35 protein-coding genes (1 of these 35 running past the window's edge) are annotated in these 47,408 nt (G+C 72.9%); 7 read left to right on the forward strand and 28 right to left on the reverse strand.

Annotation, left to right across the window (positions count from 1 at the left end; all coding sequences use genetic code 11):
- Positions 1 to 1,044, reverse strand: partial view of a BTAD domain-containing putative transcriptional regulator gene (locus tag ACIRYZ_RS32120; protein ID WP_402951098.1) — the 5' portion only. 849 nt of this gene lie to the left of the window's left edge; only the first 1,044 of its 1,893 coding nucleotides appear in the window; its start codon is at positions 1,042 to 1,044; the stop codon falls past the left edge of the window.
- 33 nt (positions 1,045 to 1,077) lie between these two features.
- Here ACIRYZ_RS32120 and ACIRYZ_RS32125 point away from each other — a divergent pair, with 33 nt between their 5' ends.
- Positions 1,078 to 1,365, forward strand: a complete 288-nt coding sequence (locus tag ACIRYZ_RS32125) for a hypothetical protein (protein ID WP_402951101.1) — start codon at positions 1,078 to 1,080, stop codon at positions 1,363 to 1,365.
- A 20-nt stretch (positions 1,366 to 1,385) separates the two neighbouring features.
- Here ACIRYZ_RS32125 and ACIRYZ_RS32130 read toward each other — a convergent pair whose 3' ends face one another.
- A complete protein-coding gene (locus ACIRYZ_RS32130) occupies positions 1,386 to 4,418 on the reverse strand; it encodes a BTAD domain-containing putative transcriptional regulator (RefSeq protein WP_402951103.1) in 3,033 nt (1,010 codons plus the stop codon).
- A 144-nt stretch (positions 4,419 to 4,562) separates the two neighbouring features.
- On the reverse strand, positions 4,563 to 4,838 hold the full coding sequence (locus ACIRYZ_RS32135) for a hypothetical protein (protein WP_402951105.1): 276 nt from the start codon (positions 4,836 to 4,838) through the stop codon (positions 4,563 to 4,565).
- 305 nt (positions 4,839 to 5,143) lie between these two features.
- Here ACIRYZ_RS32135 and ACIRYZ_RS32140 point away from each other — a divergent pair, with 305 nt between their 5' ends.
- Positions 5,144 to 7,297 (forward strand): MMPL family transporter, encoded by a 2,154-nt coding sequence (locus tag ACIRYZ_RS32140; protein ID WP_402951108.1) that lies wholly within the window; start codon positions 5,144 to 5,146, stop codon positions 7,295 to 7,297.
- A gap of 75 nt (positions 7,298 to 7,372) precedes the next feature.
- Here the strand turns inward: ACIRYZ_RS32140 and ACIRYZ_RS32145 are convergent, their stop codons facing one another.
- The 21 genes from ACIRYZ_RS32145 to ACIRYZ_RS32245 all read right to left on the reverse strand — a co-directional run bounded on the left by ACIRYZ_RS32145 (position 7,373) and on the right by ACIRYZ_RS32245 (position 29,118).
- Positions 7,373 to 8,416 (reverse strand): polyprenyl synthetase family protein, encoded by a 1,044-nt coding sequence (locus ACIRYZ_RS32145; protein ID WP_402951111.1) that lies wholly within the window; start codon positions 8,414 to 8,416, stop codon positions 7,373 to 7,375.
- 268 nt (positions 8,417 to 8,684) lie between these two features.
- Complete coding sequence (locus tag ACIRYZ_RS32150) at positions 8,685 to 9,479, reverse strand: IclR family transcriptional regulator (RefSeq protein WP_402951114.1); 795 nt, start codon at positions 9,477 to 9,479, stop codon at positions 8,685 to 8,687.
- Positions 9,480 to 9,483: 4 nt separating this feature from the next.
- On the reverse strand, positions 9,484 to 10,233 hold the full coding sequence (locus ACIRYZ_RS32155; protein ID WP_402951117.1) for a thioesterase II family protein: 750 nt from the start codon (positions 10,231 to 10,233) through the stop codon (positions 9,484 to 9,486).
- Positions 10,234 to 10,353: 120 nt separating this feature from the next.
- A complete protein-coding gene (locus tag ACIRYZ_RS32160; protein ID WP_402951119.1) occupies positions 10,354 to 11,307 on the reverse strand; it encodes an ACP S-malonyltransferase in 954 nt (317 codons plus the stop codon).
- A 578-nt stretch (positions 11,308 to 11,885) separates the two neighbouring features.
- The gene (locus tag ACIRYZ_RS32165) at positions 11,886 to 12,752 is read right to left on the reverse strand and encodes a LuxR family transcriptional regulator (protein ID WP_402951122.1); all 867 of its coding nucleotides are present in this window, start codon (positions 12,750 to 12,752) and stop codon (positions 11,886 to 11,888) included.
- A gap of 427 nt (positions 12,753 to 13,179) precedes the next feature.
- Positions 13,180 to 14,193: a 2,3-diaminopropionate biosynthesis protein SbnA gene (gene sbnA / locus ACIRYZ_RS32170; RefSeq protein ID WP_402951125.1), complete on the reverse strand. Its 1,014-nt coding sequence runs from the start codon at positions 14,191 to 14,193 to the stop codon at positions 13,180 to 13,182.
- Positions 14,190 to 15,248: a 2,3-diaminopropionate biosynthesis protein SbnB gene (gene sbnB, locus ACIRYZ_RS32175; RefSeq protein WP_402951128.1), complete on the reverse strand. Its 1,059-nt coding sequence runs from the start codon at positions 15,246 to 15,248 to the stop codon at positions 14,190 to 14,192. Before sbnB ends, sbnA begins: the two co-directional genes overlap by 4 nt.
- A 104-nt stretch (positions 15,249 to 15,352) precedes the next feature.
- A complete protein-coding gene (locus ACIRYZ_RS32180; protein WP_402951131.1) occupies positions 15,353 to 18,805 on the reverse strand; it encodes an amino acid adenylation domain-containing protein in 3,453 nt (1,150 codons plus the stop codon).
- Entirely contained in the window at positions 18,802 to 19,500 is a 699-nt protein-coding gene (locus ACIRYZ_RS32185) for a 2-hydroxychromene-2-carboxylate isomerase (RefSeq protein ID WP_402951133.1), read from the reverse strand. Before ACIRYZ_RS32185 ends, ACIRYZ_RS32180 begins: the two co-directional genes overlap by 4 nt.
- On the reverse strand, positions 19,497 to 20,222 hold the full coding sequence (gene fabG, locus ACIRYZ_RS32190; protein WP_402951136.1) for a 3-oxoacyl-ACP reductase FabG: 726 nt from the start codon (positions 20,220 to 20,222) through the stop codon (positions 19,497 to 19,499). The genes ACIRYZ_RS32185 and fabG overlap by 4 nt, the downstream gene beginning before the upstream one ends.
- Entirely contained in the window at positions 20,213 to 20,761 is a 549-nt protein-coding gene (locus ACIRYZ_RS32195; RefSeq protein ID WP_402951138.1) for a 3-hydroxyacyl-ACP dehydratase FabZ family protein, read from the reverse strand. Before ACIRYZ_RS32195 ends, fabG begins: the two co-directional genes overlap by 10 nt.
- A complete protein-coding gene (locus tag ACIRYZ_RS32200) occupies positions 20,758 to 21,159 on the reverse strand; it encodes a 3-hydroxyacyl-ACP dehydratase FabZ family protein (RefSeq protein WP_402951140.1) in 402 nt (133 codons plus the stop codon). The genes ACIRYZ_RS32195 and ACIRYZ_RS32200 overlap by 4 nt, the downstream gene beginning before the upstream one ends.
- Before the next feature lie 43 nt (positions 21,160 to 21,202).
- Positions 21,203 to 22,297: a beta-ketoacyl synthase N-terminal-like domain-containing protein gene (locus ACIRYZ_RS32205; protein ID WP_402951143.1), complete on the reverse strand. Its 1,095-nt coding sequence runs from the start codon at positions 22,295 to 22,297 to the stop codon at positions 21,203 to 21,205.
- The gene (locus ACIRYZ_RS32210) at positions 22,294 to 23,301 is read right to left on the reverse strand and encodes a hypothetical protein (protein WP_402951146.1); all 1,008 of its coding nucleotides are present in this window, start codon (positions 23,299 to 23,301) and stop codon (positions 22,294 to 22,296) included. Before ACIRYZ_RS32210 ends, ACIRYZ_RS32205 begins: the two co-directional genes overlap by 4 nt.
- Before the next feature lie 32 nt (positions 23,302 to 23,333).
- Positions 23,334 to 24,089 carry an alpha/beta fold hydrolase gene (locus tag ACIRYZ_RS32215; protein ID WP_402951148.1) on the reverse strand — a complete coding sequence of 252 codons (756 nt, stop codon included), beginning with the start codon at positions 24,087 to 24,089 and terminating at the stop codon, positions 23,334 to 23,336.
- Positions 24,086 to 24,985 (reverse strand): beta-ketoacyl synthase N-terminal-like domain-containing protein, encoded by a 900-nt coding sequence (locus tag ACIRYZ_RS32220; protein WP_402951151.1) that lies wholly within the window; start codon positions 24,983 to 24,985, stop codon positions 24,086 to 24,088. Before ACIRYZ_RS32220 ends, ACIRYZ_RS32215 begins: the two co-directional genes overlap by 4 nt.
- Positions 24,982 to 26,112 (reverse strand): beta-ketoacyl-[acyl-carrier-protein] synthase family protein, encoded by a 1,131-nt coding sequence (locus ACIRYZ_RS32225; RefSeq protein WP_402951154.1) that lies wholly within the window; start codon positions 26,110 to 26,112, stop codon positions 24,982 to 24,984. Before ACIRYZ_RS32225 ends, ACIRYZ_RS32220 begins: the two co-directional genes overlap by 4 nt.
- Positions 26,109 to 27,359, reverse strand: a complete 1,251-nt coding sequence (locus ACIRYZ_RS32230; RefSeq protein WP_402951157.1) for a beta-ketoacyl-[acyl-carrier-protein] synthase family protein — start codon at positions 27,357 to 27,359, stop codon at positions 26,109 to 26,111. The genes ACIRYZ_RS32225 and ACIRYZ_RS32230 overlap by 4 nt, the downstream gene beginning before the upstream one ends.
- A gap of 46 nt (positions 27,360 to 27,405) precedes the next feature.
- A complete protein-coding gene (locus tag ACIRYZ_RS32235) occupies positions 27,406 to 27,657 on the reverse strand; it encodes an acyl carrier protein (protein WP_402951160.1) in 252 nt (83 codons plus the stop codon).
- 33 nt (positions 27,658 to 27,690) lie between these two features.
- Positions 27,691 to 27,909 carry an MbtH family protein gene (locus ACIRYZ_RS32240; protein ID WP_402951163.1) on the reverse strand — a complete coding sequence of 73 codons (219 nt, stop codon included), beginning with the start codon at positions 27,907 to 27,909 and terminating at the stop codon, positions 27,691 to 27,693.
- A 666-nt stretch (positions 27,910 to 28,575) separates the two neighbouring features.
- Entirely contained in the window at positions 28,576 to 29,118 is a 543-nt protein-coding gene (locus ACIRYZ_RS32245) for a hypothetical protein (RefSeq protein WP_402951165.1), read from the reverse strand.
- Positions 29,119 to 29,211: 93 nt separating this feature from the next.
- Between ACIRYZ_RS32245 and ACIRYZ_RS32250 the strand changes: the two genes are divergently transcribed.
- Positions 29,212 to 30,441 carry a sensor histidine kinase gene (locus tag ACIRYZ_RS32250; RefSeq protein WP_402951168.1) on the forward strand — a complete coding sequence of 410 codons (1,230 nt, stop codon included), beginning with the start codon at positions 29,212 to 29,214 and terminating at the stop codon, positions 30,439 to 30,441.
- 138 nt (positions 30,442 to 30,579) lie between these two features.
- Here ACIRYZ_RS32250 and ACIRYZ_RS32255 read toward each other — a convergent pair whose 3' ends face one another.
- Together ACIRYZ_RS32255 and ACIRYZ_RS32260 are read right to left on the reverse strand one after the other, a co-directional pair.
- A complete protein-coding gene (locus ACIRYZ_RS32255) occupies positions 30,580 to 31,746 on the reverse strand; it encodes a hypothetical protein (RefSeq protein WP_402951171.1) in 1,167 nt (388 codons plus the stop codon).
- Positions 31,743 to 32,714 (reverse strand): methyltransferase, encoded by a 972-nt coding sequence (locus ACIRYZ_RS32260; protein ID WP_402951173.1) that lies wholly within the window; start codon positions 32,712 to 32,714, stop codon positions 31,743 to 31,745. The genes ACIRYZ_RS32255 and ACIRYZ_RS32260 overlap by 4 nt, the downstream gene beginning before the upstream one ends.
- A 182-nt stretch (positions 32,715 to 32,896) precedes the next feature.
- Between ACIRYZ_RS32260 and ACIRYZ_RS32265 the strand changes: the two genes are divergently transcribed.
- The 4 genes from ACIRYZ_RS32265 to ACIRYZ_RS32280 all read left to right on the forward strand — a co-directional run bounded on the left by ACIRYZ_RS32265 (position 32,897) and on the right by ACIRYZ_RS32280 (position 37,212).
- Positions 32,897 to 34,093 carry a cytochrome P450 gene (locus tag ACIRYZ_RS32265; RefSeq protein WP_402951176.1) on the forward strand — a complete coding sequence of 399 codons (1,197 nt, stop codon included), beginning with the start codon at positions 32,897 to 32,899 and terminating at the stop codon, positions 34,091 to 34,093.
- 126 nt (positions 34,094 to 34,219) lie between these two features.
- On the forward strand, positions 34,220 to 35,341 hold the full coding sequence (locus ACIRYZ_RS32270) for an acyltransferase family protein (RefSeq protein ID WP_402951179.1): 1,122 nt from the start codon (positions 34,220 to 34,222) through the stop codon (positions 35,339 to 35,341).
- A gap of 75 nt (positions 35,342 to 35,416) precedes the next feature.
- Entirely contained in the window at positions 35,417 to 36,358 is a 942-nt protein-coding gene (locus ACIRYZ_RS32275; RefSeq protein WP_402951181.1) for an ATP-binding cassette domain-containing protein, read from the forward strand.
- An 11-nt stretch (positions 36,359 to 36,369) separates the two neighbouring features.
- Positions 36,370 to 37,212, forward strand: a complete 843-nt coding sequence (locus ACIRYZ_RS32280; protein WP_402951185.1) for an ABC transporter permease — start codon at positions 36,370 to 36,372, stop codon at positions 37,210 to 37,212.
- A 75-nt stretch (positions 37,213 to 37,287) separates the two neighbouring features.
- On the opposite strand, the gene ACIRYZ_RS32285 is transcribed toward ACIRYZ_RS32280, so the two are convergent.
- Both ACIRYZ_RS32285 and ACIRYZ_RS32290 read right to left on the reverse strand, forming a co-directional pair.
- On the reverse strand, positions 37,288 to 38,394 hold the full coding sequence (locus tag ACIRYZ_RS32285; RefSeq protein WP_402951188.1) for an NYN domain-containing protein: 1,107 nt from the start codon (positions 38,392 to 38,394) through the stop codon (positions 37,288 to 37,290).
- A 218-nt stretch (positions 38,395 to 38,612) separates the two neighbouring features.
- Positions 38,613 to 47,306: an amino acid adenylation domain-containing protein gene (locus tag ACIRYZ_RS32290; protein ID WP_402951191.1), complete on the reverse strand. Its 8,694-nt coding sequence runs from the start codon at positions 47,304 to 47,306 to the stop codon at positions 38,613 to 38,615.
- Positions 47,307 to 47,408 lie beyond the last annotated feature (102 nt).

Raw genomic sequence — 47,408 nt, forward strand, 5'->3', positions numbered from 1 at the left:
CGCGGACTTGCCCACCCCGGCGGCGCCGGTGAGCACCACCGAGCCGATGCCGTGCGCTCCCCCGGAGGGGCCGCGCAGGGCGGCGAGGACGGCGGAGAGGTCGCGCTCGCGGCCGGTGAAGCCGACGGTGTCCGGGGGCAGCATCGCCGGGGTGAGGCCGGCCCAGACCCCGGCGCCCTCGGGCCCGGCCGGTTCCTCCGGGGTCGGCGCCGCATCGGTGACGGTGGTGCGGGGCCGGGCGGCCGGGGCGGGGAGTTCGCCGGCCAGGATCTGCCCGTGCAGCCGGCGCAGGGTCGGTCCCGGGTCGATGCCCAGTTCCACGGCGAGCAGCCGCCGGCCCGCGTCGTACACCTGGAGGGCGTCGCCCTGCCGGTCGCAGCGGTAGAGGGCGGTCATCAGCTGGCCGCGCAGCCGCTCGCTGGTCGGGTACTCGGCGACCAGGCCGCGCAGTTCGGCGACGGCGGTGGGGTGCGCGCCGAGTTCGAGCTCCGCCTCGATCCGGTTCTCCAGCGCGGCGAGCCGGCTCTCCGCCAGCTGCGGCAGCTCGGTCGCGGCCAGGTGCTCGGTGACTCCGGTGAGCGGGGCGCCGCGCCAGTGCGCCAGCGCGGCGCGCAGCAGCCCGGCGGCGCGGGCGTGGTCGCCGGCGGCCAGGGCCTGGCGGCCCAGTTCGGCGTCGCGCCGGAACTCGGCGAGGTCGAAGCGGCCGGCGCCGATGTCCAGCCGGTAGCCGGCGGACTCGCGGACCAGGTCGACCCCGGGGCCGAGCCGCCCGCGCAGCCGCGAGGTGTGGGTGTAGAGCTGCGCGGTCCAGGTGGTCGGCGGCTCCCAGCCCCAGAGCAGGGTGCACAGCCGCTCGTCCGGCAGCAGCCGTCCGTCGGCGAGCAGCAGGGCGGCCAGCACCGTACGGTGCTTGGGGCCGTCCAGTCGGACGTCCCGGCCGTCGAGCGTCGCCTTGACGGGCCCGAGGATCCCGAGATCCAGGGACGCCGGGGCCTGCGCGGCCGTGGTCTCCCACGCGTGGTCCGGTGCTGCGACGTATGCCATGAGTCACCCTCGTTTCGCGGATGCGATGCGAGCGTGACCGTACTGACCTGGCTTTTCGCCGCTCTGTCGGTTGGATTTCGCTGCCCGGGCGCGGCGGCGGGTTCATCGAAAGGGAATCGAAAGAGCCGTAAAACCCGGCCCGTCTACCTTCGTTCTCAGGCCGGGGGAAGCGGCCGGGCAACCCTCCCGGCGCCCCGACCCGGCATCGAGACCACAGCACCGAGGGAGACCGTCATGAACGCCACCGCCACCACCCGCGCCGCCCTCAACAAGCTGGCCGTCCTCCAGGACGACCCGTGGACGATCATCTCCCCGTTCTGAGCCGGCGGACGCGTGACGGATCAGCCGTCCAGCAGCCCCCGCAGCAGTGCCGAGTCGAGGGCCCCGGCGCCGCGCACCGCGCGATCGAGCCGGGCCAGCTTCTCCTGCCAGACCGGTGACCCCACCTTCGCGAACAGCTCGGCCGCCTCGGTGAGGTGACCGGCCGCCGCGATCCGGTCGCCGAGCAGGACGGTGACGCAGCCGAGGATCGCGCCGGCCCTGGCTTGCAGGAACCGGTCCGGCACCCGTCCGGAGACCACCATGGCCTCGCGCAGGATCCCGGCGGCCTCCGCCAACCTGTCCTGGCGCCACAGCGCCTCGCCGAGGCAGCGCAGCGAGTGCGCCTCCCCGCGCGGGTCGCCCAGCCCGCGGACCAGGTCCAGCGCGCGCCGACAGGCCGCCTCGGCCCGCTCGCCCTCGCCCTGGCGCACCAGCACCTCGGCCAGCCGGACGGTGCTCTGCGCCTCGCCGCGCACCGAACCGACCGCGAGGTTCTTGGCGATCGCCTGCTCGCTGAGCTCCAGCGAGAGCTGGGGTTCGCCGAGTTCCAGCTCCACCCGGGCCAGCACCCCCAGTACGTGCGCCTCGGCGTAGTGGTCGCCGACCGCGCGGAAGCCCTCCAGCGAGCGGTAGCCGTGTTCGCGGGCCGCGGCGGCGTCGCCGCGGTTGCACTCGTAGAGGGCGAGGTTGCGCCGTACCAGGGCCTCGCCGTGCCGCTCGCCGCACTCCTCGAACAACCGCAGGGCGTCGCCGAGTTGGCCGTGGGCGTCGCGGTAGCGGGACTGGACGATGGCCAGCGAGCTGAGCGAGTGCAGCATCGCCGCCTCGCCGAGGGCGTCGCCGGCCCGCCGGGCCGCGGCGAGGGCGCGCTCGGCGCACTGCTGCCACTCGGCGGGGTAGTTCCGGTTCTGGAAGAGCGTCGCGCTGGTCATCGTGAGGTCCCAGGCGAGCGCGGACTCGTCCAGTTCGGCGACCTGGTCGACGATGCCGACGATGGCGGCCCGCTCGCGTTCGAACCACTCCATCGGGTCCACCACCAGCTGGTCGACCAGTTCGGCGGGCAGCCGGTGCCGGTGGCCGGGGCCGTGCACCACCGTGTAGTCACCGCCGTAGATCCGTCGGTGCGCCTCCTCGGCGAGGAACAGCCAGCCGCCGGCGGTGCGGCGCAGCGCGGACACCCGCTCGCGCGGGTCCTCCTCCTCGACGGCGCACTCGGAGGCGAACAGCCGCAGCAGGTCCTGGAAGCGGTAGCGGACCTGACCGGTGGCGGCGTCGGCGAGCACCTCCAGCAGCTGGGCGTCGACCAGTTGCTCGATCAGGTCCTCGGCGTCCAGCGGGTCGATGTCCAGCAGGGCGGCGCCGGTCCAGGCGGAGAAGTCCGGGACGTTGAGCAGCCCGAGCAGCCGGTACATCCGGGCCACCGCCTTGGGCAGGCCGCGGTAGCTGAGCCGGAAGCCGGCCCGCACCCCTCGGTTGCCCTCGCTCAGTTCGTCCAGGCGCCGGTGCTGCAACCGCAGCCGGCCGACCATCGAGCGGACCGTCCAGTGCGGTTTGGCCGCGAGCCGCGCGGCGGCGATGCGCAGGGCGAGCGGCAGCCGGTCGCAGAGCTCGCCGAGTTCGGTGACACTGTCCGGGTCGCCGGCCAGGCGCTCGCGCACGACCACCCGGGCGATGAGTTCGGCCGCCTCGGCCCGGTCCAGGGCACCGAGCGGGACGGGGACGAAGTGGTAGTCGCCGGCCAGGCCCTCGATCGGGTCACGGCTGGTGACCAGCACGCAGCAGCGGCCGTTGCCCGGCAGCATCCAGCGGATCTGCTCGAAGGAGCGGGCGTTGTCGAGGACCACCAGGACGCGGCGGCCGCCGAGTTCGGTGCGGAAGCGGTCGGCGCGACCGGTGAGGTCGGCCGGGACCTCGGGGGCGGGCACGCCGAGGGCGCGCAGGAAGCGGTCGAGGACGGCCCCGGGGGCGAGCGGCTCGTCGGACTCGTCGTAGCCGCGCAGGTCGGCGAAGAGCTGGCCGTCGGGGAAGTGTGCGGCGACCCGGTGGGCCCAGTGCACGGCGGCGGCGGTCTTGCCGACCCCGCCGATCCCGGTGATCAGGCCGACCGGCAGCGCGGAGCCGTCCCCCGGCTGCTCCAGCAGCCGGTCCAGGGCGTCGAGCGCCTCGGCGCGGCCGGTGAACGCCGCGACGTCGGAGGGTAGTTGGGCGGGCACCGCGGGCGCGGCCGGGGCGCCGGAGCGGGCCGCGGCGGGCGCACCGGCGGGCGCGGTGAGCCAGGCCTCGTCGGCCAGCACCGCCTCGTGCAGGGCCTGCAGGGCCGGTCCGGGTTCGATGCCGAGCTCGTCGACGAACAGCCGGCGTGCCTCGCGGAAGGTCTCCAGGGTCTCGGCCCGGCGGCCGGACCGGTACTGGGCGAGCATCAGCTGCGCCCAGGCCTGTTCGCGCAGCCCGTTCTCCCGGATGAAGGCGGAGAGTTCGCCGATCAGGTCGCGGTGCCGGCCGAGTTCCAGGCGCAGGCCGGTGTACTCCTCGTAGACGGCGAGCCGCAGTTCGGTGAGTCGGGCCGCCTCGGCGGACAGCCGGCCCCAGACCCCGGAGGCGGCGTCGTCCGGGCCGGCCACCCCCTCCAGGGCGCGGCCGCGCCACATGCCGAGCGCCTCCTCCAGCAGGGCGACCGCCTCGGCGGTGCGCCCCTCCCGGGCGTCCTCCCGGGCCTCGGCCACCCGCTCCTCGAACTCGACGGCGTCGATGCGGTGTTCACCGGGGGCGAGCAGGTAGCCGGGATGCACGGTGACGATCAGGTCGTCGAGGCCGACGGAGGTCTTGAAGGCCTTGCGCAGCCCGGAGACGCAGATCGCGATCTGGTTGACGAAGGTGTTGGGCGGATTTCCCTGCCAGACGGCCTCGGCCAGGGTGTCGACGGAGACCACCCGGCCGGCCGAGAGCAGCAGCATCGCGAGGACGATGCGCTGCCGGGCGCCGGAGAGCTGCACCGGGTTCCCGTCCGCCCGGACGTCGAGCGGGCCGAGGACCCTGAACACCACCTGCAGCACCAGTCGCTCCCCTCAACCGGCGGTCGCGCGCCCGCGGTTCGGGCACCCTTGTCGATCTTCTGGTTTGACTTCGTTCGTACCAGAGCGCGACACAGACGGACAATCGGGCTCGCAAGAAGCTGCCATCCGCCCACTGCGGCGCGTCTAGGGGGCCTCGCGGCGGACCGGGGTCCGGGTGCGGCCCCGGGCCCTGAGCTGGGCGCGGTCCCGGGCGGGCAGGCCGGAGGCCCGCGCCCAGATCTCCGCCGGGTGCGCCGGGTTGCCCGAGAAGATGGCCAACACGGCGGTGAGCGCGTCGAGTTCGATCGACGACGGATCGCCGCTGAGGGCGGTGGCGAGCGGGTCCTCGCTGCCGCCCGTGAGTCCGAGGCGCCTCCTCGGCGGTACGCGGTCGTCGCTCGCAGGCGTGGTCTTCGACACCGGACTACCTCCTCCGCTCCACAGACGATTCCACAGACGATGCCCTCGACCGTAGGCAGCCTCGGGCGACGCGGGCCACGGTTCGCCGGGCAGCGGTCCGCAAGCTGAAGCGCGGCGGGCCGCAGGCCCCGCCCGATGGCCACTAGCTGTCAGGTGACAGGTGCAAAGCAGGGCGACGGTGCGATGCTGCAGGCTCACTGACTGCGATCGCCCGTTTCGATCGCACGCCACCCACCAGTTCGCAGCATGCCCCGCGCCCCGCCATTCACCGGGATCGTCGGGTGTCGTCGAACGCAAGGAGTGTCATGTTCACACGGATCGGACGGTTCGTCGTCCGCCGGCCGTGGCTTGTCGTCGTGGCCTGGCTGATCGCCGCGGTCGCGCTGACGGCCCTCTCCCCCAAGCTCGAATCGACCACCGACCAGACCGAGTTCCTGCCCTCGCACTACGAGTCGGTGCAGGTCGCCGACCTGGAGAAGCGCGCCTTCCCCGGGCAGGAGGACCACCCGGCCGCGATCGCCGTCTTCCAGCGCACCGACGGCGGTGCGTTCACCGACGCCGACAAGGCCGACATCCAGAAGGTCGCCACCGGCCTGCAGGCCAAGCACTACGCCCACCTCACCAAGATCCAGGCCGACCCGGCCGCGGTCTCCCCGGACGGCAAGATCGGCCTCGCGCAGATCTACGCCGACAACAAGGACCTCTCCGACGCCACCGTCACCGACAACGTCAAGCAGCTGCGCGTGGACGTCAAGGAGCTGCTGAACGGCACCAGCCTCAAGATCGGGACGACCGGCCCCGCCGCCAGCGCGCTGGACGCCCAGGAGTCCGGCGACAACACCGACGGCATGATCATGATGGCGACGCTGCTGCTCATCGTCGTCCTGCTCGGCATCATCTTCCGCAGCCCGCTGATCGCACTGATGCCGGTGGTTCTGATCACCCTGGTCTACCTCACCGCCAACGGGCTGATCGCCACCGCCGCCAAGGTCTTCGGACTGAACGCCGACTCCTCGTCCTCGACGATGCTGATCGTCGTCCTGTTCGGTGTCGGCACCGACTACCTGCTCTTCCTGCTCTTCCGCTACCGCGAGTTCCTGCGGGCCGGGATGGAGCCGCGGCCCGCGATGGCCGAGGCCGTCGCCCGCGTCGGCGAGACCATCGCCTCCGCGGCCGGCGCCGTCGTGGTGGCCTTCCTCGCGCTGACCCTGTCCACCATGGGCATGCTGCGCGCCATGGGGCCCTCGCTGGCGATCTCCGTCGCGGTCAGCGCGATCGCCGGTGTCACCCTGGTACCGGCCGTGTTCGCCCTGCTCGGCCGGGGCGCGTTCTGGCCTTCCAAGGCCTGGAAGCGCGAGCCGAAGAACGTCCTGGCGCAGCGGATCGGCGCCCTGACGGCCCGCCGCCCGGGCCTCGTGGCAACCGTCTCCGGCGGCCTGCTGGTGGTCCTCGCCATCGGCGCCCTCGGCTTCAAGGCCGACTTCGACATGGGCAGCTCGCAGCCGAAGAACCTCGAATCGGTGCAGGCGATGAACGACCTGCAGAAGGGGTTCTCGGCCGGCAAGGCCGAGCCCACCCAGGTACTGCTGGAGAACACCGGCGGCGGCAAGCTGGCCACCGACCAGCTCGACGCCTTCCGGGACAAGATCGCCGGCGTCGCCGGGGTCGCCCAGGTCTCCCCCGCCCAGCCCTCGGCCGACGGCAGCGTCGCGCAGTACAGCGTCTCGCTCGCCTACAACCCGATGGAGGACAAGGCGCTCGACCTGGTCGACGGCCAGCTGCGGGACCAGGCCCACGCGGCCGCGCCCAGCGGCACCCGCGCCCTGGTCGGCGGCAACACCGCCGTCCTGGCCGACATCCGCACCGCCGTCGAACGCGACTACACCGTGGTCTTCCCGGTGGCCGGCCTCGCGATCATGATCATCCTCGGCCTGCTGCTGCGCAGCGTCGTCGCGCCGTGGTTCCTGATGATCTCGGTCGGCCTCGGGTTCGCCGGCACGCTCGGCGCCACCGTCTGGCTGTTCCAGGGCGTCAAGGGCACCAACGGCGTGCTGTTCAGCCTGCCGGTGCTGGTCTACCTGTTCGTGGTGGCCATCGGCACCGACTACAACATCCTGATGGTCGCCCGATTGCGGGAGGAGATCCGCGACGGCAACGACCCGCGTGAGGCGATCAAGCACGCGGTCGCCCGCTCCGCGCCGACCATGGGCGCGGCGGCGGTCATCCTGGCCGGCACCTTCGGCGTCCTGATGCTCGCGGACAACTCGATGCTCCAGCAGATGGGCTTCGCGGTGGCGTTCGGCATCCTGCTCACCGCCTTCGTGATGGCGCTGTTCCTCGTACCCGCCACCACCACTCTGCTCGGCCGTCGGGCCTGGTGGCCGGGCCTCAAGGAGCAGGCGCCGAACCCGGCCGGTGCGGAGCCCGTGCTGGTCGGCAGCGGCCGCACCTCGGGCTGACCTGCGTCGGCGACGGCGAAGGGGCCGCCGGGTCGGTGACGACCCGGTGGCCCCTTCGCATGTGCCCGGACGGGCCTACGCCGAGCGGTGCTCGACCAGGCCGACCAGGTCGGCCAGCGCGGCGCGGGCCGGGATGTCCGGCAGGGCGGCCAACGCGTCCCGGGCTTCGGTGGCGTGACCGTGCAGCAGCTCCCGGGCGCGGGCCTCGGCACTGGAACGGCGCAGCAGTTCGGCCGCCCGGCGGCGGTCCCGTTCGTCGGCCAGCGGGCCGCGCTCCAGCAGGGACCGCAGCTCGGCGGCGCGCGGGCCGTCCTCGCCGAGCGCCAAGAGCATCGGCAGGGTCCGGACGCCGACGGCGAGGTCGATCCCGGCGTCCTTGCCGGACTCGCCGGGCTCGGAGGCGAAGTCCAGCAGGTCGTCGGAGAGTTGGAAGACCAGGCCGAGCTGCTCGCCGTACTGGGCCAACGCCCGGGCGACGGGCCGGGGAGCGCCCACCAGCTCGGCGCCGATCCGCAGCGCGAGCGCGATCAGCGAGCCGGTCTTGTCGGCGATCACCGCGAGGTGGTGGCCGAGCGCAGACTCACCGTCCAACGGGCCTGTCAGCTCCCGCAGTTGTCCGCGGACCAGCCGCTCGGCGGCCTCGCCCTGCAGCCGCACCACCTCGGGGCCGAGGTCGGCGGCGAGCCGGCCCGCCCGGACCAGCAGCCGGTCGCCCAGGTGCACCGCCGTACGGTTGCCCCAGCGGGCGGGGGCGCTCGGCACCCCGTGGCGGCTGCGGGCACCGTCCATCACGTCATCGTGGTGCAGCGAGGCGACGTGGACCAACTCGACCAGGACGGCGGCGTCCAGCACCCGGTCCGCGGTCGCGCGGTCGGGGCCGGCGGTGGCGAACTCGGCCGCCAGCAGCACCAGCAGCGGCCGCAGCCGCTTGCCGCCGGCCTCGATCAGGTAGCGGGACCATTCGGCGACCAGGGGGTGCGGGGCGTCGCCCGCCGTCGCACGCAACCTCAGCTCGGCGGCGGAGAGCCGCAGGCACAGCCGGGCGGCGAAGTCCGGATCGGCGAGGTCCAGCCGGGCCGCCAGGGAGTCCGGCCTCATCGCGGCGGTGGGAGTGGGCATCGGTCCTCCGGGCGAAGCATCGGGACGATTGTTCGAATCCGACCTTAGGAGCCCTCACGCCGCGACCGGCATTCGCCCCGACAAGCTGGCAGCAAGCTGTCAGCGCACGCATGCGGGCCCCGGTCCGCGTGGGGTCGGACCGGGGCCCGGTTGGACCCGCCGGAGGGCCTGCCACCTGGGTCCTGTCGGGGTGAACAGGGCCCAGGAGGCCGGCCCCGGGGGCAGTGGGGGTGCCCCGGCGGGTGGCTCACGGGAGGGCGGCGCGCCGTCAGGGCCGCCTGGGGCCCAGGGCGGTGGCCGCGTCGATCAGCAGGCCGCCGTGGCGACGGCCGGGGGTACGGGTGAGCAGGGTGACCGGGCCGTCCAGGACGAGCGCGGCGATCACCAGCCCACCGGGCCCGCGCACCGGCACCGCGGCCGCGGCGAAGCCCAGTTCGCCCCGGCCCAGGCTCTGTGCCCAGCCCTGCTGGCGCACCTTGGTCAGGCTGGCCGCGCCGAAGGCGGCGCGCTGGATCAGCCGGGCGAGTTCGGCCGGCTTCTCCCAGGCGAGCAGCGCCTGCGCGCCCGCGCCCGCCGTCATCGGCAGCGCCGAGTCCAGCGCCGAACCGTCCTTGCGCGCGCTGCCGTCGGCCTCGGCGGAGGCCACGCAGATCCGCACGTCGCCCTTGCGACGGTAGAGCCGCGCGCTGGCGCCGGTGCGCTCGCGCAGCTCCCCCAGCACCTCCTGGGACCTCTTCAGCAGCCGCTCCTGCCCCACGCCCCGCACCAGCAGGTCGCGCCGGGCGCCGTCGGCGAGCTCGCCGATCCGCGGGCCGATCGCGAAGCGGCCCTGGACGTCGCGGGTGAGCAGCCGGATGGACTCCAGGGCGAGCGCGAGCCGGTGCACGGTGGCCCGGTGCAGGCCGGTGGTCTCACTGAGGGTCCGCAGCGAGGCCGGGCCGTCGGCGAGGGCGCAGAGCAGGACGGAGGTCTTGTCGAGGACGCCGACCCCGCAGGGCCGGTCCAGGACGCCGACGCCGCCGGCCGGGTCCTCGTCGGTCGAGGTCATGGTGTCGGTGCCCATCGCGTCACGCGATCCGGGCAGCCAGGTCGTGCAGCAGGGCGTCCCGCTGCAGGGCCAGGTAGAAGTGGTCGCCCGGGTACACCGTCAGGTCGAAGCCGCCGGAGGCCACGTCGGCCCAGGCCGCCATGTCGACCGGGCTGACCCCCGGGTCGCGGTCGCCGACGTACGCGGCCACCGGGCAGGCCACCGGGTAGCCGGGCCGGGCGAGGTAGGTACCGACGATCTCGAAGTCGGCGCGCAGCGCGGGCATCACCAGCTCGTACAGGTCGGGATCGCCGAGCAGGCCCGCCTCGGTGCCGCCGAGTCCGGCCACGGTCTCGATGATGGCCGCGTCCCCGCCGAGGTGGACCGGCGGGGAGTCGACCCGGTGCGGGGCCTTGCGGCTGGACACGTGCAGCCCCGCCAGGCGGACGCCGTGCTCGTTCTCCATCCGGAGCGCGACCTCGTAGCCGAGCGAGGCACCCATGCTGTGGCCGAACAGGTGCAGCGGCACGTCCGACAGTGGCAGCAGCGCCCGGACGACCTCGTCGGTCAGCTCCTTCATGCTGGTGACGCACTCCTCGCCGAAGCGCTCCTGCCGCCCGGGGTAGCGGGTGGCCAGCACCTCGACGCCGGGGCCGAGTTCACCGGCCCAGCCGTGGAACATGCCGGCGGTCCCGCCCGCGTGCGGCAGGCAGACCAACCGCTTGGCCACCACGCCGCCCCGCGGCGGGTAACGCCGGAACCAGCGGCTCTCGACCGCGCTCTCGATCATCTCTACGGCTCCTCTCGTTCCCTCGGCGCCGGGCGCCCGGCGCCGCCGGGCCAAGGGGCTGTCTCTCGGGTCCTGCCGAATCGAGGCGAGGACTGTCGGATCAGGGCTGGGGTTGTCGGATCAGGCGAGAACCCGGGAGGCGGGCCCCACGGCCCCGAGAGCGACCGGGCTGTCGATGGAGACCACCTCGGTCTCCGGGGCGATCCGGCGGGCCACGCCGGCCAGGGTGCGACCGGGGCCCAGCTCGATCAGCCGGCGGCACCCCATCCGGTCGACCAGCGTGCGGACGCCGGCCTCCCACAGCACGGGGAAGGTGAGTTGACGGATCATCAGTTCCGGCCAGTCGGCGCCGGAGGCGTGCGGCCGGGCATCCGTGTTGGCGACCACCGGGGTGTGCAGGGCGGCGAACTCGACGCCCGCCAGGGCCGCGCGCAGCCGCTCCGCGGCCGGGGCCATGTACGGACTGTGGAACGCGCCCCCGACCGGGATGGAGATCGGCTTGGCGCCGATCCCCGGCGCACCGGCGCAGGCCGCCGCGACGCCCTCGACCGAGCCGGAGACCACGACCTGGCCGGGCGCGTTCACATTGGCCACCCAGACCTGGTGCCCGGCGGCGCGGGCGTCGGCGGTCAGCTCCTCGACGGCCTGCACCGGGGCGCCGACCAGCACGCCCATGGTGCCCTCGCGCAGCTCCGCGGCCTCCCGCATGGCGCTGCCGCGGACGGCGACCAGCCGGGCCGCGTCGGCCAGGCCGAGGGCTCCGGCGGCGACCAGGGCCGCGTACTCGCCGAGGCTGTGGCCGGCGCAGGCGATCGGTGCCTCGGCCAGCAGCCCGCTGCGACGGGCCTCGTCGTGGGCCATCACCGCGACGGTGAACACCACCAGTTGGGCCAGGTCGGTGCGGCGCAGCAGCGCGCCGTCGGTGTGCAGGAGCAGTTCGGCGATGTCCTGCCCGGACTGCTCGGAGACCGTCTCGACCAGGGCCCAGGCGCCGGTGTCCCGCCAGGGCTCGCCCATGCCCTGCTTCTGAGTGCCTTGCCCGGGGAACAGCAGCGCGATCGGTTCGGGGGTCATCTGATACCTCCGTGGATACCCCTGGCTTTGGCCGGGGGAGGGAACGGACTTCCCGTGCAGCGGGGCAGGAGTCAGCGCCGGGCCGGCGGGAAGTCAGGTCTGTGGAGCTGATGTAAGACCGATGGGCGGTACACCGTCCCTTCGCTGGTAATCCCAGGTCGGCAGCCGGCTGTGAAGCAGAAAGCCCGGCCCGTGAGGGTTGGATCCTCCGGCTTCAGCCGGAGGAGGATGTCAAGGGATGAACCTTCCAGCCGGGGGCTCACCGTCTCGTCCGGGCTTCGAGGCGGAGCCGGTTCCGCCGGGGGAACGGTTCCGGCTCCGCCGCGTCGCCACCGTCCGGGGCGCGGTTCCCCGAGGGGTTCCGCGCCGCCCGGGCGGCTGATCCGGCAGCCCGCCCGGGGAGGTGGCTGCCGGAGGCTCTTCGGCGCTTGCCGTTCCGGTCCGCGTGGTGGGGCGGCGGACGGACGGCGGGAGGGTGTTCGGCCGCGAACCACGGCCCGGAATGCGCGACGGGCGGTTTCCGTCGGATTTCCTTCGTCTTTTCTAACCCCCGCCCGGGGCGGGCGACAACGGCCGTTTCAGGAAGCTGCCACGGCGCCGAGGCGCAGGCGGCGGCCGTCGGCCAGGCGGGGCGCGGCGCCGGGGCGGGGGGCCCGCCCGGCGGACAGCAGGCCGAGTTCGGCGGCCCGCGCGCCGGCCTGGAAGCGGGAGTTGGCGCCCAGTTGGCCCATGATGTCGGCCACGTAGCGGCGGTAGGTGCGTACCGAGACGGACAGGTCGCGGGCGGCCACCTCGTCCGTCACCCCGGCGTTGAGCCGGTCCAGGATCCGCCGGGCGAACTCGGCGCGCGCCCAGTCCCCGAAGTCGACCTGGCTGTCCAGCGGGACGGCCCGGCGCCAGACGCCGGCGAACAGGTTGTGCAGCGCCCGCAGCACCGAGGTGTCCCGGGTGACCGAGGCCCGCAGGCTGCCGGCCACCGGGTCGGAGCACGAGAAGGCGATCTGACGGTCGACCAAGATGACTTCGACCCACGGGATCTGAGCGGTCCTGACGTCCAGCGAGCGGCCCGCTTCGAGCTGCCGACGGACGAACTCCCGGTCCAGCGCCTCGGGGGCGCACAGCAGCCGCACGGCGACGCCGGCGTCCAAGCCGGTGAGCTGCCCGTCCAGGGCCTGGTACATCTCTGCGGCCCGCGGCCGGTCGGAGGCCAGCACCACCTCCAGGCTGTGCCGGGCGCCGCCGATCAGCCGGGCCACCTCGGCGGACAGCACCGCCTCGCCGGGCTTCACCGGTGTGACCACCGCACCCCGGGCGACCAGGTCCCGGTGCCTGACCACGGCATCCTCGATCAGGGCCTTCACCTCCAGCAGCCCCTGCTCGACGACATCGCCGGGCTGGTCCGACGGGTGTGGTGTCTGTTCCGGAACCGTCGACAGTTTCCTCATCGCTCCCCCATGACATGGGACTGGCGTCCAGCGTCATCGAACAACGCGGCGGCGCGGCCCTCCTACGGTGCTGTCAACAAGTTGCGCGCCGGGGTGCCCAAACGGCGGGCACCCACCCGCGGGGGTGACGGTGCGCGTGCGTCCGCCCACCGTTGGTGGCGATCGCGCGCCCTGCGCCGGGAGTGGTTGACCGATTCCGGTCACGCCGCGCGGCGGCGGAGCGGCTGCGAAAAGGGCTGCGGACGGACCCTCGGAAAGCGGCCGCGGAAGGGGCGGAAAACGCCGCGGTGGCGCCCCGGGTCCGACCGGGGCGCCACCGTACGGGCACCGCGTTTCCTCAGGTGATCGCGACCGCGCGATCCGGGCCGGCCGCGTTGACGTACAGCGAACCGCGCCTTGCCGGCCCCGGGACCCGGCGGATGCCGGGTCAGCTCGTGCTGGCGACCAGCTGCGGCCGTACGTCGGCCGGCCGCGGCGCGGCGGCGGGCCAGCCGCCCTCCGTGCCGAAGTGCTCCTCGATCCACGCCGGGTCGTACAGCGAGTCGAGGTAGCGGTCGCCCTGGTCCGGGGAGAGCGCGACGGCGGTGAGGTGCTCCGAGCCGGGGTGGTCGGCGAGCCAGCGCAGCGCGCCGCTGACCACCGTCCCGGTGGAGCCGCCGAACAGGAAGCCCGCCCGGGCCATGGTGTGGCAGCGCTCCAGGGTCTCCCGCTCGGGCACCATGACCACGTCGTCGACCAGCGAGTCGTCCAGCAGCTGCGGCCGCACGCCGGCGCCGAGGCCCGGGATGTACCGGGTGAGCGCCGGTCCGCCGAAGCTCACCGAGCCGATGCTGTCGACGGCCACGATCCTCACCGGGCGCTCGCGCTCGCGGAAGTAGCGGGCGCAGCCCATCAGGGTGCCGGTGGTCCCGGCGCCGACGAACAGCACGTCGAGCTCGGGGAACTGGGCGGCGATGGCCGGTCCGGTGTTGCGGTAGTGGGCCAGCCAGTTGCGCGGGTTGGTGTACTGGTTGAGCCACACGTAGCGGGAGTCGAAGTCGCACAGGCGCTGCACGTAGTCGAGCCGGGCGCCGAGCAGGCCGCGCTCCTTGTCCGGCCGGGAGATGACCAGCACCCGGGCGCCGAAGGCCTCCATCAACCGGCGGCTGGCCGGGTTGCACCGGGAGTCGGTGACGCACAGGAAGCCGTAGCCGCGGTTGGCCGCGATCATGCTGAGCGCCACCCCGAGGTTGCCGGAGGAGGACTCCACCAGCACGTCGCCCGGGGAGAGCAGCCCGTCGCGCTCGGCGGCGAGCACCATCTCCAGCGCCGCCTTGAGCTTGACCGAGCCCGCGAGGTTCAGTCCCTCGGCCTTGAGGTAGAGCGGCACCGAGAAGACCGGGCGGAGGTCGACGAACACGTCGTCCACGTTGATCTCGTACGGGGCCGAGACGATGGTCACCGGGCCACCTGCTTCCCGGCCTCGCGGCCGTAGCGGTCCAGCTCGTGGAAGAAGCCGTCGACCGTGGCGAGCCGGCCGTCGGCGGCCAGGGTGTCGTGGACGAAGCGGCCGAGGCCGAGGTCGAGCACGCCGAGGCCGAAGGGCGAGAAGACGACGGGCTTGTCGGCGGGCAGCTCCACCCGGCCCTCCAGCACGTCGAAGAGCGTGCCGTCGATGAAGTCCCGGTTGCCGGTGCGCTGTTCGACCAGGTGCGGGGAGGTGTCCGCCTTCAGGCAGTGCTCCACGTCGTCCACGATGTTGGCGGAGGCGAGCAGCACCTCGGGGGCCAGGTCGCGCAGCGAGACGTTCAGCACCAGCGGGTTGTGCGAGAACCAGGCCGGCTCGTGGATGTGCGGGGTGCCGGCCACGGTGGCGAGGACGACCAGGTCGCTGTCGCGGATCAGGCTCTCGGCGCTGTCGTGGACGGTGGCCTTGGCCTCGCCGGAGCGGCCGGACAGGTAATCGGCGAAGCTGCCGGCGTGCTCGGCCGACAGGTCGTGCACGCCGAGCTGGTCGAAGGTCCAGCCCGTGGACTCCAGGAAGTGGTGGATGTAGCGGGCGATCAGGCCGGTGCCGATGAAGCCGACCCGGCGCGCCCGCTCGCCCCGGCTGAGCCGGTCCGCCGCCAGCGTCGCCGAGGCGGCGGTACGGGAGGCGCTGATGATCGACGATTCCAGGCAGGCGAACGGGTAGCCGGTGTCGTGGTCGTTGAGGATCAGGACGGCCGAGGCACGCGGGATGCCGGCGGCGACGTTCTCCGGGAAGCTGGAGATCCACTTCAGGCCGTCGGTCGGCCGGGCGCCGCCGACCGAGGCGGGCAGCGCGATGATCCGCGAGCTCGGCCGGTCGGGGAAGCGCAGGAAGTACGAGGGCGGGTTGACCGAATCGCCCTGGCCGTGCAGTCGGTAGACCTCCTCGACCAGGTCGACGACCTGGCCTTCACGGCCCGCGAGAACCTCGGCCACCTGCGCGCCCGTGATCACGGCGAAGGCAGGGACAAGCGGCGAGGGGGACATGGGTTGGCTCCATCCGTCGGGGAGTTGGGGCCGGGCGGTACGGGTGCCCGGCCCCGGGTTTCGTCGGGGTTGGCCGGGCCCGGGGCGACCCGGGCCCGGAGGGGTCAGGACAGCGTCGGCACGGTGACCGGGTCCCCGAGGACGACGGCGATCTCCCGGTCGCCCTCGAAGGGCTCCCGGCTGTGCGCCATCCGGAGGTTGTCCACGATCATCAGGTCGCCGGCCCGCCAGGGCTCGCGCAGCGTGTGCTTCTCGTAGACGCCGTTGATGCCGAGCACGGTGTCCTCGTCCAGCCCGAAGCCCTCACCGTCACGGGTGTTGAACGGCAGTCCGTCGTCGCCGAACTCGAACTTCAGGTACTCGCGGATCATCGGGTCGAGGGTCCACTCGTTGAGGAAGGCGATCTGGTTGAACCAGCCGCGCCGGCCGGTACCGGGGTGGGTCAGGACGGCCGCGGCGCGCTGCCGGGTGCGCAGGTCGCCGTTCGGCTGCCAGCGGCACTCGATGTCCCGCTCGGCGCAGTACGCCCGGACGGCCTCCCGGTCGCCGCTGCCGAAGGCCTCGGCCAGCGTGACGCCGACGGTCTCGGTGTAGTTGCGCTCCAGCTGCCAGCCGCGCCGCTCGAAACGCTCGACCAGCTCGGCGGGCAGGGCCTCCAGCACGTCGGCCGAGTCGGCGACGCCGGTGACGCCGCCGGAGGCGGGCGCGGTGAGGCAGGCGAACAGCAGGGTGCCGGGGACCTCCCGGGCGTAGCTCAGCTCGTGGTGCATGCACATCGGCTGGTCGGTGGGCCACTCCGGGGAGGAGTAGACGCCGTCGGCGAGGACCTGCCGGGTCGCGAAGCCCTCCCGTTCGGTCATCACCTCGTTCAGCAGCACCCGGCCGACCCGCCCGACCGTCCCGGCGTCGCGCAGCCCGAGGCCGCGCACCAGCAGCGCCCCGTGTTCGGCGACGGTGGCGTGCAGCCGGGCGCGGTGCTCGGCGGCCCAGGCGGCCGGGTCCTCGGGGGCCGGGCCGTCCAGGATGAGCACGGCGGGGCTGCCCTCGGTCCTGGTCACCTCGAACGGGGCGGCGCCCGGGACCGTTGCCACCGCCGTGGCGGGAGCCGGGCCGGTGGCGGGGACCGCGGCCGGTGCGGCGGCGGCGGCGGGCGTCTCGACTCCCCCGGGTTCGCCGTCCACGAGGGCGGCCAGCGCCGCCAGGGTGGTGTGGGCGCGCACGTCCTTCAGGGTGAAGGCCCGCTGCATCCGGACCACCAGCTGCACCGCCGAGAGCGAGGTGCCGCCCCGGGCGAAGAAGTCGTCGTGCCGGCCGATGCCCTCGACGGGCACCTTCAGCACGGCGGCCCAGGCCTGCGCCAGCCTGCGCTCGGTGTCGGTGGCCGGCTCCTCGTGGTCGGCCGCCGGTTCGCGGTCGGCGAGTTCCCCGGCCAGGGCGAGCAGTGCCTTCTTGTCGGTCTTGCCGTTGGGCGTCAGCGGCAGGGTGTCGAGGCACTCCAGCCGGGTCGGGACCATGTAGCCGGGCAGCGTCTCGGCGAGCCGCTCGCGCAGCACCGCCTCCGGTTCGTCCGAGCCGGTCTGGAAGCCGATCAGGTGCCGGCCCTCGTCGGGGCTCTCCACCACGACCACGGCGCTGTCGCGCACGCCGGGCAGCCGCAGCAGCTGGTTCTCGATCTCGCCGATCTCGATCCGGAAGCCGCGGATCTTCACCTGGGCGTCCCGCCGGCCGAGGAACTCCAGCGCGCCGCCGGGCAGCCAGCGGCCGAAGTCGCCGGCCCGGTACAGGCGCCGGCCGGGCCGGTGAGGGTCCTCGCCGAAGGCGGCGGCGGTGCGCTCCGGGTCGTTGATGTAGCCGCGGCCGACGCAGACGCCGGAGAAGACCAGCTCCCCGGGCGCGCCGAGCGGCACCGGGCGCAGCCGCTCGTCGACGACGTAGGCGGTGACGTTGCCGACCGGACGGCCCAGCGGGACGGAGTCCCACACCGGGGCCGAGGTCATCACCTCGTGGTTGGTGTCGTCCGAGGTCTCGGTCAGCCCGTAGGCGTTCATCAGCGCGATCTGCGGGAAGCGCTCGAACCAACGGACCGCCAGCTCCTTCTTCAGCGCCTCGCCGGTGACCGAGACGACGCGCAGCGCGGGCAGCGGCCGGGGGCTCTCCTCCAGCCGGGCGAGCACCACCTCCAGGTACGAGGGGACAGCCTGCAGCACCGCGACCCGGCCCTGCTCGACGGTGTCGAGGTAGCGGTCGACGTCGAGGATCGCCTCCTGCTCGATGATCAGCGTGCTGCCGCCGGTCACCAGCGCGGAGACCAGCTGCCACAGCGAGATGTCGAAGGACTGCGGCGCGGTCTGGGCCACCACGGTGCCCTCGCCGATGCCCTGGTCGTCGATCTTCGCGTAGAGGTGGTTGACGAAGCCCGCGTGCTCGCACATCGCGCCCTTGGGCTCGCCGGTGGAGCCGGAGGTGAAGTAGATGTAGGCGAGCTGGTCGGCGCCGACCGGAACCCCGGGGTTGCGCTCGGAGCGGTCCTCGGCCACCGCGGCGGCCACGGTGAGCAGCTCGGCCCCGGCGGGCAGGGCCTGTTCGGCGTGGCCGGGGCCGCCGTCCTCGGTGAGCACCAGGCGGCAGCCGCTGCGGTCGAGGGTGCGGGACATCCGGTCGACCGGGGCGTACGGCTCGACCGGGAGGTAGACGGCCCCGGCCTTGAGGATGCCGAGGACGGCGGTCAGCCAGTCCAGGTTGCGTTCGGTGACGACGGCGACCACGGCCTCGGCGCCGAGGTCGCGGGCCAGCAACGCGTGGGCGATCCGGTTGGCCCGGGCGTTCAGCTGAGCGTAGGTGAGCGTGCGGCCGGCGTGCACGGCGGCGGTCCGCTCGGGGCCGGCGGCGACCTGCGCCTCGAACAGCTCATGGAACCGGCGGTCCGGCAACTCCCGCGCCGAGCCGGAGAGTTCGTTGATCTGGTGGTGCAACTCGGCCTCGGACAGCAGGCTGTGCGCGCGGCTGGGCGCGTCCGGCTCGTCGACCAGGCGCCGCACGGCGCTCAGGTAGTACCCGGCGATCCGCTCGGCCGCCGCCGCGTCCACCACGTCGGTGCGGTAGCGCAGCCGCAGGGCGGGCCCCTCGGGGCCGGTGCGCAGCGCGGCGACCAGCACGGTGTGCGGGTGCGGCGCGGCCGGCTCGCGGCCGCCGAGGTCCAGCACGGTCTCGAAGGCTCCGACGACGGGCCTGGCCGCCGCCCCCGCGGAGGCGGCCAGCAGCTCGCGCCAGGTCTCCTCCTCCTGGGCCAGCGCGACGGGTTGGACGGTGCCGGCCGGCGGGACGTAGCCGGTGATCAGGGCCCGCTCGCCGCTGAGCGCGCTGAGCACCGCGGTGTGCGCGGCCAGCGGCGCGGCCTCCCAGTCGGTGCCCGAGCGCCGGGCCAGCAGCCGGACCCGGGCGGCGAGCCGGGCCGGGACGGGGCTGGTCAGCTCGGCCCAGGCGGCGTCGCCGGCCCGGCCCGGGGTCGGCGCCACCCAGCGCGGGACGACGCGCGGGGGCGTTCCACTGATGGTCATCGGATCCTCCTGTCCGCCGGTACCCGGGCGTCCGGGAGGGCGGTGAACGGGGCGTCGCTGACGCCGTCCCAGGTCTCGCCGCGGAAGGCCGCGACGAAGGCCGAGACCCGCTCGGCGCCCCAGAAGGCCTCGCGGCCGTTCATGAAGAACGGCACCCCGAAGGCGTCGTCGTGGTAGGCGGCGATCAGGCACTGGATGCCCCGGGCGCGCACCGCCGGGTCGTCCAGGGCTTCGCCGAGCCCCGGGTCGAGGCCGAGCTCGGCCGCGATCTCGGCGACGGTCTGCCGCTCGGAGAGGTCCCGGCCCTCGTTCCACCGGGCACGGTAGGCCCGGTCGACGAACTCCCGCCCCATGCCGACCTCCTCGGCCGCGAGGTAGGCCAGGTGCGAGACCTCCCAGTGCGGGGCGCGGTCGATCGGCCAGGTGACCTGCCAGCCGCGGGCCTGGGCCCAGCGCCGGGCGTCGCGCAGGATGTAGAAGTTCTTGGCCCGCTGCATCTGCTGCACCGGCAGGACGACCCCGGCCTCCTCCAGCAGCCGGGTGGACTCCTGGTCGGGCTCCCAGTACGGGATCCACTCGATCTGTTCCAGCACGTCGGGGTACTTGTCGCGCAGGTCGCGGTAGGCGAACCAGGAGTACGGGCTGCGCAGCGAGAAGTACCAGCGCGGGTTGCGCCGCCGTCCGGTGGCGCTCACAGCGCGATCCCGCCGTCGATCTGGACGACCGAGCCGGTCATGTAGGCGGACTTGTCTCCGGCCAGGAAGGCGATCAGCTCGGCCACCTCCTCGGCGGTGCCCATCCGGCCGAGGGCGACGCCCGCGAGGGCCTCGTCGCGCAGCTTCTCGGAGACCACGGCGACCATGTCGGTGTCGACGAAGCCGGGGGCGACGGTGTTGACCCGGATGCCGTAGCGGCCGGCCTCCTTGGCCAGCGAGCGGGAGAAGCCGATGATCCCGGCCTTGGAGGCGGCGTAGTTGGTCTGGGTGGCGTTGCCGTAGATGCCGGCCACCGAGGAGACGTTGACGATGCTGCCGCGGCGGCGCTTCATCATGGCGAAGGCCACCGCGCGGCAGACGTGGAAGACACCGTCGAGGTTGGTGCGGATCACCGCGCCCCAGTCCTCGTCGCTCATCATCACGAGGCCCTTGTCGCGGGTGATCCCGGCCGAGGTGACGGCGGCCTCGATCGGGCCGAGCTCGCGCTCGGTGTCGGAGACCCACGCCCGGACGGCGGCGGCGTCGGCGACGTCGACCCGGCGGTGGAGCACGCGGGCGCCGAGCTCCTCGGCCTCCTTGGCGACGGCGATCGCCGCCTCCTCGCGCGAGTGGTAGCAGAAGCCGATGTCGTAGCCCTCGGCGGCGAGCCGGAGCACGGCGGCCCGGCCGATCCCGCGGGATCCTCCGCTGATCAGCGCCACGGGCCTGGTGTCGGTCCTCGGGTGGCCTCTCTGGGGGTGGGGACGGGTTCGGCGGGGGTCGCCGCGGCGGGCCCGTCCGGGCGGAGCAGGGTGGCGGGGCGGAATGCCATCACCATGCGGTCGACGGTCATCACGGTCTCGTCGCCGCGGTGGGCGGTGCCCTCGAAGATCACCGAGTCGGGCAGGGTGCGGGCGATCCGCACCCGGTGCTCGATCAGCTCGCCGGGCCGCACCGGGGAGTGGAACTCGGCGTCGGCCACCGAGCTGAACAGCATCACCTGGTCGGTGGGGGCGCCGGCCTCGGCCGAGGCGAGCAGGCCGGCGGCCTGGCCCCAGGACTCGATCAGCAGCGCGGGCGGGTAGTCGAACGGCGCGTCGGGCGAGATCCCGGCGTAGCAGGGCTCGTTGAGGGTGATCGCCTTGACGGCGCGGATCGCGGTGCCCGGGACGAGGTCGAGGACCTTGTCCACCAGCAGCATGGGGTAGCGGTGCGGCAGCAGGTCGGTGACCCGGGGCAGGGCGGTGGCGGGGGCGGTCATCGGGCACCGTCCTCGGCGCGGTAGCGGAGCTTGACGCTGGCGGCCTTGCCCCGCTCGGTGGCGGCGGTGGCCTTGCAGGTCAGCCCGGTGTCGGTGCGGCGCCAGGTCAGGCTGAGCACCAGGGTGTCCCCGGGGTAGACGGCGCCGGCGAAGCGCGCCGACTCCACGGCGGCGAGGGCGGTGGGCGCGGGGGCCCGGTCGCCGTCGGTGGCGGCGCGGTGGACGCAGTCGACCACGCACACCCCCGGGAAGATCGGGAAGTCGGGGTAGTGGCCGGCGAACACCGGCTCGGTGGCGAGGATCTCGACCCGGGCGGCGGCCGGCAGGCCGTCCTCGGTGCGCTCCTCGATCCGGATCCCGGCCCGCACCGGGCCGGCCTGGGGCAGGGTGGCGGTCATGCCGCGGCACCGTCCTTCCGGGGTCGTGGCGGCTGTTCGGGGGTCAGCACGACGGCGCCTCCAGCCGCAGCACGGCGCAGGCCACCGAGCCGTCCCGGTCGGCGGAGGTCACCACGGCGAGCCGGCCGGCCGCGACCGGGTCGGTGGCCGCGGTGGCCAGCACCATGGCGATCTGGAAGGTGCCGGAGGCGGCGGAGACGTCGCCGATCCGGCTGAGCGCGGGCACCCGGTCGACCGCGGCGCCGCCGCAGGCCTCGGCGAGCACCTCGCGCTCCAGGTGGCCGAGCAGGCCGGGGGCGTCGCCGGGGACGGCCGCCCACGCCTCCTCGGGCTTCGCCTCGGCGGCGTCCAGGGCGGAGCGGACGCAGGCGGCCAGGGCCTCCCGGGCCTGGCCGGCCAGGGCCACCCGGGTGCGCACGGCGAGCACCTCGGCGAGCGCCGGGCGCGCCTCGGTGACGTTCTCGCGCGGCTGGACCACCAGCACGGCGGCGCCCTCGCCGAGCGGCACGCCCGGCGCCTCGGCGCCCCGGCTGTGCTTCTCCAGCCAGTAGCGGGCCGGCGAGTACTCCTCGGCGGCGGCGCACAGCACGGTGTCGGCGCGGCCGGTGGCGAGCAGCCGGGTCGCGTAGTTGAGCGAGAGCAGGCCGGCCGCGCGGCCGCCCGCGAGCGTGGTGTTGGGGCCCTTGATGCCGTACCAGATGCCGCACTGGCCGGCCGCGCAGTTCATCACCGCGTTGGGCATCACGGCCGGGTCGACGTCGTACGGGCGCTCGCCCTCCAGCGAGCTGCGGGTGAAGTCCATCATGCTGGCCGCGCTGCCGGTGGTGGTGCCGAGCACCAGGGCGGCCCGCTCGCCGGTCTCGGTCTCCCGGGAGGCGCCGGGCTGGTCGAGCAGCGAGCCGACGGCGGCCACGGCCAGGCCGGTGACCCGGTCCATCGAGCGGGTGCCCTTCTTGCCGAGCGCCTTGCGCGGGTCGAAGTCGGGCACCAGGTGGGCGCGCGAGGTGGGCACCCGCCAGCGGGTGGTGTCGACCGGGGCGACGGTGGCCCGCTGGGCCCGCAGACCCTCGGCGAGCACCTCGGCGCCGATGCCGTACGGGGAGACCGCCGACCAGCCGGTGATGACGGGGGCGGTCACGACTCCACCTTTCGCGGGGTGCTCAGGGCGTCGACGGTGGCCTCGTCCATCGAGACCATCTCCCACTGGTTGGGGGCGGTCTCGTGGAGGTAGCCGTGGGTGATGGTGCCGGTGGCGGTCTTGACGAGCTCGCCGTCGCGCACCACGTAGCAGTCCATCCGGTTGGTGTAGAGCAGCGACTTGAAGATGCTCTCGACGGTGTAGACGGTGTAGAGCTCCTCCTCCATCACGGTCTCGTCGAGCAGCTGGATCCGGGACCGGGTGACCACCGGGATCCAGCCGCGGCCGTCCAGCACCTCCTTGATGGCCAGGCCGCGGTCGGCCAGGAAGAGGTCCTCGACCTCCTCCATCAACCGCAGGAAGCCGGACATCTGCACCCGGTCGTTGAAGTGGCAGTAGAAGTACGGCATCCGCCAGCGCCAGCCGAACGCGTTGCTCTCGCCGATGAGTTCGGCCAGCACCGGGTCCGTGCCGGTGCCCCGGCCGGCCGTGAACTCGCCGTAGGGCAACGGCTCGGCGGCCAGTTCGAGGCGCTCGCCGGTGCCGAGCCGGGCGGCGGCGAAGCGCTCCAGGCCGGCCGGCGCGGGCTCCTCGGCCCTGATGTGGTCGTCGACGCGCAGCACCACCTTCACCGTGGAGCCGGCGCACTTGAGCCGGTCGCCGTCACGCTGGACGAACAGCTCGACCTTGAAGCGCAGTTGGTCGTCGCCGTCCTTGACGGCCGGGGTGACGACCGCCTCGGCCTCGTCGTCCACGGCCAGCAGCGCGCCCAGCCGGGAGTGGATGTCCACGACGTCGAACCCGAGCCCGTGCCGGCGGTAGAGCTCGCCGGCGGGCAGGCCGGCCGTCCGGAAGTGCTCCAGGACCGCGCGCTCGGCCAGGTAGTTGATGTGCTTGAAGCCGATGGCGAAGCTGATGTTGTTGCCTTCGAACAGCGGGCGCAGGTGCGCCGTGGTCGGGGTCTCCAGCAGCGCCGTCACGGCGGGATCGAGCGTCGGGGCCATCAACGGACTCCTTCGAATGGGGTGGGGCGGGTTCAGGTGCCGAGCGCGAGGGCGGCCCGGAGCGGGATCCGGTCGATGAATGCGTGCACCGCGGCGGTGAACCGGTCGGGCAGCTGGAGCATCGGGAAGTGGCCGCAGCCGGGCAGTTCGAGCTGGTCGGCGGCGGGCAGCGCGGCGGCGAGGCGGCGGGCCTCCTCGGGGGGCGCCGACTCGTCGAGCGCGCCCCCGACGACCAGCGCCGGGGTCCGCACCTCGGCCACCGGGAACAGCGGGGTGCGCAGGTAGCTGTCGAAGAACCGGAGCCAGCCGTAGGGGCCGATCCAGTCGGTCATCCGGCGGGCCATGTCGGCGAGCAGCTCGGCGTCGATCGGGCGGTCGGTGGTGCGCAGCCGGATCGACTCGGCCATGGTGCGGGGGAAGTCGTCCAGGGTCTCGGCGATCAGGTCCCACTGGAAGTCGTCCGCGTCGCCCCGGTAGAAGGGGTTGACCAGGACGACGGCCGGCAGGTCGAGCGGGTCGCCCGCGGCGGCCCGGCGGCTGAGCAGGTCCAGCAGCACGATCGAGCTGTACGAGTGGGCGACCACCAGGTCGGCTCCGCCGGGCGCGGCGTCGAGCACCCGCTCCAGCAGGCCGGCCGAGTCGGTCTCGTGCCGCCAGCCGGCGATGCCGCCGCTGTGCCAGGGCAGCCGGGGCGCGTGCACCCGGACGCCGGGCCGCCAGTGCCCGGCGAGCGCGTCCCAGATGTGCTCGTTGTTGCCGAGCCCGTGCAGCAGCACCACCCTGGTCACGCGGTCTCCCCCGGGGCGAGCAGCGCGAGGCCGGTGGTGCCGAGCTGGACGTACGCCGGACCGGGTTGCCCCTCGGCGAACCAGCCGACGGCGGCGGCGCACTGCACCACGCCGTGGGCGCCGGAGAGTTCGCCGTGGCCGGTGAGGTCCAGCGGCCGGGCGCCCTCGGGGGCGGGGCGGCCGTCGGCGGTCAGCCAGAGCCGTCCGCCCGGGGCCCGGGCGGTCAGCTCCGCGGCGACGGCGGCCGGGTCGGCGGTCCGTACGGCCGGGCCGAGCAGGGCCCGGACCGGACCGGCCGGCGTCCGGCTGAGCACCAGGGCGGCGCCGCCGTCGGCCACCGGGCCGCCGACCAGCCTGCGGGTCATCTCGTTGTCCGGCTCGACGCCGATCACCAGCATGTGGTCGGCGCGGCCGCCGGCGAGCAGCAGCCGGGCCCAGCGGAGCGCGTCCAGTCCGGACGAACGGCCGTTGCACAGCGTCAGGTTGGGGCCGCGCAGGCCCCAGCGGATGGCCGTCTCGGAGGCGATGATGTTGCTGGAGGCGTTGGGCGTGTCCATCGGGCTGAGCGCCGAGGTGGACTCCTTGGCGATGGTCTCCACGGCCCGGCAGACGGTGTCGACGTTGCCGAGGTTGGAGCTGACCACCACGCCGATCCGCTCGGCGGGCAGGGTGGTCGCGCCGTCCGCGAGCAGCCCCGCGTCGGTGAGCGCGGCGTAGCCGAGGTGCAGCCCGACCTGGGTGGCCCGGTCCTTGAACCGCAGGCCCTTGCGGCCGATCAGGACGGCCGGGTCGACGGGGTCGGCGCCCGGTACGGCGGGGTGCAGCAGGGCGCGGGGTCCGTCGGCGCCGGGCAGGGCCACCGCGACCCCGGTGACGGCGGTGACAGTGCCGGTCACGCGGCCCCCTCCACGATCGCGACGGCGTTGACGCCGCCGAAGCCGAAACTGTTGACCTGGGCCGTCCGTACCGGCTCGGTGAGCGGACGGTCCGTCACCAGCCGCAGGCCGGCGCCCTCGGGCAGCGGCTCGGTCAGCTGGGCGATGTGCGGGACGACCCCGGTCTCCAGGCTCTTCAGGGCGACGATCAGGCTGAGCAGCCCGGCCGAGCCCGAGGTGTGCCCGGTCAGCGACTTGATCGCGGTCAGCGCCGGCCGGGCGTCCCCGAAGACGTCGGCGGTGACGGTGGCCTCGGTGCGGTCGTTGAGCGGGGTACCGGTGCCGTGCAGCACCACCAGGTCGATCCCGTCGGGGCCGAGTTCGGCCCGCTGGTGGGCCTCCCGGACGACGGCGGCGATGCCGCTCTCGTCGGGCGCGGTCTGGTGGTGGGCGTCGCAGTTGACGGCGACGGAGCGCAGCAGGCCCCGCGGGGTGCGCCCGGCCGGTGCGCCCCGGCCGAGCACCACGGCGGCCGCGCCCTCGCCGAGGATGGTGCCCTGCCGGCTCGCGTCGAACGGGAGCACCGCGGGCGGCGGGTCGAACTGCACCCGGTCGGCCTGGCCGTACATGGATTCGGTGACCACGTCGCAGCCGGCCACGATGACCGTCTCCGCCTCGCCGAGTTCCAGCAGGTCCCAGCCGAGCGCGAGCGCGTACAGGGAGGCGGAGCAGGCCCCGGCGAAGGTGTGGGTGTCGAGAGCGCCGAAGCGTTCCCGCAGGGCCCGGTCGAAGTCCAGTCCCTCGACGTCGAACGGCACCCCGTCACGCCACCACAGTTCGAGCGAGCGCAGCTCGCGCAGCCCGGTGCCGACCAGGACGGGGATGCCGGCCAGGTCCTCCGGCAGGCCGGCGTCCTCGGCCGCCTGCCGGACGGCCTCGATCAGCAGCCGGGTGGCCCGGCCGGGCTCGTCGACGCCCTCCTGCGCGCGGTCGTCGACCTCGAAGAGCTGCTGGGCCTTGAACCGGGAGCGGTCGAAGGCCCGCAGCGGTGCCAGACCGCTGCGGCCCGCGCAGATGCTCTCGAAGATCTCCTCCGGGCCGGCGCCGATGCTGGCGACCGCGCCCATGCCCAGGACGGGGTACGTCACCGCGCCTCCTCCTCGTACTTGGCGAGGATCACGATGGCGTTGTTGCCGCCGAAGGCGAGGCCGTTGTTCTGCACGATCCGCAGGTCGGCCTCGACCGCGTGGTTGGGCACGCAGTCGATCTCGCAGGCCGGGTCGGTCTGCCGGTGGTTGATGGTCGGCGGGATGAAACCGTGGGTGATGGCCAGGCCGCAGGCGATGGCGCCCAGCGCGCTGGCGGCGCCCATGGTGTGACCGAGCATCGACTTGAGCGAGATGGTGCGCGGGGTGGCGTCCCCGAAGACCTGGCGGATGGCGCCGGCCTCGGTGATGTCGTTGGCCTTGGTACCGGTGCCGTGGGCGGAGATCAGGTCGACCTCCTCCGGCTTGACCCCGGCGTTCTCCAGGGCCAGAGCCATCACCTGGGCGACGCTGTCCCCGTTCGGGGCGACCTGGTGGTACGCGTCGCAGTTGAGGCCGTAGCCGAGCACCTCGGCGTAGATGGTGGCGCCGCGGGCCAGCGCGGAGTCCAGCGACTCCAGCACCAGCACGCCGGCCCCCTCGCCGGTGAGGATGCCCTTGCGGTCGATGTCGAAGGGCTGGCAGAACTCGGGGGCGATGGTGCCCAGCCGGTAGAAACCGGTGAAGGTCTTGCGGCACATCGCGTCGGCGCCGCCGCACAGGGCGAACTCCACCTCGCCCGAGCTCACCGAGTCGAAGCCGTAGCCGATCGCGTAGTTGCCCGCGGAGCAGGCGGTCGCGATGGTGGGCGCCTCGACGTCGGTGAGCCCGAGCTCCTGCGCGATGGCGGTGGACAGCCGGGCCGGGGAGACCCGCCGGACCACCTGCTGGTCCATCTGCTCGGGGCCGTCGGCGAGTTCGGCGGCCACCAGCTTGTCCAGCTCGTAGGACTCGCCGTCGGTGGTGCCGATCGAGATCAGCCCCCGCCGGTCGGCGAGTTCGGCCGGATCGAGGCCGGCATCGGCGACCGCCATCCTCGCCGCGGCGACGGCGAAGCGGCTCGCACGCCCCAGCTCCCGGACCGGGGTGCGGGTGATCCACTGCTCGGGCTCGAAGCCCGTGACCTCACACCCGTTGACGTGGGCGAAGCCCTCGACGTCGAAGACCGAGATCGGGCGGACGCCGCTGCGTCCGGCCCGCAGGCTCTCGGTGAACTCCTGGACGCCGATACCGATGCTGGAGATGACTCCGACGCCGGTGAGCACCACCCGGCGCCTCCCGGCTCCGGTGCCGGGGCGTACTGCGGACATGCTGATCCCCTTCAGGCCTGTGAACCAGTGATGGACGGGGCGTCCGTCAGCGGGCGGGCGCCTCCGCGACGACCTGGTAGACGCGCTCCAGGTTGACCATCTCGCTGAGCTCGGACTGGTCGATGGTGATGCCGAACTCCTTCTCCAGCGAGGCCAGGATCTCGATCGCGCGCAGCGAGTCGGCACCGTGGTCCTCGATGAAGAGGCTGGTGTCGCTGACCTGGTCCTCGTCGAGTTCGAGGATGTCGCAGACGATCTCCTTGACGGCGGAACGGCGGTCTTCGGTGAGGGTCGACATGATTCTGTATCTCCTAGGTCGTCTGGGGGCTGTTCAGGAAGCGTCGGCGGCCATGGCGGCCGCCAGGCTACGGGGACGCATGTCGGTCCAGTTCGCGGTCACGTAGTCCAGGCATTCCTGCCGGCCCGCGGCGCCGTGCACCGAATTCCAGCCCGCCGGAATCTCGGCGAATGCGGGCCAGATGGAATGCTGTCCCTCGTCGTTCACGAGCACGTAGTACTCGGCACTGTCGTCCTCGAACGGATTGGCCATCGAGTCTTTCCTTCCCTGCCACTGGCACCCATTTCTGCTCGACCTTAAGCACCGGGGAATCGTCCGGACAAGTGTTCCCGGAGAATGATCTCCGCCGCACATTTGAGAGATTGCAATGAGAAGAATTGAATAACGTGTTGCGCGGCTTTCGGCCGGGCCTTCACCCGGGCCGGGCCGGCCGGGGAAAGGGCCGTCCGGCGCGCCCGGCGCGGGTGAGCGCCGTCGCCGGTCACGCTTTCCCCTGCGTACCACCACCCTGGGTCACCGTGGGGCATCAAGAATTTCTCGGCGCCCGGCGACGCGACGGGCCCTGACCGGTTACCGTCCAACAGCCGTCCCCTCAGGGAGTCGGAGAGCGTGGAATCGGCGCCGCACTGCCGTCCCGGACGGGAGGGCAGGCTCGGCGAGCCGTTCGCCAACCGCTGGGAGGAACTCGTCGCGGACGCGCTCGCAGCAGGATGCGGAGGCGGTCGAGGACCGCCCCCGCATCCTGCTGCGGCACAGCACGGGCGCCCGGGTGGCCCACGAGCCCACCCTGCGGCTGGAGAACGGCGCGGGCCGGCCGCGCCGTGTGCGCTCCGGTGCGGGTGCCGTACGGCGAGCGTGCCGGTGTCGACGGCGCCGCAGCCGAACGACGGCGGCCGATGGCCGCACGCGGCTCGCGCCTCAGGCCGTGGCAGCGTCCCTGAGCGCCCTGCGGCGGATCGCACGGAGCATGGACTTGCGGCTCAGCCCGCTGGCCGGCCGGATGACCAACCAGTAGGTGCGGAACTTGCGCCTGGTCGCCTCGTCGGTCGCGAACACTCGGGTCTCGGTGCTCAGGACCCGGCCGTCGTAGCGGATGTTCATGGCGATCTTGAGGAATCCGGGTTCGTCGCACGTCGCGAGCGCCTCGGCGACCGACCCCTGCGGCTTCGGCCGCTCCCGCAGGCAGTCCAGCGCGACGAAGAGGAACTCCTGGTCCCCGGCCTCGACCACCTCCCCCGCGCCGCTGAGGAACTCGGAGACGATCCGGCGCTCGGGCGACACGTCGGCCTTCGTCAGGGACATCAACGCTCGCGAGAGCGGCGCCTCGCCCCAGGTCGTCTCCATCACCGCGTGCATGACCTGCTCGACGGCGACCTGCCCGGGCACGGGAACACCGTGCGACTCGCGAAAGTGCCAGTGCGGTAGCACGTAATCTATCGTCGCGGCGCGCTGCTCGCCCATCGCACTCTCCAAGCGGTAGTGGTGCAGTCCTGTCCAAGTCCTCCCAGAAATACCGAGGTTGCGGCAATGCCGTATCGAACACCCTTAACCGGCGTGGCCAGGGCCCTGTGCGGGGCCGGCGCCGCGGGCGCACTGGCTGCCGGCATCGCCACGGCGGCGGACGGGGGCTGGCTGTCGGCCGTCACCATGGTGACGGCATCCGTCATCACTCTCGCGGCGGTCGGCTGGTGGCGGCGGGACCCGTCCCGGCTCCACCGAGCGGCGACGACCGTGGCCGTCTGTTCCGGCGCCGGCACGCTCCTGACCTTCCCCGGCCGGCCGATCAGGGCGGACTCGCCCGCCGCCCCGCTGATGTCGGTGGAGTACCTCGCCGTGCTGGGCCTGATCTTCGTCGTCACGCGCCTGTTCCCGCTGCGGCGGGCGGTCTCGCCGTGGCTGCTGCTGGGGACGGCCGGATCCACGCTGGTGCTGCGGGCACAGGTGTTCGAGAGCTTCCCGGAGGCGGTCGGGCAGTGCGCCTTCCTCTCGGTCGGCGTGCTGGGCGTGGGAGCGGTCGGCGCCTACCTGCGCCGGCTCGACGACCAGAGGATGGACTCGGTCCAGGCCGCCCGCCGGGCGCAGCGCATCGAACTCGCCCGGGATCTGCACGACTTCGTCGCCCATGACGTTTCGGGCATCGTGGTGCTGGCCCAGGCCGCACAGGTCATGTCGGCCCAACAGCCGCAGCAGGTGCTCGCGTTGCTCGAACAGATCGAGGCTGCGGGTCAGCAGGCGCTGAAGTCGCTGGACCGCACCGTGCACATGCTGCATCACACCGACGAGGGCACCGGCCCTGCACAGGCGGCGCCGAACGGCCGGCCGGGTTCGTACGGGCTGGACGACATCACCGAGGTCGTCGACCGGTTCCGGGCCACGGGACAGGCGGCGGTGGAGCTGGACCTCGGGCTCGCCCCGGAGGCGGCCGTCCAGGTCCCCCGCGAGGTGGCCGGCACGGCCCACCGCGTCATCGTCGAGGCGCTCACCAACATCCGTCGGCACGCCCCCGCGGACACCGATGTGCGGATCGCCGTGGAGCCCGGCGGTCACGGCGGGGTGCCCGGGCTGACCGTCACCGTCACCAACACCCTGTGGGACGACGCCTCCGTCGGCCACCTGAACGACGGCGGCCGACGCGGCGGCCTCGGGCTGGTCGGCCTGGCCGAACGGGTCGAGGCCCTGGGCGGGACGCTCGACGCCGGTCCGTACGGATCCGGGAGCTGGCGGCTGCGCGCCGTGCTGCCGCTGGGCGCCCCGGAGCGGCCGGTGGGCCCAGCGGTCGTCTGAAGCCCCGTCACACCACCGGCGCCGATGTCAACGGCGCGATCGTCTTCGTCACCGACAGCCGTGACGGGCCGCCGCGGGAGCCCGGTGCCGGCCGGCGAGGAGTCGGATGGCACCGGGCGGTGCGGGGCGGCCTCGGCTTCAGCGGTAGAGGAAGCCGGACAGCAGCGGGAGCCCGCCGAAGGGGTCGGATCCGGCCACGCAGGCGTCCTTCTTGACGAACCGCTTCACGTAGGCGGCCCCGTCGGTGCCACCGGAGGCGGGCGTGTCCGAGGGCAGGTAGTTGCGTGCGAAGCGGTAGTGGCCGCCCCGCCACTTGGACAGCGCCCGGTCCAGCTCGTGCCAGCCGGCCGCGAGGCGCGCGTTCCCGGTGTCCGCGAGTACGGCGGACAGCGGCTGATGGTCCCTGATCTCAGGGGCGTTGAGCACCTGGAGATGCTCGACGGAGCCGAACACCTCGGTCTTGCGCGGGTCGTACCCGTACACCGAGATCTCCATGGCGTGGTAGTTCAGCGACTGGACCGCGCTGGCCGCCCCGGTGTAGTTCCGGAAGGTCATGAACCCTTCCGGGGTGAGGGTGAGCAGTACATGGAACACGTCGCCGAGCAGACGCGCACACGCCCCGGCCAGTTCCAGCCGGGTGCCGGCCCGGGCCGGGAACTCGTCCTTGGTGGCGGCCACTTCCACCGCGAGCCGGCGCACCAGGAAGAACAGGTTCTCGCAGGACTGGACGGAGCGCAGGAAGACGTTCTCCTCGTGCACGGTGGACCGGGGGAAGCGGGTGCACTCGGCGAGCAGCGCCGTGCGGCGGCCCAGCTGCGGGTCGACCGCCGCCCGGTCGACGAGATCGCCGACCCCGATCCGGAGCAGCGGGTCGACGACGACGGCGCGCACCGCGGCGAGCGTCTCGTCCAGGCGCTTGATCCGCTCGTCGCCGCACTCCGGCCGGATGCCCGCCCGCCGGGCCTCGCGCTCCACCTCGGCCAGGTCGGTCAGGGTGGTGTGCAGGGCCAGCAGTGCCCCGGCGACCGGATCGTCCGGGAAGAGGTCGAGGAACCAGCCGTAGACGTGCAGGCAGGTGTACCGGTAGTACTCCGGTATCTCCAGTTCACGGCTCACCGAGCGGGTGAGGAGCCGGGTGACTTCGTCGGTGCCGGTCGCGGTCGGGGGAAGCGCGTCGTGCAGCGCGGCGAGTGACGCCGCCTCGGCCGGTTCCAGGCCGGCCCGGCCGCGCATCCGCTGAAGCGCCGCGGCCTCTTGTTGCCGGGGGGTCAGCAGGGCGTCGATGGTGCTCGTGGCGACGGTCAAGACCTTCTCCCCATCACGAGGTGCTTGTCCCAGGTGGAGCGGTGCACGGTGCAGTCGCCGAAGCCGGCCTCCTTGAGGAGTGCCGTGTACTCGGCCGCGGTACGGTGCCGCCCCTGGGTCTCCACGTGCATCGAGAGGTTCATCGCCGCGGTCGCCAACGGCCCGCCGTCCTCGTCGAAGAGCCGCTCCATGAGCAGCACCCGGCCACCGCTCCCGCACGCGTCGTACGCCTTGCGCAGCAGCTCGACGCAGGTCGTGTCCTCCCAGTCGGAGAGGATGTAGCCGAAGGAGAGGCAGTCGGCCGGCGGCAGCGCGTCCTCGAAGAAGTCGCCCGGGGTGAAGCCGAGTCGGTCGCCGAACCGCCCGGCCTCGCGGGTGCGGTCCAGGAACGGGCCGACCTGCGGCAGGTCGAAGACGGTGACGCTCAGCTGCGGGTACCGCTTGAGCGCGGCCACCGCGAAGGCGCCGCTGGCGCCGCCCACATCGACCAGGGTGCGGACGTCGTCGAGCTCGGCGAGCTGCACCAGCTCACCGGACACCCCGAAGCTCAGCTGCCACATGGCTTCCAGGAAGGCCTCGGTCGCCGCCTCGTCCCGGTAGATCGTCTCGAACGGGGCCGGCAGTTCGGCGTCGACGGCGGCCTTGCCCCGCGCCAGGTAGTCGTCGAGCTGGTGCAGCTGGCGGGTCGTGTTGGTGACCAGGTGCCGGACGAAGCCGCCGATGTAACGGGGGTTCCCGGGGTCGAGGGAGGGCGCCAGGGCGGGCGCGACGCGGTACAGGCCCTCGGCGTCACGCTCGACGACGGACACCGCGGCGAGCACCAGCAGGAGCCGCTCCAGGGTCTCCGGGTCGATACCCCGGGCCGCGGCGACGCGTTCGGCGCTGGTCGGCCCCCCCTCGATCAGATGAGCGAACACGCCGTGCTTGTCCGCCAGATGCAGCGCGTGGGTCGAGAATAGGCCGAACATGGCATTGTCGAGCCTGTTGGAAATCATCGGTTCCTCTCACGAACATTGGGCACGCTTTGAGGGACAGGCTCGCGCATGTTCCCGCCATTCCGTTACCGCAATTCAATAAACCTGATATGACCTGGCCCGGCACTTCCCGTACACCTACGGTGACCTGAGTCGACCGAGGCAGGAATAACGAAATGACCAAGATCTTCGACCTGGGTGCCCATGGTTCGGATTTCGCGCGGAACCCGTATCCGATCTACGACAAGCTGCGCGCCGAGGGGCCGGTCCACCTGGTCCGGGCCCCTGACGGCCAGGAGGTGTGGCTCGTCGTCGGGTACGAGGAGGCACGCGCGACCCTGATGGACGACCGGCTCAGCAAGGATCCCCGCACGATGCTCGGGGACGCCGCCAACGGCGCGGCGGTGCTGGCGAACATGCTGGAGAGCGACCCGCCCCAGCACACGCGGCTGCGCAAGCTGGTCACCCGGGAGTTCACGCCGCGCCGGGTCGAGGCACTGCGGCCGCGGGTGCAGCGCATGACGGACGCGCTGATCGACACCATGCTCTCCGCCCCCGACGGCCGTGCCGACCTGGTCAAGGCGGTCGCCTTCCCACTGCCCATGGCCGTGATCTGCGAACTGCTCGGCGTCCCGGCCCGGGACGCCGAGCAGTTCCATGCGTGGTCCAGCGAGCTGATGGCGCCCTCACGACCGGGGGCGGAGGGCGACGCGCTGCGCTCCATCGCCCTGTATCTCACCGAGCTCGTCGAGGAGAAGCGGGTCGGGCCCGACGACGACCTGCTGAGCGCGCTCATCCAGATCACCGACGAGGACGGAGACCGACTCTCCCGGGACGAACTCCTGGGCGTGGCTTTCGTGTTGCTGATCGCCGGCCATGAGACCACGCTCAACCAGTTCGCCAACGGCGTCCGGGCCCTGTTGGAGTACCCCGACCAACTGGCCGCCCTGTGCGCCGACATGTCGCTGGTCGACGGCGCGGTCGAGGAGATGCTCCGCTTCGACGGGCCGCTCAAGTCGGCGACGGACCGCTTCACCAGGGAGCCCGTCGAGATCGGCGGCACCCTCATCCCCGCGCGCCAACACGTCCTCGTGGCCCTGGCCGGAGCCGACCGGGACCCGGAGAAGTTCCCGGACCCGAACCGCTTCGACATCCGGCGCGACGCGCGTGGACACGTCGCCTTCGGACACGGCATCCACCACTGCCTGGGCGCGCCGCTGGCACGGATGGAACTGCAGATCGCGGTCCGCACGCTACTGGAGCGCTGCCCCGGTCTGCAGCTCGACGGCGATCCGGACGAACTGGCGTGGATCGGCGGCATGCTCATGCGCGGGACGCGCACGCTCCCGGTCCGCTGGACCCCCAATCCCTGAACCACCCCTGCCCCGTCGGCCGAAGCCGGCGGTCCCCTCCTCTTGAAAGAAGGTCCCATGGCATCCGGCTTACCGTCAGCACAGAATCCGCGCGGCGGCGGGTCCCTCCTTCCCTCACTCATCGGGATGCGCGCCGCCTCGTCGACGACGGTCTTCATCCTGCACATCATCCAGACCGGGCTCTTCGCCGATGCCCAGCTCGATCAGAACCTCAATCGATGGTTCGCGAAGATCGGTTTCGTCAGCGTCGGCTTCTTCATCGTGCTCAGCGGCTTCATCCTGACCTGGACCGCCCGGGAGAACGACCGACTCCTGAGTTTCTGGCGCCGGCGGCTGGCGAGGTTCTACCCGAGCCATGTCCTGGCCTGGGCGATCGCCATGGCCCTGATGGCCTGGCTCGCCGTCAAGCCCGTCCTCGGCGACGCGCTCCCCTCGCTGTTCCTGTTCCAGGCGTGGACCTCGAACGAGAAGGTCTTCTGGGCGGTGAACGGCCCGAGTTGGTCACTCTGTGGCGAGCTGCTCTTCTACTTCGCCTTCCCCTGGCTGCTGCGGCTCGTCCGCAAGATCCCCGACCGCCGGCTCTGGCTGTGCGCCGGCTCCCTGGTGGCGGCGATCGTCGCCACCGCGCTCATCGGTGGCCTGGTGGTGTCGTCCACGCCCGAGACGCCCTTCGTCCATGTGTCCTGGGAACAGCAGTGGCTGGTCTTCAACCACCCGGCCACCCGCATCCTGGACTTCTCGCTCGGCATCGTCATGGCGCGGATCCTGCAGACCGGCCGGTGGATCCGGGTCCCGCTGGGCGTAGCGGGGCTGACGCTCGTCCCCGCCTATCTGCTCGCCCTCTGGCTGCCCAACACGCTGGGCCTGGTCGCGCCCACCGTCATCCCGCTCGCGTTGGTCATCACCGCCGCGGCGGCCGCCGACCTCGACGGCAAGTCCACCGTCTTCCAGCGCCGCACCGTGGTCCGCCTGGGAGAACTGGCCTTCGCCTTCTACCTGACCCATACGCTGGTCATCACCTTCGGCCCGATCGGACGGTCGCAGCACACCTGGCCGCTGCCCCAGGCACTGGGGCTGATCGCCCTCACCTATGTGCTGTCACTGGTCGTCGCCTGGGCCCTGTGCCACGGTTTCGAACGCCCGCTGGCCAAACGCCTGGGCAGGCCCCGCCGGGCATCGGCTCAGCTCGCCCCACGGGAGACGAACGGCGATCACATTCCGCTCCAGAAAGCCGAATTGAAGAATTGACACTACCTCACCACTGCTCCTCCGACTGCTGTTCGATGGTGCCGATTCCCCCATGGTCGGACGAAGGAGAAGCGTGTGGATGCAGTGATGATCGACGTTGCCGGTCTCACCAAGACCTTCGGGTCGATGACCGCGCTCGACGACGTGAGCCTCAGCGTGCCGAAGGGGTCCGTCCTCGGGCTGCTGGGCCACAACGGGGCCGGCAAGACCACGCTCGTCAGCATTCTGAGCACCCTGCTGCGGCCGTCCGCCGGCCAGGTCCGGGTGGCCGGGTTCGATGTCACCCAGGCCCCCCTGGAAGTGCGCCGGCGGATCGGCCTGACCGGACAGTACGCGGCCGTGGACGAGACGCTCTGCGGCCGGGACAACCTCATACTGATCGCCCGTCTGCTGGGCGCGGCCCGGACCGAGGCATCGGCCCGGGCCGACGAGCTCCTGGAGGTCTTCCAGTTGACGGATGCCGCCGGACGGCGCGCCAAGACCTACTCGGGCGGTATGCGGCGCAGGCTCGACCTGGCGGCCGGCCTGGTCGGCCGGCCGGAGGTGATCTTCCTGGACGAGCCCACCACCGGACTCGACCCGGTGGCCCGGCGGGATCTGTGGGACGTCGTCCAGCGCCTGGTCGCCGACGGAACGACCGTCCTGCTGACCACCCAGTACCTCGACGAGGCGGACTTCCTCGCCGACTCGATCACCGTCCTGTCCAAGGGGCGGATCATCGCCTCGGGCACGGCCGACGACCTCAAGTCCCGCGTCGGGCGGCGCAGCGTGAACCTGACCCTGGGCGATCTCGCCGGCCGCCGGCACACCGTCGAGGCGCTGCGCCGCACCGGCCTGGCCCCCACCCACGACGAGGAGGGGCTGGTGGTCACCGTCCCCGTCATGGATTCCGCGCAGATCGCCGTCGTCGTACGGGCCGCGGACGAAGCGGGTGCCGAGATCGCGGGGCTCGCCTACTGCGAACCCACCCTGGACGACGTGTACATGGCCCTGAATCACTCCAGTCCCGCTAGGTAGGGAGTCCCTCGATGACCATCGTCACCAACCGGGCGCCGGAGCGCCCGGACCTCCGGGCCGACCGGCCCGCCCCCCGCTACCAGGGATCGGGTATCGGACGGCAGATCCTCGTGCTGTCCGGCCGGTCGCTGCGGGCGCTGCGCGACCCCGCCCTGGTCGTGCCCGGTGTGCTCGAACCCATCCTGATGCTGACCGTGTTCAGCCAGGTGTTCAAGAGCCTCGCCCAGACCTCGTCCTTCCCGGCCGGCGTCACCTACATCGACTACCTGCTGCCGGCCTTCCTGGTCACCAGCGCGGTCAGCGCCGCCCTCAAGTCCGGTGTCGCGCTGACCACCGAGCTCAACAACGGGATCGTCGCCCGCTTCCGTTCGATGCCGATCCGGCCCGCCTCGATCCTGATCGGCCGCAGCATCGCCGACACGGTACTCAGCGGTGTGAACATGCTGGTCATGGTGGTGGCCGGCGCACTGGTCTTCGGTTTCGATCCGGCCGGGGGCGTGCTGGGCGCGGCCGGGGCCCTGCTGATCGCCGTCATGCTCAGCTGGTCACTCGGCTGGGTGTTCATGGCCCTGTCCGCGGTGCTGCGCCGTCCCGAGGCCATGCAGCCGATCGGAGGGATCGTCAATCTGGTGCTGCTGTTCGCCTCGAACGCGTTCGTCCCGGTCGACGGCCTTCCCGGCTGGCTGCGCGCCTTCGCCGAGGTCAACCCGATGTCCCACGCGATCACCGCGGCACGGGAGCTGGCCCTGGGTGAGGCGCACCTCAGCAGCCTCCTCGTCCCGCCCGCCATCTGCGTGGTCATCGTCCTCGTCGCCGCGCCGCTGGCCGTGCGCACCTTCCGCCGGGTCCGCTGACCTTCGCACCCGACGCCTCGGGCCGCAACCATCCGTGGTTGCGGCCCGAGGCGTTGGGGTGTCGTCGACGGTGGTTCACCCCCGGTGGCAGTACCCGCAGGTCCCGCGCCGGCGCAGGTAGTAGGCGAAGGTGGCGGCACCCAGCGCGGCGCCCCAGACGATCCACAGCATCCCCGGGTAGTTGGTTCCCCACCCCTGGGGCTGGTTCCCGCCCCGGATCATCATGATGCCACCGGGGATGAGCACCACCGACACGATCGAGGCCGGAATGATCGCCGTGGCGAGGTGGACCGGCTTGCCCGCCTTGAACCAGACCCACCGCGGCCAGACCTCGCCCCAGCGGTGGACCAGGCCGTGGGTCAGCACGCTCCCCAGGAACGACGCGATCGCCAGGCCGAGTCCGATCTCCAGCATGCCGGTCGTGTCCTGCATGTCCTTGAGGAACTCGTCGGTGATGCCGAGCGGGTAGCCGAAGTACCAGGCGAGCCGGGTCACTTCGTACGGGATGGTGGACAGCACGCAGACCAGCACGGCCTTGCGTCCCCACCGCGTGGCGGCCTCCGCCGTGGTCCACGCCGCCGCCCGTCCGCCGCGGCCGCAGTGTACGCACAGCCCACGGGTACGCCGCTGGTAGGCCAGGGTCGCCGCGGTCCACAGCAGGCCGCCGACGAACAGGATGATCAGGTTGTTCCGGTGCCAGAAGAGGATCGAGCCGATGCCGCCGTCCTGGCCCGGCACTCCGGTGAAGGCGAACACCAGCCAGAGGGGGGCGAAGATGGCCAGGGCCAGCATCGTGTAGTCCCCGAGGACCAGGGTGAACGCGATGGCCTGGGTCCAGCCGATCACCAGCAGCAGGCGGCGGGCGCCCCTGGTGGTCCCCCGCTGCCGTGCCATGAGCACACCGGCGACCGCACCGATCAGGCCGACCGCGGCGATCACCGGAGCGACCACGGCGGCCGGGCTCGGCTCAAGGAGGGACCCTGACGAGCGGTCCTTGGCGACCTGCGCGAACGGGTAACCGGCCCCGCCCAGGGCCCAGTACAGCCCGGCCGATCCGTACAGCAGCGACCACACCGCCGCCGCGTACCCGGACCAGTCCGGCCAGCCCGACCACCAACGGCGCCTGGTCACGACGCCGGGCGGCACCTGCCGCTTGCTCTCGACCTTCACCGAATGCGCCATCGCGCTGGTCCTCCTTCGCCCCGCCCCGAGGCGGTGGTCGTTGCCGTAGGTACAGGATTCCGGCACACAGGTGTCGGGCACATCTACCGATCGGGAGAGATCGGCGGGCCGGAACCGTTTCGCCGGCCGCCCGTGCGGCGGAGTCCGGCGGCGTCCGACATGACGGCAGGGGCTCGCGGGCCGCGAACCCGCGGCCCGCGAGCCCCTGCCGGCGGGTGTCAGCCCTCCAGTTCGCGCAGCTTCTCCCGGACCGCCCGGGCGACCTCGGCCACATGGCCGGTGCCGAGCAGCTGCCGGTGCTCGCAGCCGATCTCCCTGACCTCGACGCGACCGGTGACGAACGGGGCGAGCCCGCTCACGGTCCGCTCCACCTTGGTCCCCTCGGCGTCCGGGTCCTCGGTCGAGGCGATCAGCAGCAGATCACCGTCGTACACCGGAGGCTCGTAGCCGAGCGTGAGCTGCCAGTTGTTGTTCGTGACCCGGCCGATCCGCAGGATGTGCTGCTCGTCGAAGGAGGCGAGCGCGCTGCCCTCCTCCCGCAGGACCTTCATCACCTCGCCGTGGTCCAGCGGGCCGTCACCGAACATCCCCGCGTCACGTCCGACGAAGTCCAGCAGCACGGCGAGGGTCTTCTGCTCGTCCGTGGCGACGAACTCGCCGCCGACCATGTCCTTGGTCATCGGCGGCTGGTCCAGGTTGGCGAGCAGGCCCACCTTCTCGCCCTGCGCCTGGAGTTGGACGGCGATCTCCTGCGCGACCAGCCCGCCCATCGACCAGCCCAGCAGGTGGTAGGGGCCCGACGGCTGGACAGCGCGGATCTGCTCGACGTAGTCGGCCGCCATCTCGGCGATCGAGCCCGGCAGCTCCTCCTCCCGCGCGGTCAGGCCCCGGGACTGCACGGCGTAGATCGGGTAGTCGCGGTGGAGGTGGCGCATCAGGCCGGTGTACATCCACCCGACGCCACCGACCGGGTGAATGCAGAACAGCGCCGGCCGCTCGCCCGCCGTGCGCAGCGGCAGCAGGACCTCGAAGGAGTCGCCCTGCTGCTGCGTCCCGTCGCGCAGCTGCTCCGCCATCTCGGCGACCGTGGGCGCCTGGAAGACGACCCGGTTGGGCAGCTCGACGCCGAACACCGCCCGGATCCGGCTGACCAGCTGGATCGAGATGATGCTGTCACCGCCCAGGTCGAAGAAGCTGTCGTCGATGCCCACCTGGGGCACGTCGAGCACCTCGGCGAAGATCTGGCACAGCAGTTCGTCCCGCGGGTCGCGCGGCCCGCGCCCACTGGCTCCCGCAACGGCCGCCGGTGCGGGCAGTGCCTTGCGGTCGAGCTTTCCGTTCGGGTTCAGCGGAAGCTCGTCCAGCGTCACGAACGCGCTCGGCACCATGTACGCCGGGAGGGCGGCGCGGACATGAGCGCGCAACGCGGTGGCGTCGGGTGCGGGGCGGCCGGCCCGCGCGACCACGTAGCCGACCAGCTGCCGGCCGCTCCGGTCGTCGCCCCTGGCCACCACGACGGCCTGGCCGAGGTCCGGGTGTGCCATCAGCGCAGACTCGATCTCCCCCAGCTCGATCCGGAACCCGCGGATCTTGACCTGGTCGTCGGAGCGGCCCAGGTACTCCACCTCTCCCCCGGCCGTCCACCGCACCACGTCTCCGGTGCGGTACATCCGCGCGCCGCCGCTCCCGAAGGGGTTGGCGACGAAACGCTCCGAGGAGAGCGCCGGCCGGTTGAGGTAGCCACGGGCCAGGCCCTCACCGGCGATGTACAGCTCGCCGGGCACACCGGGGGCGACCGGCTGCAGGGTCTCGTCCAGCACGTACACCTGGGTGTTCTGGAGGGGCCGGCCGATCGGCGGGTTCCGCTTCACCTCCTCGTCGCTGACCCATGCCGTCGTGTAGACCGTGGCTTCGGTCGGGCCGTAGATGTTGGCGACGCGGCAACCCGGTATCGCCGCCCGGACGGCGTTGGCCACATGCGCCGGCAGTGCCTCGCCGGCCAGCACGACCGTGTCCGCGGACACCTTCGCGCTGTCGTCGTCGAGCAGCCGGGACAGCGCCGAGGGGACACCGCTGATCAGGGTCCCGTGCCACTGCTTGTCCGGATGGTCGAGCACGGCCAGGACGTCGCGGACCACGTCGAGGCAGCCGCCGCTGAGCAGCGGGGCGAACATCTCGAAGACGGAGACGTCGAAGTTGAGCGAGGTCGAGCCCAGCACCCGGGACAGCCGTCGCGGTCCGAATTCCTCGACGGCCCAGGTGACCAGATCCACGGCGCTGTGGTGCGTGACGACCACGCCCTTGGGGCGGCCGGTCGAGCCCGAGGTGTAGATCAGGTACGCCGGGTGGTCCGCCAGCAGCGCGGCGTTGCGGTCGGCGTCCGTGAGGTCGCTGCCGGACAGCGACTCCAGGGTCTGCCTGGTCCCGGGGACGTCCAGGAGCAGGCGGCGCACCTGGTCGCCGGATGTCCCCGCCTGCGCCACGGTCACCGCGGAGCTCGTGACGATCAGCGCCGGCTTCGCGTCCGCCAGCATGAACTCGATGCGGTCCTGCGGGTATTCGGGGTCCACCGGCAGGTAGGCCGCCCCCGTCTTGAGGACCGCCAGCACGGCGACCATCATCTCGGCGGAGCGCGGCAGGGCCAGCGCGACGAACGTCTCCGGCCCCGCGCCCTCGCCGACCAGCAGCCGCGCCAGTCGGTTCGCCCGGGCGTTCAGCTCGGCGTACGTCAGCGTGGTGCCCTCGTGCGTCACCGCGTCGGCCTGCGGTGTGCGGGCCGCCTGCGCCTCGAACAGAACGCCGAGCGTCTCCTGCGGAATCGGTCGTGCCGTGTCGTTGACCTGCTCCAGGAGCTGTCGCTCCTGCGTGGTCATCAGTTCGAGGCTGCCGACCGGGCGTTGCGGCTCGGCGACGGCCTGCTCCAGCAGGCCTACCAGCCGGGCAGCCATGGTCTGCACGGTCGCGGTGTCGAACAGCGCACTGTTGTACTCGATGACACCCCCCAGGAGGGCAGTGGAGCCATGAGCGCCCTGCGCCTCCTCGAAGTTGAACATCAGGTCGAACTTGGCGATGTCCGAGCGCAGGGGCTGCGGCGCCAGGGTCAGCCGCGACAGCTCCAGCTTCGCCTCCTCGTTGTTCTGGAAGCCGACCGCCACCTGGAACAGCGGGTTGCGGTTGACCGCCCGGACCGGGTTCAGCTCCTCGACCACCCGGTCGAACGGAACGTCCTGGTGGGCGTAGGCGGCGAGGTCGGTGGCGCGGGCCCGCCGCACCACGTCGAGGAAGCCGGGATTCCCGGACACGTCGGTGCGCAGCACCAGCGTGTTGACGAAGAAGCCCACCAGTTCGTCGAGCGCCTCGTCGGTGCGTCCGGCCACCACGGTTCCCAGCGGGATGTCGGTGCCGGCGCCGAGCCGGGACAGCAGGACCGCCACCGCGGCCTGCATCACCATGAAGGTGCTCGCGTCGGCGGTGCGGGCCAGGGTGGCGATGTCCTTGGCCAGGGCCGCGGGGAGGTGCAGGGGGACCTGTCCGCCGCGGTTGCCGGAGTCGGCCGAGCGCGGCCGGTCGGTGGGCAGGCTCAGTTCCTCCGGCAGGCCGGCCAGTTGCGTGCGCCAGTGCTCCAGCTGGAGGGCGACTGCGCTCTGCGGCTCGCTCTCGTCCCCGAGGGCCTCGCGCTGCCACAGGGTGTAGTCGGCGTACTGCACGGGCAGCGGCGTGAACTCCGGCGCCAGGCCCCGGGCGCGTGCCTGGTAGGCGGCGCCCAGGTCCCGGCCGAGCGGCGCCATGGAGGAGCCGTCGCCCGCGATGTGGTGCAGGACGAGCAGCAGCACGTGCTCCTGCGGCGCGAGTTGCCACAGGTGGGCGCGGAGCGGCAGTTCGGCCGAGAGGTCGAAGTCCTGGGCGGCGGCGGCCGCGAGGGCTTCGTCGAGGCCGTCCGCGTCCACCGTGGTCACGGTGAGGGCGAGTTGCGCCTCCTCGGGGCGGAGGATCCGCTGTCGGGGCACGCCGTCGGCGACCGGGAAGAGGGTGCGCAGGCTCTCGTGGCGGGCCACGACGTCGGACACCGCGGCGCGCAGCGCCTGGATGTCGAGGTCGCCGAGCAGGCGGACCGACAGCGGGATGTTGTACTGGCCGTTGCCGCCCTCGGTCTGGTGGATGAACCACAGCCTGCGCTGGGCGTAGGAGAGCGGGATGAGGTCCGGGCGTTCGACGGGCCGTAGCGCCGCGCGGGCGCCTTCGGCGTCGGCTTCGGCGAGACGTTCGGCCAGGGCCGCGACGGTCGGTGCCTCGAAGACGGCCCGGACCGGCAGTTCCACGTCGAAGGCGGTACGGATCCGGTTGACGAGCCGGGTGGCGAGCAGGGAGTGGCCGCCGAGGTCGAAGAAGCTGTGGTCGATGCCGACCTTGGGCAGGCCCAGCACCTCGCCGAAGAGCCCGCTGAGCTTCTCCTCCTGTTCGGTGCGCGGGGCGCGGCCGTCGCCGGCCGCCTCGTACTCGGGTTCCGGCAGGGCGCGGTAGTCGACCTTTCCGGGGCCGGTCAGCGGAATCCCGGCCAGCTTCACGACCGCGGCGGGGACCATGTACTCGGGCAGCGTGGCGGCGACGTGGTCGCGGATCGCCCGGCCTTCGAGGAGGGCGCCGGCCGCCGGCACGACATAGGCGACGAGCCGGCGTCCGCCGGGGCCGCCGTCGCGGGCCTGGACCACGACGCGCTCGACGTCGGCGTGCTGGGCGATGACCGCCTCGATCTCACCCGGCTCGACGCGGTAGCCGCGGATCTTCACCTGTCCGTCGGCGCGGCCGACGAACTCCAGCTCGCCGTCCGCGCTCCAGCGCACGACGTCGCCGGTGCGGTAGAAGCGGCTGCCGGGCGCACCGTAGGGGTTGGCGACGAAGCGTTCGGCGGTCAGGTCGGCCCGGTTCAGGTAGCCGCGGGCCAGCCCGGCCCCGGCGATGAAGAGCTCGCCCGGTGCTCCGGCCGCGACGGGCCGCAGGTGCCGGTCGAGGACGTACACCTGGCGGTCCCACAGCGGGCTGCCGATGGGCGGGTGCACCGGGCCGGCCAGCGGGCGGCTCATGGTGGCGCACACCATGGTCTCGGTCGGCCCGTAGGCGTTGATCATGCGTCGGCCCGAGGACCACTGGGCGATCTGGTCCGGCGGGCAGGGTTCGCCGCCGGTCACCAGGGTGCGCAGGGTGGGCAGTTCGTCCGGCGGCAGGGTGGCCAGGGCGCCTGCGGCGAGCTGGACGTGGGTGGCGCGGTTGCGCCGGATCAGGTTGGTCAGCTCGTCGCCGACGGGCTGCTGGTTGCCTTCGGGCAGGATCAGGGTGGCCCCGTTGAGCAGGGCCGTCGAGAGGTCCGCGACCGAGACGTCGAAGCTCGGCGAGATCACCTGGAGCAGCCGGCTGTCGCTGTCGACGGCCAGGTTCTCGGCGTGCGCGCCCACCAGGCTGGCGAAGCCCTCGTGGGGCACCAGGACGCCCTTGGGGCGGCCGGTGGTGCCCGAGGTGTAGATGGCGTACGCGGGATGGGCGAGGTGCAGTGCCCGTACCCGGTCCCGGTCGGTCGGGTCGGTCGCCGCGGCGGCCTCCAGCGCGGCGCGGGTCTGCGGCGCGTCGACGACCAGTGTGGCGTTCACGCCGGCCGCGGCGAGCTGCGCGGCGGCCTCCTCGGTGGTGAGGATCTGGGCGGGGTTCGCGTCGGCCGTCACGTAGGAGATGCGCTCGGCGGGGTAGCCCGGGTCCACCGGCACGTACACCGCGCCGGCCTTGAGGACGCCGAGGGTCACCGCGAGCCACTCCACGGACCGGGGGACGGCCACGGCCACGGTGTGCTCGGGTCCGACTCCGCGCTCGATCAGGACGTGTGCCCAGCGGTTGGCGCGCTCGTTCAACTCGGCGTAGGTGAGGGCGGCGGTGCCGCAGACCACGGCCGGCTGCCGGGGGGCGGCCGCCACCTGGGCCTCGAACAGGGCGGGGAAGGTGGCGGGCGCCGTGTCGTGCCCGGTGCGGTTCCACTCGGTCAGGACCTGGTGGCGTTCCGCGTCGGACAGCGTCTCCAGTGCCGCGAGCGGCTGCTCGGGGTCCGTGCCGAACGCCTCCAGGATCCGCACCAGCCGGTCGCCGAAGCCGCGGGCGGCCGTCTCGTCGAAGAGGTCCGGCCGGTAGGTGACCTTCAGACGCATCGCGTGGGCGTCGTCCGAGGTGGACAGCCCCAAGGCGTAGTGGGTGCCCTCCTGGAGCGCGACGTCCACGACGCCGAGTCCCTCGGCGGACTCCTCCAGGCCGCTCGCGTCGACCGGGAAGTTCTCGAACACCGTTGCGGTGTCGAAGAGTTCGCCGACTCCGGCGCAGCGCTGGATGTCGGCGAGCCCCAGGTACTTGTGCGGCAGCAGGTCGAGCTGCTGCTCCTGGAGGCGGCCGAGCAGGTCCAGCAGGGTGTCGCCGCGCCGGGCCCGGACCCGGACCGGCAGGGTGTTGATGAACAGGCCCACCATGGACTCCACGCCGGGCAGTTCTGCCGGCCGGCCGTTCACCGTCTCGCCGAAGAGCACGTCGTCGCGTCCGGTCAGCCCGCTCAGCAGCAGACCCCAGGCGCCCTGCACCACGGTGTTCCTGGTCAGCCCGTGCCGCCTGGCCTGTGCGGCGAGCGCCGCGGTGGCCTCCTGCGACAGCCGCACCTCCCAGGTGGCGGGGCGCACGACCGCGCGGCTCGCGCCGGCCGGGGTGAGCAGGGTCGGCTCCTCCACGTCCGCCAGGGCCTGGTCCCAGGCGCTCTCGGATGCCTGCCGGTCCTGGCCGGCGAGCCAGCCCAGGTAGTCGCGGTAGGGGACCACCGCCGGCAGGCCCGAGGCGTCGGCGCCCCGCCCGTACAGCTCGAAGAGCTCACCCATCACCAGCGGGACCGACCAGCCGTCGAGCAGGATGTGGTGGTTGGTGAGGATCAGCCGGTAGGTGTCCGGGCCCAGCCGCACCAGGGTGAAGCGCAGCAGCGGGGGCTGCTGGAGGTCGAAGCGCCGGGCGATGTCGTCGGCGAGGACGCGGGTGAGCGCGGCCTCCCGCTCGCTGTCGCCGAGTGCGCTCAGGTCGACCTCGGTCCAGGGGAGTTCGACCTCGCGGGGAATGACCTGCAGCGACTGCCCCGAGCCGCCCGGGCGGAACCCGGCGCGCAGATTGTCGTGGCGGCGCAGCACCACGCGGACGGATTCCTTGAGCAGTTCGGTGTCCAGTTCGCCTCGGAGATCGAGGGCCATCTGCACGTTGTAGACGTCCGCGCCCCGGTCGTCGTAGAGAGCGTGGAAGAGCAGGCCCTCCTGGAGCGGCGAGAGCGGCAGGACGTCCGCCAGGCCGGGCTGTGCCGCCTCCAGGTCCTCGATCTCGTCCTGGGTGATGGCCACGAGGGACAGGTCGGACGGGCTCAGGCCGCCGCCCGCAGTCGCCTCGACATGGGTGACCAGGGCCTGGAGCGCCCTGAACCACGACTGGGCCAGCTCGCCGATCTCCCCCTCGGAGAACAGCTCCTTCGGCCAGGTCCACGACGCGGCCAGCCGCAGGCCGTCGGGGTGGGTCACGGCGCGGGCGTTGAGGTCCAGCGCGTGCGGCAGGGCCAGGCCGGCCTCCGGTACGTGCGTCATGTCCCGCTGGACGACGGGCGCACCGGTCTCTTCCGCGGTGCCCGAGGAGGTGCTGAGCCGGCCCAGGTAGTTGAAGCCGATCTGCGGCTCGGCGTAGCGGGCCAGCGCGCGGGCGGTCTGCGGGTTCAGGTGGCGCAACATGCCGTAGCCGAGGCCGTTGTCGGGGATGGCGCGCAGCTGTTCCTTGACCGCCTTGAGCGCGGAGCCGGTGGCGGCCCCGCCGGCGAACAGCTCGTCGCGGGGCAGCTCGCCCAGGTCGAGGCGCACCGGGTACTTGCTGGTGAACCAGCCGACCGTACGGGACAGGTCGACGCCGTCGACCAGTTCCTCGCGGCCGTGCCCCTCGAGGTCGACGAGGACGGCGGAGCCCTCGCCGCGGTCCGACGTGCGCCGCCAGTCGGCGACGGCGATCGCCAGAGCGGTCAGCAGGACGTCGTTGACGCCCGCGTTGAACGCCGCCGGGACCCGGCCGAGCAGCGGTTCGGTGACGGCCGCCGGCAGGCTCAGGCTCAGTACGGCGGATGCCCCGATGGTGTCCTGGGCCGGGTCCAGCGGGCGGTCGGTGAGCAGCGGGTCGGGGGTGGACAGGATGTCGCGCCACAGCGTCAGTTCACGCATGCGCTCGGGGTCGCTGGACAGTTCCGTGAGGTGCTGGGCCCAGCGGCGGAACGAGGTCCCGACCGGCTCCAGCTCCACCGGGCGGCCGGCGAGCAGCGCTGCGAGGGCGGACTCCAGGTCGGGTACGAGGATCCGCCAGGACACCCCGTCCACCACCAGGTGGTGGGCGACGACGGCCAGTTGGCCGGGGGTCTCGGACCCGAGGTCGAACCAGACGAAGCGGATCATCTTCCCGGTGTCCGGGTCCAGTTGGGCCTGCGCCCGGGCGGTCTCCCGGGCGGCGGCCGCGTCCAGGTCCGCCTCGGAGGCGCCGGCCCGGACGAGGGCGGCCAGGTCGACCCGGCGCAGGCACTCCTCGGCCGGCACCGCGCCGGCGGCCAGCGTCTCCAGCGACCAGCCGACGTCCTCTCCGATCCGGGTCAGTACCATGCGCAGCGCGTCGTGGTGGTCGAGGACGGCCTGCACCGCCTTGGCCACGAGCGTCCCATCCAGGCCGGGCGGGGTGGGCATGGCCATCGTCTGGTTGAACTGCTCCATGGAGCCGCCGAGTTCGCGCAGCCAGTCGATGATCGGGGTCACCAGCACATCGCCGACGCCGTCCGTCTGCGTCGTGAGGACCGCGGCCTCTGGCTGTTCCGCCGATTCAATCGCTGCCACGAGGGCCTCCACCGTCTTGTGTGTGAATACGTCTCGGGGACTGAAGTGCAACCCCGCCTTACGAGCCCGGCCGACGAGCTGGATCGAGATGATGCTGTCGCC

Origin of the sequence: Kitasatospora sp. NPDC101155, from assembly GCF_044768305.1 — a bacterium.
In the GTDB taxonomy this organism is placed as follows: domain Bacteria; phylum Actinomycetota; class Actinomycetes; order Streptomycetales; family Streptomycetaceae; genus Kitasatospora.

Excerpts from the sequence above, each read along its gene's own strand:
- ACIRYZ_RS32240 (WP_402951163.1), bottom strand. The coding sequence starts at position 27,909 with ATGGCCAATCCGTTCGAGGACGACAGTGCCGAGTACTACGTGCTCGTG.
- ACIRYZ_RS32140 (WP_402951108.1), top strand. The coding sequence starts at position 5,144 with ATGTTCACACGGATCGGACGGTTCGTCGTCCGCCGGCCGTGGCTTGTC.
- ACIRYZ_RS32265 (WP_402951176.1), top strand. The coding sequence starts at position 32,897 with ATGACCAAGATCTTCGACCTGGGTGCCCATGGTTCGGATTTCGCGCGG.
- sbnB (WP_402951128.1), bottom strand. The coding sequence starts at position 15,248 with ATGTCCCCCTCGCCGCTTGTCCCTGCCTTCGCCGTGATCACGGGCGCG.
- ACIRYZ_RS32200 (WP_402951140.1), bottom strand. The coding sequence starts at position 21,159 with ATGACCGCCACCCTGCCCCAGGCCGGCCCGGTGCGGGCCGGGATCCGG.
- ACIRYZ_RS32155 (WP_402951117.1), bottom strand. The coding sequence starts at position 10,233 with ATGATCGAGAGCGCGGTCGAGAGCCGCTGGTTCCGGCGTTACCCGCCG.
- ACIRYZ_RS32245 (WP_402951165.1), bottom strand. The coding sequence starts at position 29,118 with ATGGGCGAGCAGCGCGCCGCGACGATAGATTACGTGCTACCGCACTGG.
- ACIRYZ_RS32235 (WP_402951160.1), bottom strand. The coding sequence starts at position 27,657 with ATGTCGACCCTCACCGAAGACCGCCGTTCCGCCGTCAAGGAGATCGTC.
- ACIRYZ_RS32195 (WP_402951138.1), bottom strand. The coding sequence starts at position 20,761 with ATGACCGCCCCCGCCACCGCCCTGCCCCGGGTCACCGACCTGCTGCCG.
- ACIRYZ_RS32260 (WP_402951173.1), bottom strand. The coding sequence starts at position 32,714 with ATGTTCGGCCTATTCTCGACCCACGCGCTGCATCTGGCGGACAAGCAC.
- ACIRYZ_RS32150 (WP_402951114.1), bottom strand. The coding sequence starts at position 9,479 with ATGGGCACCGACACCATGACCTCGACCGACGAGGACCCGGCCGGCGGC.
- ACIRYZ_RS32230 (WP_402951157.1), bottom strand. The coding sequence starts at position 27,359 with ATGTCCGCAGTACGCCCCGGCACCGGAGCCGGGAGGCGCCGGGTGGTG.
- ACIRYZ_RS32270 (WP_402951179.1), top strand. The coding sequence starts at position 34,220 with ATGCGCGCCGCCTCGTCGACGACGGTCTTCATCCTGCACATCATCCAG.
- ACIRYZ_RS32165 (WP_402951122.1), bottom strand. The coding sequence starts at position 12,752 with ATGAGGAAACTGTCGACGGTTCCGGAACAGACACCACACCCGTCGGAC.
- ACIRYZ_RS32160 (WP_402951119.1), bottom strand. The coding sequence starts at position 11,307 with ATGACCCCCGAACCGATCGCGCTGCTGTTCCCCGGGCAAGGCACTCAG.
- ACIRYZ_RS32285 (WP_402951188.1), bottom strand. The coding sequence starts at position 38,394 with ATGGCGCATTCGGTGAAGGTCGAGAGCAAGCGGCAGGTGCCGCCCGGC.
- ACIRYZ_RS32280 (WP_402951185.1), top strand. The coding sequence starts at position 36,370 with ATGACCATCGTCACCAACCGGGCGCCGGAGCGCCCGGACCTCCGGGCC.
- ACIRYZ_RS32180 (WP_402951131.1), bottom strand. The coding sequence starts at position 18,805 with ATGACCATCAGTGGAACGCCCCCGCGCGTCGTCCCGCGCTGGGTGGCG.
- ACIRYZ_RS32145 (WP_402951111.1), bottom strand. The coding sequence starts at position 8,416 with ATGCCCACTCCCACCGCCGCGATGAGGCCGGACTCCCTGGCGGCCCGG.
- ACIRYZ_RS32210 (WP_402951146.1), bottom strand. The coding sequence starts at position 23,301 with ATGGCCCCGACGCTCGATCCCGCCGTGACGGCGCTGCTGGAGACCCCG.